Below are 55,859 nucleotides of genomic sequence, written 5' to 3' on the forward strand. Positions count from 1 at the left end.
CCATCTGCGCGCCCATGTTCTCGAACTTGTCGCCCAGCTCGATCTCCTTGGCGACCGAGACGCCGTCCTTGGTGATGCGCGGCGCGCCGAAGGACTTGTCGATCACCACGTTGCGGCCCTTCGGACCAAGCGTCACCTTGACCGCATCCGCAAGGATGTTCACGCCCTTCAGCATCCGGTCGCGCGCGTCCGTGCTGAACTTCACTTCTTTCGCTGCCATTTGAATCACTCCTTCTGAGTCTTCGGTTGGATCGCGACCGTCAGGCGGCCTGTTTCGCGCTCGCCGGGGTCTCGATCACCCCCATCACGTCGCTTTCCTTCATGATCAGCAGATCCTCGCCGTCGAGCCGGATCTCGGTGCCCGACCATTTGCCGAACAGGATGCGGTCGCCGGGCTTCACATCCAGCGGCGTCAGCGTGCCGTTCTCGCTGCGCGCGCCAGAGCCGACCGCCAGGACTTCGCCTTCCTGCGGCTTTTCCTTGGCGCTGTCGGGGATGATCAGCCCGCCCGCCGTCTTTTCATCGGCATCGATGCGGCGGACCAGAATACGGTCATGGAGTGGACGGAACGTCATATCGTTCTCCTCATGGACAAACAGATTGCGAGAGGTTCCTCCGCGCCGGCAGGCGACCGGCACGGGGCCCGCGCGACCCGGATGGCATCGCGCGTGTGATGAATTGGCACGCCGGTCGCGGGTTTCAAGGGGTGGTGCGAAAAATTTTCAGCACTCGCAGCAGGCGGCTGCCAGTAACATGAAAATTGCACGCAATGTTGTGTGATTCCAGGGGCCTCGGGCTGATGAAGGGACTTGACCTGTGGCGGGGCTGGGCCAAACTTTCCTTATGGAATGGTTTCGTTCAGACCGATGCCGAGGGTTTCATGACGGACACATATCTCTCTGCCGCGCGTGATCTGGTGATCGAGGGGATGCGCGAAAGCCAGGTCGCCCTGTCGTCCGAGCTGGAGTTCCACCTGGCCTCGACGCTGGCGCGCTACATGCACCGCCCCATCGCGCCCGACCGGCTGACGGTCCGGCTGATGGATGCGGCGCAACGGCGGGCGAGACAGGGCGAATCGCGCCAGATCGGGGACGAATGCCTGATTTCCTGCGCCTTCTTCGCTGCGCGGCTGACGCGGCGGGGCGGCAGCATCGTCCATTACGCGGGGCTGGGCCAGAGCGCCTATGAGATCGCGGGGATGCCGGATGTGGCGCACGGCTTTCCCGACATGCTGGACGTGCTGCAGGCCAGCACCCCGCATGTCGAGGAGCGGCCCCTGAAGGATGACGGCACGGCCGAGCAGGAGCCCAGGATCCTGTTCCTGACGCCAAGATGGCGGCACTGAGGGGCGGGGCTATTCCTCGGGGTCGGGCTCGGCGGCTTCGAGAATGGCGACCAGCTCGGCGACGCGGCCCTTGGGCAGGGGCCGGCCCTCGTTGATCATCGCCTCGTCGGCATTCAGCCAGCCCCAGGCCTCGGCCAGTTCCCCGACCGTCGCCCCGGTGCGGTTGATCTGGGCGATCAGCGTATCGTCGGCCGGGCCCAGAATGGCCCTGATGTCCTCAAGTCGCATGGCTGTCTCCTGTGGTTTTCTCGCGGCCTGCCTAGGTAGATAGGGGCTTTGCGGGCCGGAAAAAGGGGCGGCGCCGACCCCTTGAACCGCCGTTTTGCCGCCCTAGATCCTGAATCGCCGGAAGCCTTCGACGGGTCCGGCATGCCGTGGCGGATGCAACGGCGTCCCACGGCGAAAGACTTGTACCCATGTTGCTCAAACGGAGGATGTGGCTATGAGAACCACTTTCGACTTTTCCCCCCTTTACCGGTCGAGCATCGGTTTCGACCGGATGCTGAACGCGCTGGAAGCGGCAAGCCGGGTCGAGACCGTCGACAACTGGCCGCCCTATGACATCACCAAGACCGGCGATGAGGACTATCGCATCACCATGGCGGTGGCGGGCTTCGCGCCCGAGGAACTGGCCATCACCCAGGAACGGAACCTGCTGATGGTGACGGGCCAGAAGGTCGGCGAGGACAAGGGCCATTACCTGCATCGCGGCATTGCCGAGCGCAGCTTCCGGCGGCGTTTCCAGCTGGCCGATCATGTCAGGGTGACCGGCGCCGACCTGGCGAACGGGCTTCTGGTGATCGACCTGCGGCACGAGATCCCCGAGGAGATGAAGCCGCGCCGGATCGAGATCGCGGCGGCCGGGACCCTGCCCAAGGCCGGGGCGAAGCAGGTCGAAGGCGACCAGCAGGCCGCCTGAGGCCGTTCCACCCACGCAATCCGCCGACGGTGCCGGGGTCAGCCCGGCACCGGTGGCAAGCTGTTGAAGGAGGAAAACCATGAATGTCCGTGATCTGATCCCCTGGAGCCGGGGCGAGAACCAGCTTCCCACCCCCTTCCGCGAGGGCGACCGCGACCCCTTCCTGTCGCTGCATCGCGAGGTGAACCGGCTGATCGACGACGTCTTCCGCGGCTTTGCCCTGCCCTCGGTCGGGGCGGTCCCCGCCTTCGGTGGCGGCTGGCCGAGCGTCGAGATCTCCGACAGCGAGAAGGAGATCACCGTGACCGCCGAGGTGCCGGGCCTTGAGGAGCAGGATATCGAACTGCTGCTGAACGACGGCGTGCTGACCCTGAAGGGCGAGAAACGCTCGGAGGTCGAGGACCGGGACCGGCAGTTCTCGGAACGCTATTACGGCCGTTTCGAGCGCCGCATCCCGCTTGGCGCCGAGGTCCGGGAAGACGAGGTCGATGCGCGTTTCAGGAACGGTGTGCTGACCGTGACCCTGCCCAAGACCGAAAAGGCGCAGTCGCAGGTCAGGCGCATCGCCATCAAGAGCTGAACCGGCGGGGCGGTGTTACCCGCCGCCCCCCCTCTCGAAAGGCCTCGAAAGGAGGGACCAGGCAATGGAGATCGTCGGTCAGGCAGACGACACCCGCATATCCGCGCCGCCGGGCTGGCCGTCGAATCGCGGCCGGCATGTCGCCACCCGCTCGGCCCTGCCGGATGACGCGGTGGCCCGCATCTGCCGCCCGTCCCGCTCGGCCATGACTTCGGGCCGGGCGCGCGCGAAGGGCTGGCGCCTTGTCTTCGAGCGCCGCAGCCCGCCCTTCATCGAGCCGCTGATGGGCTGGACCGGCGGCAGCGACACGCTGCCCCAGGTGGGGCTGGATTTCCCGACGCTCGAGGACGCGATCCGCTATGCGCAGGGGCAGGGGCTGGCCTGCCAGCTGCCGTCCTCGGCCCGGCCGGAAGGGGCCTGAATTGCCGGGCGGTTTTCCGGCCCCGCTGTCTGGTCGGGGGCGGGAAAGGGGGCTAGGATTCGCCGGCAAAGGAGGTTGCCGATGCTGACGAAACTTCCCGGACTGCGGCCGGCCGTCATCGCGCTTTGCACATGCCTTGCCCTTGCCCCGCCCCCGGCCATCGCCCAGCCCCTGCCCCAGGATGGCGGCGTGACCACCATCGCACCGATGCTGTCGCGGGTGACGCCGGCGGTGGTCAATATCGCGGTGGTCTCCGAGACGCCCGCGATCTCGAACCCGCTTTACAACGACCCCTATTTCCGGCGCTTCTTCGATCTTCGCGACCCGCCGATGCGGCGGCAGATGAGCGCCGGCTCCGGCGTGATCGTCGATGCCGAAAACGGCTATGTGCTGACCAATCACCATGTCGTCGCCGAGGCCAGTGCGATCAGCGTCACGCTGAAGGACGGGCGCCAGTTGCAGGCCCGGCTTGTCGGCGCCGACCAGGCCACGGAAATCGCCCTGCTGCGGATCGAGGCCGAGGGCCTGACCGCGCTGGAGATCGGCGATTCCGACCGCCTGCAGGTCGGCGATTTCGTCGCCGCCATCGGCAATCCCTTCGGCCTGGGCCAGACGGTGACCTCAGGGATCGTCAGCGCGCTGGGGCGCAGCGGCATCAGCCGCGAGGGCTACGAGGATTTCATCCAGACCGACGCCTCGATCAATCCGGGCAATTCGGGCGGCGCGCTGGTGACGCTGGACGGCAGGCTGGTCGGCATCAACACCGCCATCCTGACCCCGGCCGGCGGCAATATCGGCATCGGCTTCGCGGTGCCCAGCAACATGGCCGTCGCCGTGATGCAGCAGCTGATCCAGCATGGCGAGGTGCGGCGCGGCAGGCTGGGGATCGGGATGCACGACCTGACGCCCGACCTGGCCGAGGCGCTGGAGCTGGGCGGCGTGCATGGCGCGGTGATCGCGAATGTCGAGCCGGACTCGCCCGCCGACAAGGCCGGGCTGAAGGCGGGCGACGTGGTGACCGCCATCGACGGCGCCCCGGTGCAGGGCGCCACGCATCTGCGCAACCGGCTGGGCCTGACCCCCGTCGGCAGTCCGGTCCAGCTGACGGTCCGGCGCGCGGGAAGCGCGCAGGAGATCGGCCTGACCATGACCGTCGAGGCGGCATCGTCGGGGGATTTCGCCGGCACGCCGCTGGATGGCGCCCGGCTGCGCGACGCCTCGCGCGCGGAGGCGCGCCGGGCCGGCGCCGCCGGGATCATGGTCGAAAGCGTCGAGCCCGACAGCCTTGCCGCATCGGCCGGCCTGAGGCGCGGCGACATGATCGTCGCGGCGAACCGGCTGCGCGTCGCCTCGGTCGCCGATCTGCGCGAGATGGTCGCGGGCGGCCGCCCCATCGCGGCGCTGGAGCTGATCCGCGACGGCCGCCGCATCTTCATGGTCGCGAGGTGAACCGGGATGGACATGAACCGCAAGACGCAATTCAACATCTGGTATTGGCTGGCCGCCTTCTTCGTCCTGGCGCTGTTCCAGTATTTCTTCACCACCGCCAACCAGGTCGCCCAGATCCCCTACAGCCAGTTCGAGACCTATCTGCGCGACGGCCGGATCGCCGAGGTCTCGGTTTCCGACCGCTTCATCCAGGGCCGCTTCACCGAGCCCGTCGACGGCCGGCCGATGTTCGTCACCACCCGCGTCGAGCCCGACCTGGCGCGCCAGCTCCAGGAACATGGCGTCACCGTCACCGGCCAGATCGAAAGCACCTTCCTGCGCGACCTTCTGTCCTGGGTGGTGCCGGTCCTGTTGATCGTCGGCATCTGGATCTTCGTGATCCGGCGCATGGGCGCGGGCATGGGCGGCGGGCTGATGCAGATCGGCAAGTCCAAGGCCAGGGTCTATGTCCAGTCCGACACCGGCGTCACCTTCGAGGACGTGGCCGGCGTGGACGAGGCCAAGGACGAGCTGAAGGAGATCGTCGATTTCCTGCGCGACCCGCAGGGCTACGGCCGTCTGGGCGGGCGGATGCCCAAGGGCATCCTGCTGGTCGGCCCGCCCGGCACCGGCAAGACCCTGCTGGCCCGCGCCGTCGCGGGAGAGGCGGGGGTGCCGTTCTTTTCCATCTCGGGCTCGGAATTCGTCGAGATGTTCGTGGGCGTCGGCGCCGCGCGGGTGCGCGACCTGTTCGAGCAGGCCCGCGCCAAGGCCCCGGCCATCATCTTCATCGACGAGCTGGACGCGCTTGGCCGCGCCCGCGGCATCGGTCCCATGTCGGGCGGCCATGACGAGAAGGAGCAGACGCTGAACCAGCTTCTGGTGGAACTGGACGGGTTCGATCCGTCCTCGGGGCTGGTGCTGCTGGCGGCGACGAACCGGCCCGAGATCCTCGACCCGGCGCTGCTGCGCGCGGGCCGCTTCGACCGGCAGGTGCTGGTGGACCGGCCCGACAAGCCGGGCCGCGTGCAGATCCTGGCGGTGCATCTGAAGAAGGCCAGGCTGGGCCCCGATGTCGAGCCCGAGAAGATCGCCGCCCTGACCCCCGGCTTTACCGGCGCGGACCTGGCCAACCTGGTCAACGAGGCGACGCTGCTGGCCACGCGGCGCAATGCCGAGGCCGTGACGATGGAGGATTTCAACAATGCCGTGGAACGCATCGTCGCCGGCCTGGAAAAGCGCAACCGCCTGCTGAACCCGCGCGAGCGCGAGATCGTCGCCTATCACGAGATGGGCCATGCCCTGGTCGCCATGGCGCTGCCGGGCGTCGATCCGGTCCACAAGGTCTCGATCATCCCGCGCGGCATCGGGGCCCTGGGCTATACCATCCAGCGCCCGACCGAGGACCGCTTCCTGATGACGCGCGAGGAATTGCACGACAAGATGGCGGTGCTTCTGGGCGGCCGCGCGGCCGAGCATGTCGTCTTCGGCCACCTGTCCACCGGGGCCGCCGACGACCTGGTCAAGGTGAGTGACATCGCCCGCGCCATCGTCACCCGCTATGGCATGTCCGACCGGCTGGGCCATGTCGCGCTGGAGCGCGACCAGCGGTCCTTCCTGGCGACCGACCAGCCCTGGTATGGCCCGCAGGAGCGCGCCTATTCCGACGAGACCGCCGCCACCGTGGACGAGGAAGTGCGCCGCATCGTGGACGAGACCTTCCGGCGGACCGTCGCCCTGCTGGAGGAGCGCCGCGATCTTCTGGAACGCACCGCCCGCCGCCTGCTGGAAAAGGAAACCCTGGACGAGCAGGAGATGGCCGCGCTTGTCGGCGCGCAGGTCGGCGCGGTATCGTAAGCGCAAGCCGAACCCGCCCGGCAGCAGGCCCGTCCTGTCGTCGAAGCCGCGCGGCAGCCCGCAGGGATCCGCCGCAGCCCTCTTGCCGCTTGGGTGCCCCATCGACGCGAATATTGCTGCGTTCGATCCAACGGGACGGTTGAAAGAGCGGCACCGCGCAGAACGCCTCATCGGTTACGCGCCCAGAAGCGGAACCGACGCCGAACGCCATCCGGGATTTGACCGGCTTGGATTGGTGCCGCCTCTGGCCGCTCGACCCGATTCATGGGGCCTGACCGAGAAGCCTGGGCACCGCCGGCCCCTGTGGCGCCGTCAGGGCAGGTTGGTCGGAAAGATGAACTGCAACGGCAGGAAGGGCGGTGCCGCGACGGCGTGCAACTGGTCGACCATGACCTCCAGCAGGGACTGGCTGCGTTGGGTCAGGACCGCGCTCATGATCCCGTCGGCCAGCATCTGCCTCGTGCCCGGACTGAGCCCGTGGCCGATCAGCTGGACTTGGCCGGCCTTCCCGCGCCGCCGCAACTCGGCCCCGATCCCTTCCGAGGCCCCGCCGACATTGTAGATCCCGATCAGGTCCGGCGTTCTTTCCAGCAGTTCCGCCGTCAGCCGCGCATTGATGTGGGGATCGTCCTGGCCCTCGACCGTTCCGGCGAATTGCAGGTTCGGCCAATCTTTCTGGATCAGTTCCTGAAACCCCAATTCGCGTTCGACATGCGCCCGATAATGGCGCGTCGCGGCAACGATGGCGAGCTTGCCGCCGCCCGGCGGCGCGGCGCGGGCCATCAGGAAGGCGGCGGTCCTGCCTGCCGCCAGATTGTCGATGCCGATATAGGCCTGCCGGCGGCAGCCCGTGACATCGCTGATCAGCGTCATCACCGTCTTGCCCGCATCGACCAGCGCATTGGCTTCGTCGCGGACCATCGGATGATCGACCCCGAAGAAGGCCACGGCGTCGGCCTTGCGGCCCAGACGGCGCAGGCAGCGGGCCATTTCCTCGGGACCCATCGAGTCGGTCAGAAAGCTCTGGATACGCGCGCCGCGATCGCGGGATTGCGCCCAGATGCGCAGCTCTTCGTTCAGGCCGCGAATATAGGAATTCGCGCCGCCCGGCAGAACCACCACCATCCGCAGCCGGTCGCGCCGCCTCACCTTGGCAAGCTCGGCCTCGGGCAGATAGCGATGCTCGGCCGCGACCGCCAGCACCCGCTCGGCGGTGGAGCGCCTGACATTCGGGCGGCCGTGCAGCACCCGATCCACGGTCGCCTCGGACACGCCGGCCGCCCGGGCGATGTCGCGGATGCCAAAGCGGGAGGCGCGCTTGAGATCCATCAAAACCCATCAAAAAACTGTCGTTGTCGATGCTATGCGCATTCTCTAGCCTTTCTGTCAATGCGCTGAGACAGGGAGCCTCTCCGCAGAGACAGCCCTCGGGAGGAGAACATGACGAATTCGATCCGTATGTCGCGGCGCGGCCTGATGATCGCCGGTGCCGCCGCGCTGGCGACGCCCTGGCTGGGCAGGGGGGCGATGGCCGCTACGACCCTGCGCTATGGCCATATGCATACCCCGAACTCGATTGCCGGGGCGCAGGCGGAATGGTTTGCCGAGGCGGTTGCCGAAAAGTCCGATGGCGGGATCCGTATCCAGATCTTCCCGAATTCGCAGCTGGGGAAGCTGCAGGAACTGGCCGAGGCGGTCTCGACCGGCGCCATCGCCTTTTCACACAATACCGCCGGCGCCATCGGTTCGCTCTACGAACCCTTCGCGGCTTTCGATACGCCCTACCTCTATCGCGATGTCGCTCACCTGCTGGCCGTGACCGATGCCGATGGTCCCGTGATGCAGCCGCTGAACGAGGGGTTGATCGCGGCGTCGGGCACGCGGGTGATCTATGGCTTCTATTTCGGCACCCGCCAGCTGACCGTGAACAGGCCGGTCCTGAAGCCCGCGGACCTGGCCGGCCAGCGCATCCGTGCCATTCCCTTTCCGATCTACATGGCGACGGTCGAGGGGTTGGGGGCGGTGCCTGTCCCGGTCGACTGGTCCGAAGTGCCGACGGCGCTGGCCACGGGCGTCGTTCAGGGGCAGGAAAACCCGCTGAACGTCATCCTGACCGCCAATCTGGCCGATGTTCAGTCGCACCTGATCCTGACCGGCCATACCTCGGCGGCGCAGATGGTGATGATGAACGACGATGTCTGGCAGCGCCTGCCCGATGCCCAGAAAGAGGCCATCACCCAGGCGGCGGCCGAAACCCGCGCCCGCGCCTCGACCGAGATGCAGGAGTCCGAGGCATCCGACCTGGAGGCGCTGCGCGGACGCGGGATGACCGTCATCGACGAAAGCGGCGATCTGGACCTGAATGCCTTCCGCGAAAGCGTCCAGGCCCGTATCGCGACGGAATTCGACAGCCGGTATGGCGAATTCTACGCGCAGGTCGCTGCGATCTCCTGACATGTCCGAGATCGATGCACTTCCCGAACCGGCGCCCGCGCCAAGGCTGCTGGAAATGGCCGCGACGTGCCTTCTGGCCATCGCCACCGGCCTGATGCTGCTGATCGTCGCCCTGATCGTGGCGCAGATCGCGGCGCGGAATTTCTGGAACATGGGCCTGCCGCGCGCCGAGGAACTCTCGCGGCTGGCCGGGGTCCTTTGCGTCTACCTGACCGCGCCGGTGCTGGCGCTGAGGGGGCATCACGTCGCGGTCGATGTCTTCGTGAACCTGCTGCCCGCCTTGCCGCGCAGGCTGTGCCTGATCCTGGCCGAGCTTTCGATCATCGCTTTCGCGGGGCTGAGCATCTGGGGCGGCTATCTCTATCTGCTGCGCGCCTGGCGCTTCCGCACGCCCGCATTGGGGGTGCAGAACATTTGGCTCTATGGCCCGGTCCTGATCTGCCTTGCGCTGCTGGTTGTCATGGCGGCGTGGCGCATCCGGTCGCTGCTCAGATCCGAAAGGGGCGCGGCATGACGCTGACACTTCTGATCGCCTTTGCCGTCCTTCTGGTGATCGGGGCGCCGATCTCGGTCGCATTGGGGCTTTCGGCGGGGATCACGATATTCTGGCACGATCTGCCGCTTTCCGTGCTGCTGCAACGCGCCGTCAATTCGATCGACAGCGCGCCCCTGCTGGCGGTGCCGATGTTCATCCTTGCCGCCGGGCTGCTGACCGCCACCGGCGTCACGCGCTACATGTTCGATCTGGTGCGGATGATCGTCGGGCGGGTGCGCGGCGGCATGGCCCATGTCAACGTGCTGCTTTCGCTGGTTTTCGCAGGCATGTCCGGCGCGGCCCTTGCCGATATCGGTGCCATGGGCGCCATGCAGGTGCGCGAGATGGTCGCGCAGGGCTATACCCGCCGCTTCGCCGCCGGGTTGTCCATCGCCGCGGCAACCATCGGGCCGATCTTTCCGCCCTCGATTCCGCTGATCATCTTCGCCACCGCGGCCGAGGTCTCGGCGGTCAAGCTGCTGCTGGCCGGGATCGTGCCGGCCATCATCATCACGGCCATGCTGATGGGCTACATCGCCCTGATCGCGCGGCGCCAGAACCTGCCGCGTGACGATGTCGCGCCGACCCTGCCGGCCTTCGCCAGGCTGGCGGTGATCTCGTTTCCCGCGCTGCTGACCCCGGTGCTGCTGATCGGGGGCCTGCTGTCGGGGCTGTTCGGGCCGACCGAAGCGGCGGGGATAACGGTGGCCTATGCGATCCTGATCGGCTTTCTGATCTATCGCAGCCTGACCTTGCGCGCCCTGCTGGATGCGACGCGCGAGACGGTCCTGGCCACGGCGAACATCCTTTTCGTGGTGGCGGCTGCGGCGGTCTTTGCCTGGGTGCTGACGATGGACCAGATCCCGGCCAGGGCGGGGGCGTGGCTTCTGGGCATCTCGGACGATCCGCTGGTGCTGCTGCTGATCCTCAACCTGGTGCTGCTGGTCGCGGGAATGTTCCTGGAAAGCATCGCCGCCATCCTGATCATCGCGCCGATCGTGACGCCGGCGCTGTTGCAGGCCGGGGCGCCGGCCGAACAGATCGGCGTCGTCATGGTGCTGAACCTGATGATCGGGCTGCTGACGCCGCCGGTGGGGATGAGCCTCTACATGATGTCGATCGCCGGCAGGATGCCCTTCGCCGAGGTGGTGCGCGGCGTGGCGCCCTTCTTCCTGCCGCTGTTCGTGGCGCTTGCGCTGGTCACATTCTTTCCGGGTCTCAGCGCCTGGCTGCCCAACTACCTGATGGAGTAACCCATGAGCCGTATTCTAGGCCCGATCCGCCAGCTTGGTTTCGTCGTTCCCGATATCGAGGACGCCATGAGACACTGGTCCGAGGTGATGGGCGTCGGCCCCTTCTTCTACAATCCCCGCGTGCCGATCGCGGAATATACCTTCGAGGGCAGCCGATACGAGCCGCACAACTCGGTCGCGCTGGCCAATTCCGGCTATGTCCAGGTCGAACTGATCCAGTGCCGGAACGACGTGCCCTCCTGCTACAGGGAATTCGTCGAGGCGGGGAACTGGGGCCTTCAGCATACCGCCTACTGGACCGAGGAGTATGACCGCGATCTGGCGCTGATGGAGGCAGAGGGCTTTCGCGTGAAGATGTCCGGCCAGGTCGGCGAGAACGGCCGGTTCGCCTATTTCGACCGCGAGGCCCATCCCGGCACCTGTATCGAGCTTTCCGAGGTGAAGGGTCCCAAGGGGCGCATGTTCGACATGATCCGCGATGCCGCCCAGGGCTGGGACGGTCGGGACCGCGTTCGCCCTTTCCCCGACCTGACGAAGATCTGAGCCGATGATCCGCGCAACCTATATCGTGGAAACACCCTGTCCCATCGCCGAAGTCGCGGCGATGATGGCGGGCGAACAGAGCGCGGGCACCTTCGTCCGGGTCGAGGGCGAAAGCGACGCCTTGCGCGCGCGTTTCGGGGCGAAGGTGATCGCCACCGAGGAAATCGGCCGGTCCGAGAGCCCCTCGCTGCGTTCGGCCTGGGCCGAGCGCAGGGGGCTGACCGGCCCGCGCGGCATCTACCGCGTGGTGATCGGCTATCCCGAGGAGAATGTCGGGGTGAACCTGCCCGTGCTGGCCTCGGTCGTCGCCGGCAATCTCTTTGACCTGGGCGAGGTGACGGGGCTGAAGCTGACCGACATTCAGCTAACGCCCGAATATCGCGACCGCTACGACCTGCCGCGGGTGGGCATCGCGGGGACGCGCGCCTCGGCCTCGGTGCGGGGGCGGCCGCTGTTCGGCACGATCATCAAGCCCAATATCGGGTTGTCGCCGCAGGAAATCGCCGATCTGGTCGCGCGCCTTTGCGAGGCGGGGGCGGATTTCGTCAAGGATGACGAGATCGCGGGCACGCATCCCCATGCGCCGGTGGATGCGCGCATCCGCGCCGTCATGGACCCTGTGCGCCGCCATCGCGACCGGACCGGCAAGCTGGTGATGGTTGCCTTCAACATCACCGACGATACCGACGCCATGCGCCGTCATGCCGATCTGCTTGCCGCCGAAGAAGGGACCTGCGCGATGGTTTCGCTGAACTGGGCGGGGCTTTCGGCGGTGCAGAGCCTTCGCCGCCACACGCCCCTGGCGATCCACGGCCATCGCAACGGCTTTGGCGGCATGGGCCGACACCCGCTGCTGGGTCTTGGCGTGCGCGCCTATCAGGCGCTTTACCGGCTGGCCGGGATCGACCACATGCATGTCCATGGCATGGGCGGCAAGTTCTCGGACCTGGACGAGGACGTGACCGAGGCCGCGCGGCATTGCCTGGCGCCGATGGGGGCAGGGGAGGACCGGGTGATGCCGGTCTTTTCCTCGGGACAATGGGCGGGCACCCTGCCTCACACGCTGGCGCAGGTCGGTTCGGATGATCTGATGTTCCTGTCGGGCGGTGGGATTATGGCCCATCCCTCGGGGCCGGCGGCCGGGCTGGCCAGCCTGCGGCAGGCCCATGAGGCCGCCACCCTGGACGTGCCGCTGCCCGAATTCGCCCGCACCCGCAGGGAACTGGCCGAGGCGCTGGCGAAATTCGGCGCGAAGGGCTGACGCCGTGGCCTATGTCTTCGTCGCGGACGACTTCACCGGCGCCTCGGACACCCTGGCGACGCTTGCGCGGGCGGGGCTGAAGGCGCGGCTTTTCCTCGACCTGCCGGATGCCGCAGAGGTTGCGGGGCTTGATGCCTGGGGGATCGCGACCCATGCGCGTTCGCTGGGTCGGGACGGGATCGTCGCGCTTGCCCGGCATATCGCGGCAGGGCTTGCCGCTTTCGCGCCGCGGTTCCTGCATCTCAAGATCTGCTCGACCTTCGACAGCAGCCCCGAGACGGGCAATGTCGCCCTTCTGGCCCGGACGCTTGCGGATGGGCTGGGCATCGCGAATATCGCCGTGATCGGCGGGCAGCCCTCGCTTGGGCGCCACGCCGTGTTCGGAACGCTGTTCGCCAGCGGGCCGGATGGCGCGGTTCACCGGATCGACCGTCATCCGGTGATGTCCGGCCATCCCGTGACACCCATGCGCGAGGCCGACATGCTGCGGCATCTGGCATCGCTGGGGCTTGAGGGGTTGACCCTCGTGGCGCGCGGACAGCGGGGCGGGGCCTTTCCGCGCTATTACGACGCGCTGGAGCAATCCGATATCGAGGCCGCCGGGCGCGATCTCATGGCCGCCGGCGGGCGGTGCATCGTCATGGGTGCGTCCTCGGTGGCCGAAGGCTGGCTGGCCGCCCGGTCGGTTCGCGGCAGGGTCGCGGCGCCCCCACCGCTTGACGACAATGGCCCGGTCCTTGCCTTCGTCGGCAGCCGCTCGGCCCTGACCACCACGCAGGTCGCGGCCGCGCAGGGCTTCGCCCGGCTGCCGGTCGATCCCGTCGCCATGCTGGCCGGCGGCGCAAGATGCGCCGGCATCCGTGATTGGGCGGCCGAACGGCTTGCCCGGGACGAGAACTGCATGATTTTCCTGACCGCCGATCATGCCGGGCCGTTCTCACCGGCAGAGCTTGCCGAGGCATCGGCGGCCTTCATCGCCGAGTTGATCGAAACGTCCCGGCCCGGCGGGTTGATCGTGGCAGGGGGCGACAGCTCCAGCGCCATCATCGGGCGGCTGGCTCCGGCGTCGCTTGCCTATGCGGGGACATTATGTCCTGGCGTCCCGGTGCTGCGCGGCCGGACCGCAGGAGGCGATCTGCCGATGGCGCTGAAGGGCGGGCAGATGGGCGGCGTCGATTTCTTCGACCGCGCCGGCGCGATGCTGCGGGGAAAAACCGAGGCGAGGACCTGAGACGGGGGGTCTGCATTCCGTCTGGGGACCCTTGTGACGGGGGCGCCGAATGCTGCCGGGCTGAGCCGTTCGGATTCGCCGGCGTCCTCTTGAGGCTGTGGGCGGCAGGGTTTCCCACGCAACGACAATGCCGGAGATGCGCCTTCGCGGGATCTGTCAGACAGCATGAACCCGCCACGGACCAAAGGTGGTTCGTGGCGGGCAGCTTGTGCCGGCCTGTGGCCTTGCGCGGGCGGTTCAGTCCGGGGCGGCGATTTCCTGCACCGCCGCGCGGGCGGCTGCGGTAACGGCGATCACCAGGGGTTGCTGGAATTGCGGCTGCAACCGGATGGCGGAGGCCGAAAGCGGGCCGCCGCCCATGATGACCGCTTCGGCGCCATCCTCGCTCACCGACTGCCTGACGGCATCGGCCAGGGCGGCGTCCAGCCGGTCGGCATCCTGGACAAGTTCGGTCGGATCGCCCGGCGTGACCCGCACGCCGCGATACTGCGCCTCGTAGCCAAGCGCGACGGCTTTCTGGCGGAACGATTCGATCAGTTCCTCGTCCGGCGTCACCGTCACGATGCCGAAGGGGCGGCCGTCGCGGGCGGCCTCGTGAAAGACCTCCTCGCCGATCCCGAAGACCGGGATGTCGACCGCTTCGCGCAGTTCCGGTAGGCCGGGATCACTGAAGGCCGAGACGATCAGCGCCGCCACGCGCGGGTCCGATGCCGCCTCGGTGCCGACGGCGACCACGCCGGGGACGGCATTGGCCATGTCCTCGGGCGTGGTCAGCAGGGCGGGGGCGCCGGTATTGCTGCGGCCCTCCACGCTGGCGGCATCCCCGACCTCGTCCTGGGCCAGTTCGGCCATGGATTGCGTGGCAGCCTCGTTCGAGTTCGGGTTGATCAGCACGATGATCCGGTCCGCGTCCTGGGCCAGCGCCTGTCCCGACATGAGCCCAAGGGTGCAACCGGCGACCAGCGCCAGGCGGCGGGTGGGTCCAGTGATGGTCATGGCTCAGTTCTCCCGGAAGCGCTGCGCCGAGGGCAGGTGCTTCATCAGCAGGTAATAGAGGATCCCCGAGGGCAGGAGGCTCGCATACCACGAGATGCCCGAGAAGATCAGCGCGAAGACGATGCCCACCCCCATGGCGATGACGGCGGCCATGTTGACGCCCTTGTAGGGGCCTTCGGGATCATAGAGCTTCTCGAGGTTCAGGTCCTGCTTGCGCAGCACGAAGTAATCCACCACCAGGATCGCGAAGATCGGACCCAGGAAGGCCGAATAGGTGCGGATGAACAGGCTCAGCCCCGCGGCCGATTCGTCCTTGACCAGTTCCCAGGGGAAGGTCGCGAAGGCCAGGAATCCGACGATCACCGCCGAGGTCTTGAAGTTGATCTTGAACACGTCCATCAGCGCATAGGCGGGCGGGACGACGTTGTTGAGGATATTCGTCGTCACCTGCGCGAAGGCGATGAACAGCAGCGTCACGACCAGCAGCACCTTGTTGTCGACGGCGCTGGAAAAGACCTTGATCGGATCGACCTCGCCGGTCGCGCTGGACACCATCAGCCCGATCAGGCCCATGAACAGCGTCGCCGGCAGGATCGAGTTCGCGTAGATCACCACCTGCCGCACCCGTCCCACGCGATGCTGCAATTCGCGCGAATAGTCCGACACGTTCAGCATCATCGTCGAATAGACGCCAAGAAACAGCATCGTGCCGCCCCAGAAGGGCGCGCCCCAGGTGCCTTCGGCATTGATCAGATTGGCGCTGATCTCGGCGCCATAGCGGTTGATGACGCTGAAGAACATGTAGATCAACGAGCCGATGATGAAGACCGCGCCGATGTTTTCCAGCCACTTGATCCCGTGGAAGCCGAACACCGACAGGCCGATCTGCAGAAGCTGGAAGCCGATGAAGAACGCCCAGATATTGGAATAGCCGAACATCGTTTCGGACACGAGGTTCAGCGCCCCCGCGCCGATCCAGCTTTGAAAGCCGTACCAGACGATCGCCGGGACCGAGCGCACCAGCGCCGGGATCCGCGTGCCGCTGAAGCCGAACGAGGACCTGGCCTGCACCATGAAGGGGATGCCGTATTTGTGGCCCGCCTGCCCGTTGATCATCAGCGCCACGCCGATCACGGTGCAGCCGATGGTGATGGCCACGAAGGTCTGAAGCAGGTTCAGCGTCCCCACCAGCCCCGAGCCGACGGTGAAGGTCCCGATCGAGACGCATCCACCCAGCCAGGCGAACAGGTAGGACCAAGGGTCCATGATGCGGGCTTCCTGCGGGGCCAGGCTTTCCTCGCCGACCCCCTTGTGTTCGATCACGGCGCTGTCGGGCGCCATTTCCTGAGTTGTCATTTTCAGTCCTCCTCCCTTTCGTGCTTCCCTATTTTTCGTTGGGGAAAGCGTAGGCGTTGATCTTGCTGGTCCGCAGTCCGGCACCGACCAGTGCCTCGATCATGCGGGTCGCGACGCTGACGCCGTCGATGACCGGAATGCCGGTTTCCTCGCTGAGCCATGCTGTCAGGTCGGCCATCCCGGCGCAGCCCAGCACGACGGCCTCGCAGCGGTCTTCCCGGATGGCGCACAGGATTTCATCACGCACCTTGATCCGTGCATCCGAGCCGGGCTCTTCCAGCGCCAGCACGGGGATCGAGGCCGAGCGGACGCGGCGGCACTGGTACGACAGGCCATAGCCGTGGATCAGATGCTCGATCACCGGGACCGAGCGCGGCAGCGTGGTCACGACGGAAAACGAGGTCGCCAGCATGCTGGCCGCCTTCACCGCCGCCTCGCAGATGCCCAGCACCGGGCCGCTGGCCAGTTCGCGGCAGGCGGCGATGCCCGGATCGTCGAAACAGGCGACGACGATGCCGTCGATCCCCTGCGCCTCGGCCTCGCGGACATGTGCCAGCAGGCCGGGCAGGGACATCGCTTCGTCGTAATGCCCCTCGATGCTGGCGGGCGCGCCGGCCGCGGTGGCGCCATGGATCACGGTGCCGGGACTGGCCGCCGCGCGGGCCGCTTCGACGATCTTGTCGGTCATCGACTGGGTTGAGTTCGGGTTGACGATCAGGATATCCACCAGCACCTCCAAATATGTTAACAATAATTGTTAACAAGAAATGTTAACAAGTCAACAGAATTGTGGCATGCTTGCCACATTCCGGAATTGCCTGTATCCGCAGGCCGAACAGCAAGAAGCCGAGCCCAGATGGACGTCCAGCCGGAAAACCTGATTGTCGACGCGGTGCTGAACGCGATCTCCGAGCAGCGCCTTCCCGCCGGGACGAAGCTGGGCGAGCAGACCTTGAGCGAGCTGTTCAACTGCAACCGTGCGAATGTCCGGCGCGCGCTGGCGTCCCTGGCCGCCAAGCAGGTCGTCGAGCTGCGTCCCAATCGCGGCGCCTTCGTCGCCACCCCCTCCGCGCAGGAGGCGCGCGAGGTATTCCAGGCCCGCCGCGCGATCGAGCGGACCATTGCCCGGCAGGCCGTGGCCCGCGTGACCGATGACGACATCGCCTATCTGCGCGCGAACATCGCCGCCGAGACCGAGGCGCGGATCCGCAAGGACAAGCCGACCGAGCTGCGGCTGTCGCAGCAGTTCCACATGTATCTTGCGCAGCTGTCCGGCAATCGCGTGCTGGAACGCTTTCTGGCCGAACTGACCATGCGCAGCACCCTGATCCTGGGCATGTATCCGGGCGAAGGGCATTCATGCGCGAATTGCGACGACCATGTGGGGATCGTCGATGCCTTGACGGCGCGTGACGAAGAATTGCTGCTGCGCCTGACCGACGAGCATCTGCGCCATCTGGAGGCCGGACTGGATTTCGATCTTCCGCCGGTGTCCTCGGTCAGCCTGAAGGACCAGCTTCTGGGATCGCCGGCATAGGGGGACCGGTGCCGGCTTCCCGGCCGCGGCTTTCACCTTCGACCCACAGGCCAGCGGATACATCCAACCCGAGGGGCGCACTCCATGCGCCGGTGCCAAACCGGGCCATGTGGCGGTCTGCGCCGTGGTGCGTGCGGACGGATCGCCCTGCTTCGCGAATTCCCCTGATCCGGCACCCGCCGCGCCCAGGCCGCTACTGGACCTCTGTCGCCGGATCGCCATCCGCCGCCGCGGCCAGCAGCCGAGTCAGCGGCTCGATCGCCCATTCGATCGACAGCGGCGACTGAAAGCTCATCGCCCCCATCATCGCGGGGCTGGCCCAGACGGCGCGGCCTTCGCGCGCGGCGCGCGTGTTGCGCCAGGCGGGCAGCGCCTCGATCGTCTGCCGTGTCGGCGGATCGACCAGCCACAGGATCACGTCCAGATCGAACAGGTCGAAACGCTCGGCGCTGACATGGAACCGATCGGATTCCCCCACCATTTCATCGAAGGCGGCAGGCGTGCGGATGCCCAGGGCCCCCAGAAGCCGATTCGCGCCCTCCATGCCGCGAAAGCCGGCGATCTGGCCGTTGCTGTTGAAATAGGCCGAGGTGCCGGACAGGCCGCGAAGCTGCGGATGCGCCTCCAGCGCGGCCGCGATCTTGCCGTCGATCCGTTCGATCACCGCTTCGGCCCGGTCCTCGCGGCCGGTCGCCTGGCCGATCAGCCGCAACTCGGTTTCCCAGGGCGCACCCCAAGGCGAATAACCCTCGGGCGGGCCGATGACCGGCGCGATTTCGGACAGCCGGGCATAGGTCTGCGCATCCAGCGGCGCGAAGGTCGCCAGGATCAGGTCCGGCTCCATGCCCCAGACCCATTCCACGTCGATCTCGAAGCCATGCTGCACCTCGGGCTCGGCCCCGACCGCCTGTCGCGCCTCCTCGGCCCAGGGGCCGGTCGCATGGGGATGGCCGCCGAACCATTCATGCACGCCGACCGGGGCAAGGCCCAGGGCGTAGAGGAAATCCTGCTCGTGATAGCCGACCGAGACGATGCGCCGGATGCTGTCCGGGTCCAGCCGCGTTTCCCCGAAGCTGTGGCGCAAGCTGATTTCGTCGGCCTCAACGGGCAAGGCAAGGGCGGCAAGGCAGGCAAGCATGGGCAGAGGGCGTGGCATGGCGGTTTCCGTCCGGTTGATCTCTGCCTTGCGTATGCCTCGCTGGGTCGACCTTGGGCTACTTGCTGCCACCCCTCGGGTCAAGCGCTTGACCGCCCGGTCCACAGGCGGCAAGCAGGCGCCACGGGCCAGCATGTCGCCAGCCGTCCAATGAAACCTCGACATGCACGGATTCCGCGTTGCCCTTTGCTTCCCGACTGACCCTGCTGTGGCTGGCCGCTCTGGCGGGGCTGGTGGCGGCCTTGTGCCTTGGGGCGCAGGACTATCCGCCGCGCCTGCTCTGGGCGGCGCTGGCGGCCTATGATCCCGCCGATCCCGGACAGGCGATCATCGCCGAGATGCGGCTGCCGCGCGTGCTGGCGGGGCTGGTGGTCGGCGGCGCGCTGGCCGTGGCGGGGGTGATCATGCAGGCGATGGCCCGCAACCCGCTGGCCGATCCGGGGCTGACCGGGGTGAATGCGGGGGCGGCTCTGGCGGTGGTGTCGGGGTTGCTTGCCTTTGGCGCGCTGCCGCAGCTTGTCATCGCGGGCCTGGCGCTGTCGGGCGCGGCGCTGGCGGCGGTTCTGGTATGGCTTCTGGCCGGAGGCGGGGACAATACCCTGCGCCTGCCGCTTGCGGGGGCGGCCTTTGCCAGCCTGTGCATGGCATTGGTCGCGCTGGTCGTTCTGACCCATCCCGAGGCGCGCAACATCTATCGCTTCTGGATGGTCGGCTCTCTGGCGGTGGCGCAGTCCCAGGCGCTGGCCGTTCTGGCCCCGATCGCGCTGGCGGGGATCCTGGCGGCCGCGGCGGTTGCCCGGCAGATCGAGGCGCTGATGCTGGGCGCCGAGATGGGCAGCGCGCTTGGCCTGCATGTCGGACGGGTGCTGGGCCTTGGCCTCGCGGCGGTGGCGCTGACGGCAGGGGCCAGCGTCGCCATTGCCGGGCCGGTCGGCTTCATCGGCCTGATCGCCCCGCATCTGGCGCGCCGGGCCATGCCGGGGGCAAGCCTGACCCGGCAGGTGGCGCTGGCCTGTCCGGTCGGTGCGGGCCTGGCCCTGTTCGCCGATCTTGCCGGGCGCTGGCTGCTGCGCCCCGGCGAGGTGCAGCTGGGCCTTGTGCTGGCCATGATCGGTGCCCCCGCCTTCATGATCCTTGTCCGCCGCATGCTGCGCGAGGGCGCATGAGGCCGGTCGCGCTGATCCTTCTGACGATCCTGCTGGCGGGACTGTCGCTGTCCGCCGGGCGGACATGGCTTGCCCCGCCCGATCTGGTCCAGGCGCTGCTGGACCCCGAGGGCGCCGGCCGCATGGTCTGGAACCTGCGGCTGCCGCGCCTGCTGGTCGGCCTGATCGCCGGGGCGGGTTTCGGCCTTGCGGGGCTGGTTTTCCAGACGCTCCTGAAGAATCCGCTGGCCTCGCCCGACGTGATCGGGGTGACGCAGGGGGCGGCCTGCGGCGCGGTGGCGGCGTTGCTGCTGGGGGCGCCGGCAATGCTGGGGGCCTGGGGCGGAGGGTTGGCGGCGGTCGCGATCGTCGGCTGGCTTGCCGCCCATCCCCGGCGAGGGATAGAGCCGCGCGCCGTCGTTCTGCAGGGGCTTGCGCTGGCCATCTTTGCCGGGGCGGCCACCGAAGCCCTGATCCTGCGCATGGGCGACGGCACGGCGGGCATGGCGATCACCTGGCTCAGCGGCACGCTGAACGGCGTGGGCTGGCCCGAGGTCGCCCGCGGGGCCTGGCTTCTGCTGCTGATGCTGCCCTTGCTGCTGGCCGGCCGGGCGCTGGACCGGCTGGAGCTGGGCGAGGACCTGGCCCGCGCCCTGGGCGTAAGGGTCGCGCTGTTGCGCGCGGGGCTGGGGCTGGTCGCCGCGATCGTCGCGGCCGGCGCGGTGGCCCTGTGCGGGCCGATGGCCTTCGTCGCGCTGGTGGCCGAACCCGTCGGACGATTGATGTCATACGGTCGGCCAAGCCCCGTCGCCGCGATGCTGGCCGGCGCGGCATTCGTGACGCTGGCCGACACGCTGGCCCGCGCCATCGCGCCCGCCGCGCTGTTGCCGACCGGCCTTTACACCGCGTTGATCGGTGCGCCGGTGCTGATCCTCGCCGTTCGCCGGATGGCGCGCGGCTGACGGGAAAGGAAAACCATGCCCTTCGACATTCGCACCCTCACGATCAGCCTGGGCGGCGCCCGGATCCTGCACGGGCTGGATTTCAGCCTGCCCAAGGGCGGCATCACCGGCATCATCGGCGCCAATGGCTCGGGCAAGACCACGCTGTTGCGGGCGCTTGCCGGGCTGCTTCCGCCCGAGTCCGGCCAGGTCCTGCATGACAGCGAGGAGATCGCCCGGATGCCCGCCCGCCTGCGCGCCCGCCGCATCGCCATGCTGCCGCAAAGCGCGCAGGCCCCGCCCGGCCTCAGCGTGCGCCAGCTTGTCGCGCGGGGCCGGACACCCTGGCTGCGGCCCTTCCTGCCGATGACCCCGGCGGATCGCGCGGCGGTCGGGCGTGCGCTGCAGGCGGTGGGCCTGTCGGATCTGGCCGATAGGCAGGTCGACAGCCTGTCCGGCGGGCAGCGGCAAAGGGCGTGGATCGCGCTGGTCCTGGCGCAGGAAAGCGGCACGATCCTGCTGGACGAGCCGCTGAACTTCCTTGACCTGCCGCATCAGGCCGAGCTGGTCGCGTTGCTGAAACGCCTTGGCGAAAGCCGCAACGTGATCATGATCCTGCACGACCTGACCATCGCCGCACGGGTGTGCGACCGGATGCTGGCGCTGCGCAATGGGCGATTGACGGCCTTCGGACCGACCGCCCAGGTCCTGGCGCAAGACCCGCTACGCGAGACCTTCGGCATCGCGTTCGATTGCACGGCGCTGCCGGACGGCAGGCCGGTCGTCCTGCCCGCCGGATTGTAGGCGAACCGCGACCATGAAAGGCGGCGCCCGGTCCGAAGCCCGATCAGCAAGTGTCACGAGACCGGCAACGGCTTGACCTGGAACAGGCAGGGGCTGTCGGGATGCCAGAGCGTGGGAAACACCTCGGCCGCGATGAAGCCGTTGGCGCGATAGAAGGCGCGCGTCGCGGCATAATGCGGCTCGTCCAGGCCCCGGTCCGCCAGCGTCTTGACGGTCAGCAGGCTGCGGCCCCTGGCGCGGGCGTGGCGTTCGGCCGCCGCGATCAGCTGCCTGCCGATGTTTTTGCCGCGGCATTCCGGGCGCACCCCGATCACGATGATCTCGGATGCCGAGGGCGGATGATCCTTCAGCGCGACGAAGCCCAGCACGGCGCCATCTTCAACCCAGCCGAACATCGGCAGGGTTTCGACCGCCTCGCTGCAGAAGTCGATCACGGCAGGCTCGGTGAACCAGTCGGACAGGGCGGTCATGATGTCGCGGCAGATGGCCGCCTTGTCCTTGGTGATCTCGGCGATTTCCATGAGCTGCGTCCCCATCCCGGCGGGCCTAGAAGCTGCGGTTCAAGGTCAGGCTGAAGCCGCGCCCCTCGCCAAGGATGCAGCCCGAGCTGGCGGTGCAGGTGCCGTGATATTCCTCGTCGAAAAGATTGGTGACGTTCAGGCCGACCGAGTAGTCCTGAAACCGGTAGCGCAGCGCAAGATCGGCCAGCAGATAGCTGTCCACCCGGCGGGAATTGCCGTTGTCGCCCCATGTGGCGCCGACATAGCGCAGACCGCCGCCAAGGGTCAGGCCGGCCAGCGCGCTGCCCGGATGGGCCTTGACGATATCGTAATCCAGCCAGAGCGCCGCCTGATGTTCCGGCACCAGCGCGGGCGTATTGCCCTGATCGCCGTCATTCGACCGGGTGATCTCGGCATCGAGATAGGTATAGCTGCCGATCAGCGACAGGCCGTTATCGAGAGCGGTGCGTGCCTCCAGCTCGATCCCCTTGTGGCGGATCTGCCCGGTCTGGGTGCGGTAGATCGGATCATCATTGTCCCGCGTCAGCACATCGTCCTTCTTCAGGTCGAAAATCGCCAATGTGTACAGGCTGTTTTCATCTGGGGCGTATTTCACCCCGACCTCGTATTGCTTGCCCATGGTCGGCTTGAACAGATTGTCATGGCGGTCGGTGCCGACATTGGTGGTGAAGCTTTCGGTATAGCTGGCATAGGGCACCCAGCCGCCGCCCAGGTCCCATGTCGCGCCCAGCATCCCCACCAGCGCGTCATTGTCGCTTGTCGTCACCGTATCGTTCAGACGTTCCGTCGCGCGGTTCTCGATCCAGGCCTTGCGCGCGCCATAGGTGACGGTCAGGCCCGAATCCATGCGGGTGATCCCCTGCGCGTAAAGGCCGCGGCTGCTGACCACCTGCTTCTGGTCCGAAATGATCGGCGGCGATGCGACGGGGAAATCGTAACCCGGATCGCCGACCTGCATGGTATGCCCGCCTGCCCAGCCGGTCCGGCCGTCGATTTCGTCCCGCGCCAGATCGATCCCGGCAAGCAGGGTCGTCCGGCTGGAGGCGCCTTGCCAATCATATTGCAGCTGCGTGTCCAGCCGGATCTGGGTCGCGGTTTCATCGACGGTGAAGGCGGCGAAGTTCAGCGTGCTCTCATCGAGCATATTCGAGAAATACAGGTGCCGGTAATCCGTGTCCTGCCTGGCATAGCGGAAGTTCTGCCGCAGCGTCAGCGCATCGGTCAGCCGATGCTCGACCTCGTAACCAAGCGCCCATTGCTCGGTCTCCAGCCGGTTGAAATCCGACTGCGAATAGATGAAATCGCGCGGCAGCGCCCCCAGGGCCAGCGGGTAATCCTCGCCCGCGACGGGCAGGAAGTTGTTGGGCGTCAGGCGATCCTTCTGCCACTGGGCCAGCAGGGTGACGCGGGTGTCGGGGGTTGCTTGCCATGTGACCGAAGGCGCCAGCAGCAGCCGGTCATTGTCGGAATCGCGGATCTCGGTCTCGCCGGCCTGCCCGACCGCGACAAGCCGGTAGGACAGCGACCCGTCCCCGTTCAGCGGGCCGGTCGCGTCGATCCCGGCGCGGGCCACATCATTGGCGCCGAAGGACAGGAAGGTTTCGGCGGCCCTTTCGGGTTGCGGGCGCTTGGTGATCACGTTGACCATGCCGCCGGCGTCGTTCTCACCATAGAGAACCCCCGAGGGGCCGCGCAGGATATCGACCCGCTCGATCAGGTAGGGATCGATCTTGAAGCCCGAGAAGTTCAGCACCTTCTGGTTCAGCCCGTCGCGGAAGATGCCGCTGGTGCCGTTGTCGAATCCTCGGATCAGGAACTGGTCGAAGCGGTCGTCCACCCCCCAGATCGCCGAGGTGATGCCGGCGCTGTAGGCCACGACGTCTTCCAGCTGTGCGGGGGCGCGGTCCTTCAGTTCCCTTGCGGTGACGACCGACAGCGATTGCGGGATCTCGGTGATCCTGGCCCCGGCCTTGACGCCGGTCGCGCTGTCGCCGACGACATAGCTTGTGCCGCCGCTCAGCGGGTCAAGGCCTTCCCCTTCGACGACGATCGGGTTCAGCACCGTGGTATCCTGCCTTGCCTCCTGCGCGGTGGCGGGCATGGCTGCGCAGGACAGGGCGGCAACCGCGATGGGCCATACCCAACGCGCTGTTTCAGAGCGGAGTCTGGAAAACGTCATCTGTGTCCTCATGGGATCCGTGCCGTGCGGACGGCGCCGCGCAATAGCGGTTCGGGGGGCGGGATGTCGATGGAATGCCGGGGTGCGCATGCAACCTGCGCGCCTGGGTGCGGGACAGCTACCAGCATGGGAAGGGATGTCAACCTTCCGGCGGCTTCTGCGCCGGCGATCTCTTGCCGGTCGGACAGTCCGGCCAAGCCTGGTCCAGCCGTGCCTTCAGCCGGGCGTGAAACAGCCGATCGCCGATGATATGCAGATGGTTGGTCCCCGGCACGATCTCGGCCGCGGTGGCGCGGGACGACAGGCGGCGCCAGTCGACCAGGTTCAGCCCCCGGCTGAGGCTGTCGCCGGCGCAGAACGACGCGACCGCCACGTCCAGCGGTTCCAGCCTGTGGCGGCGGAAGACCAGCGCATTGTCGATCAGGACCCAGAACGTATGTTCGCGGCTGGAGACTTCCGGCCCGTCGGTGGGCAGGGGATCGGCCTCGTTGCCGATGAAGCGCAGCAGCTGATCATGGCACTCGTCGTCCATGGCGCCGATCAGCCGGTCCCATTCGGGGCGCATCCGGGTGCGGCCCAGCCAGTCGCGCAGTTCGGCCTGCAGCCGGTCGCGTTCGCCGGGGGCGAAGCGGGGCGTTGCACCGGGGGCGAAGTCGGTGCCCAGATCGCAGACATCGACCTGCGCGATCAGCCGCAGGTCGATCTCGCCCTGCAATTGCCGCGCCGCCTCCCATGCCAGCAGCCCGCCCCAGGACCAGCCGAGGAAGGCGCAGGGCTGGCCCTTCGCCTCGGCCCGGATATGCGACACGTAATCGGCCACGACCTCTTCCACGGCGACGTTCAGCCGCTTTTCCTCGTTCAGCGAATGGCAGAGGAAGCCCGTCACCGGCTGTTCGGGGCCCAGGTAATCGGTCAGGCGCAGATATTCGCGGGTCGAGACCAGCAGCCCCGGAAAGCAATAGAGGCGCGGTTTCGTGCCGCTGGCACGCAGGGTGATGGCGCTGCGTCCGGTGGCATCGCCGGCGGCGATGCGGGCGGCCAGGCCACGCACGGTCGGGGCGTCGAAAAGATCCGCGACCGTCAGCGCGACGCCGGGCCACACCCCCCGCAGCCGCGCCAGCACCTTCAGCGCGGCCAGCGACACCCCGCCCATGTCGAAGAAGTCATCGGTCACGCCGATGCCGTCATGGCCGATTTCCTCGCGCCAGACGGCCAGGATCGCTGCCTCGGCCTTGTCCTTCGCCGGCACGCCCAGGGCCTTTCGCTGCACGCGGCCCGGCAGCGGCAGCGCCGCGCGGTCCAGCTTGGCGTTGGGATTGGTCGGCATCCGGTCCAGCACGACCACGGCCGAGGGCAGCATGTGTCGCGGCAGCTTCGCCTCGAGCGCGTGCAGAAGCGCCTCGCCCGAGATCCGCGCGGGGGCGACGACATAGGCGATCAGCCGCTTCTCGCCGTCATCCTCGCGCAGCAGAACCAGCGCCTCGCTGACCTCGGGTTCGGCCAGCAGCGCGGCCTCGATCTCTCCCGGCTCGATGCGATGGCCGTTCAGCTTGACCTGAAGATCCACCCGGCCGAGGAATTCGATCGTCCCGTCCTCGCGCCAGCGGCCGAGATCGCCCGAGCGGTAGAGACGTCCCCCCGCGCCGCCGCCCAGCCTTGGCCCGAAGGGATCGGGGATGAACCTGTCGGCGGTGGTGCCGGGACGGCCCACATAGCCGCGCGCCACGCCCGAGCCGCCCAGATGGATCTCGCCCACGACGCCGATGGGGCAAGGCATCAGATCGGCATCCAGCACATAGGCACGCCGGTCCCCGACGGCCCGGCCAAGCGGCGCATAGGCGCCTTCGAAGCGGGTGCCCGCCCGCACCTTCCAGACCATCGGCGTCATGATCGTCTCGGTCGGACCATAGCCGTTGATCAGAATCCGGGCCTTCAATGCCCGCGACAAGAGATCGAATGTCGTCTGCGCAAGCCCCTCTCCGCCGAAGGAATAGAGCCGCATCGGCGGGGCCTCGTCGGTGGCCTCGGCCCATTCGGCAAGCTGCTGCAGATAGGTGGTCGGGATCGAGGCGTTGTTGCAACCATGCCGGCGCATCGCCGCCAGGGTTTCCTCGGGCGTCCAGAGCGGGCCGTCGGGGATCACCACCGACCCGCCCATCATCAGCGGAACCATCCAGCGCTCGTGCCCGCCATCCGAGGAAAACGGCAGGAACGGCAGCTCGCGGCTGTCCGCGCTCATCTCGTAGACGCGCGCGGTGGTCTGGTTGTGCAGGCTCAGCGGGCCATGTTCGACGGCGACGCCCTTGGGTTTGCCGGTCGAACCCGAGGTATACATGACATAGGCAAGCTGATCGGGATGTATGGTGACGGCCGGATCGGTCTCGGGGAAATCGCCGGCAGGCAGGTCGTCGATGCACAGGACATGCGCGGCCAGCCCGTCCGGCAGCCGGTCCCGGAACCGGGTCCGCGTCAGCACCACATGCACGCCGGCATCGGTCATGATGTGGTGGTTGCGGCTTGCCGGATGGTCTGGTTCGACGGGAATATAGGCGCCGCCCGCCTTCATCGCGGCCAGGATCGCTACCAGCGCCTCGGCACCGCGTTCGATCAGGATCGCGACGGGGATCTCGGCCCCGACGCCAAGCGCGATCAGCCGATGCGCCAGCCGGTTCGCGGCGCGGTTCATCTGGTCATGGGTCAGGCGATCCCCGCCGCAGATGACCGCCAGCTTGTCGGGCGTCTGCCGGGCATGGGCCGCGATCATCTGATGCGTGGCGCGCGGATCAACGGGGGCGTCGTCGGGATAGGGGGCCGAAAGCCGGTCCAGTTCGTCATCCTCCAGCAGCGCAATTCCGGCCAGCGGGCGATGGGGATCGGCCAGCGCTGCGGTCAGCAAGCGCTCAAGATGGCACAGGAAGCGCGCGATCAATGCCGGTTCGTGAAGGCCCTCGGGGTGATCGGCGGTCAGCCGGATTCCGCCTTCCGGCAGGGTCTCGGCCAGAATGACGCATTCCCCCTGCGCAGCGGGACGCGGGGTCGCCAGGCGGGCGACGCCCTGGGGCAATGGCGCGGCGTGGCGGACATGCAACACCACCGCCCCCAGCGGATGGCGGTCGGCCCCCGCCTGCCGCAGCATGTCCTGCACCAGCGCCTCGGAAGGCAGGCGGTCGGCGCGAATATCCGAAATCGCCGCCGCGATCCGTAGACGCATGGCGGCAAAGCCCTCGGCCGGGTCGTAATCGGCGCAAAGCGGCAGGATATCCTCGCCCCGCCGCGCCGGATCGGGCGAGGGCTGGCCAAGCGCGAAACGCAGCCGGTCATGACCGCCATAGCGCGCCAGCAACGCGGCCAGCGCGGTGGCCAGCACCTCTTCCGGGTCGTCCATGTCGCGGACCAGATCCCCCGGCAGGTCGCGGCTTGCGGTCAGCCGGACGGTCCCCTCGCTGCCGCCGTGGCGTTGCGGCAGACGGGCAATGACATGGCCGGCCCCAAGCCGCGCGCGCCAGCGGGGCAGGGCGTCGCGCAGGGGTGGGGCGGCCGGAGGCCGCAGGCCCAGCCGGGCGGTCGGCTGGCCCGCCATCGCGGCCAGCAGGCTGCCTTCCATCGCGGCCAGCGTCGCGGCATCGCCCAGAATCGGATGCAGGGCGATGGCCAGGACATGGCTGCCGTCCCGGCCCGGAAACAGATCGACCGCCGCCAGCTCGGGCGACAGCGAGGCCAGGTGACGCATCGCATCCGCCGCGGGATCGTCCGAGACGGCGTGAATCGTCATCGCCGGCCGCTTGGCGTCGTCCTGCCGGCGCAGGACCTCGCCGCCGGGCAAGGTCTCCAGCCGCGCCGCGAAGGCGGGATGGGCCAGGATCATGAGCCGCGCCGCCTCTGCCAGCGCGGCACCGTCATGGCCGGGGGCAAGATGCAGGGCCAGGCGCTGCGGGGCGAAGGGGCCAAGCCCGCCCACCTGCTCATGGGCCCGGATCTGCCGTTCGATCCCGCTGAGCGGCATCGGGTCGGCGGGGCGTGGATGCTGCATGTCGTTCATTGTCCTGCCTCCATCGCCGCGCGCAGCGCCAGGGGACGCGGATCGGTCCAGGTCGCGTCGATCCGTGCCAGGCACTCGGCACGGCTGGCCGGCTCGCCCTCGGCGCGCCAGCCCGGCGGCAGGGCATGAGGCGCGGGCCAGACCGACATGCGGCCCTCGCTGTTGCGGACGACATGCCACAGCCCGTCGGCAATGAAAGATCGGGTCATCAGCGGTTCCTTCGGCAGATCCCTTCGCCCTGAGGACGGATCGGAACGGCGAAAATTCACCCCGTGCGAATTTTTCCGCCCATCTCTGCCGAAGGGTGAATTTCGGCGCCGGCGGAACGTCAGTGAAGGGCGACAGGACAGGATGACCCATGCGCCCGCTCGATCTTGGCTCGCCCAGGCTGGCCCGGCTGCTTCTGAGGACCGGCACCCCCGCGATGTGCGGGCTGTCGCTGAATGCCGCGCATCAGGGCGTGGACGGCGCCTTTCTGGGCCGGCTGGGAACCGAAGAGCTGGCGGCGGTCAGCCTCGCGCTGCCCCTGGCCGGGCTGACGGCCGCGCTGGGCGTGGGGCTTGGAGTGGGGACGGCGACGGCCATTGCCCGGCGGCTGGGGGCAGGCGATGCGAGGGCGGCCGGGCGGATCGCCTCGGGCGCGATGGGGCTGGGCCTGTGCCTTGCCGCCCTGGCCTGCGCCGCGCTGACGTTGGGGCGCGAGCCGCTGCTGGACCTGCTGGGAGCGACCGGCGGGCTGCGCGAACCGGCGCGGGCCTATCTGGCGCTGATGGCCGTCGCCGCCGGGATGGGCATCGTGCAGATCCTGTGCGATTTCATCGCCATCGGCGAAGGCAATGCGCGTTTCAGCATGTGCAGCCTGGCGCTGTGCTTCGGCCTGAGCATGGCGCTTGACCCGCTGTTCATCTTCACCTTCGGCTGGGGTGTCAGTGGCGCGGCGGCGGCGACGGTGCTGGCCCAGTCGGTCACGCTGATGCTCTATGCCTGGTATTTCGCGCGTCGCCGGGGCCGGATCCTGCTGCGCCCGGCTTTCGGCGCTGCCGCATGGCGCGGGCTTGGCCCGGTGCTGCGGGTCGGCACGCCCGAGACCGCCACCGTACTGGCGGCGACCGGCGCGGTGCTGCTGCTGTATCGCGGCGCCGGCATCACCGCCGGGGTCGAGGGCCTGGCCGCATTGGGCATCGTGCTGCGGTTGTTCATGCTGGCCAGCCTGCCGGTCGAGGGCTTCTGTCTGGGCGCGCAGGCGGTCCTGGCTCATGCGGCGGGCGCGGGCGACAGCGCGCGGCTGAACCGTGCCGCACGATGGCTGGCGGCGATCACCTGCGGCGCGGCATTCCTGGCGGGGATGGTGTCATTCGCCCTGCCGGGACTGGCGATCCGGCTTTTCGCCGCCACGCCCGGAACCGCCCTTCTGGCCGAGCCCGCCCTGCGGCTTCTGGCCCTTGCCCTGCCGCTGGCGGCGCTGCGCCATGTGGCGCAGGTGCTGCTGCAGGCGACCGAGCGCGCCGCCGTCGCCGCCATGCTCGGCCTTGCACCGTCCTGCTGGCTGCTCTTGCCGCTGCTGGCGCTGCTGGTGCCCGCCTTCGGCTTTTCCGGCCTTGTCCTTTCCTTCGCGCTTGCCGTCGCCCTGACGGGTTTCGGCGCCGCGCTCATCCTGTGGCGCCTGCCGCGCGCCGCACCGAACGGAGTTTCCGCATGACCCACCTGCCGCCCGTCCCTCCCGCCCTGACCGAGGCGCTGCTGGCGCCTGCCGCCACGCAGCCGCATGACGCGACCTCCGTGCCGATCTTCCAGACCTCGTCCTTCCTTTTCGATCGCTACGAGGATCTGGCGGCGGTCTTCGCCGGCCGCTCGGACCGCTTCATCTATACGCGCGGCGACAATCCCACCGTCGCCGAGCTGGAGGCGCTGATCGCCCGGCTGGAAGGAACCGAGGCCGCACGCGGCTTTGCCTCGGGGATGGCGGCGATCTCTGCCGCGATCATTCCCTTCGTGCAGGCGGGCGACCGGGTCGTGGCGGTCGAGAACCTCTATTCCGACGCCTTCCGCCTGTTCGAGGTGGTGCTGGGGAAATTCGGCGTCACCACGCAATATGTCGACGGCGCCGACACGGATGCGGTCATCGCCGCCCTGCCCGGCGCCAGGCTGGTCTATCTGGAAAGCCCGACCAGCTGGACCTTCACCTTGCAGGACCTTGCCGCCATCGGCGCCGCCGCACGGGCCGAGGGCGTGATCTCGGTCATCGACAATTCCTGGGCGACGCCGCTCTATCAGCGCCCGGCCGAGGCGGGGATCGATCTGATCGTCCATGCGGCTTCGAAATACCTGTCGGGCCACAGCGATACCATCGCCGGGCTGGTGACGGGACCGAAGGCGCTGATCGACCGGATCAACCACGATGCCTATCACTATCTGGGCGGCAAGCTGTCCCCCTTCGATGCCTGGCTGGTGCTGCGCGGGATGCGGTCGCTGAACCTGCGCATGGCGCGGCACATGGAAAACGGGCTGGCGCTTGGCCGGGCGCTGGCCGATCACCCCGAGGTCACGGCGCTGAGGCATCCGGCCTTTCACGATCATCCGGGACGGGCGGGCCTGTCGGGTTTCGGCGGCCTTTTCGCCTTCGACCTGGCCGAGGGCATCGACATCCCGCGCTTTGCCGATGCGCTGCGGCTGACGAAGATCGGGGTCAGCTGGGGTGGACCAGAGAGCCTTGTCATCCCCGCCGAGGCCGCCCTCGGCCTGTCGGGCAGCGCCAATTCCTTCCGCCGCTTCGGCGTCAGCCCGCGCTCGATCCGTTTCGCCGCCGGGCTGGAGGAGCCCGAGGCACTGGTCGCCGATGTGCTGAGCGCCATCGACGAGGCCCGGCGATGAGCCTGTCGCCGGTCGCCCAGGGGATTGCCGATGGCGGCGGCACGCGCTGGTTCGATCTGCAGGATCGGGCGACCGGCGCCGTCCGCCGGCTGTTTCTGTGGCTGCCGCCGGGCAGGATGCCGGATGCGGGCTGGCCGTCGCTGACCATGACCGACGGCAATGCGGTGATCGGCACGGCGGTCGATGCGATGCGCGCGCAGGCCGCCTATCCGCTTGGTACCAATATCGCCTGGGGGGCGCTGATCGCGGTGGGCTATCCGACCGCGGAGGCCTATGACCCCTTCCGCCGAAGCTGGGATCTGGGCCCGCCGCCGGGACGCAGCTATCCGCCCTTCTGGCCGGACACGCCCGAGGTGCGCACCGGCGGCGGGGCGGAAATGGCGCGCTTCGTGCTGGAGGACGTGCGCGATTTCCTGGCCGGGCAGACACGGCTGGACCCCGCACGGCAGGGTTTGTTCGGCCATTCCTTCGGCGGGCTTTTCGCGCTGTGGCTGCTGTTCACCCGGCCCGACGCCTTTACCCACTGGATCGCGGCCAGCCCCTCGATCACCTGGGAAGACGGCTTCCTTCTGTCCCATCTCGACCGCTTCGATCCCGGTGGTCGGCCGCTGACGATCCACCTGTCGGCAGGGGAATGGGAAGGCGACCGGCTGGCCCCCTTCCAGGAGGGCGCCGAGGATGCCGCGCAGCGGCTGGCCGACAAGGCCCGCCTGCGCACGCGCGCCGCCGCCGAAGAGATGGCCGAGGCATTGGCGCGCCTGCCCGGACTGACGGTCCGATACGAAACCTATGCCGGGGAAAACCACATGTCGGTCCTGCCGGTCGCGGTGAACCGCGCCATCCAGACCGTCTTCGCCTTGCGTTGAATTCCGCCGGCGGGGTGAATTTCACCCCCGCCGATGCGTCTGCTGACAAGAAACGATCAGGACGGATCCATGAGTTTCGATCATCTTCCCCCTCCCATCCTTGCCCGCCATGACGGCGACCGGCTGCATCTTTCCGGCCCTCTCGAAGAATGGCTGCAGGTGACAGACGAAGGCGGCGGCCGGCTGCGGCTGACCGCCCCGGAAGGCGGGCTGGCCGCCGCGCTGGCCGCCTTCGAGGCGCTGACCGCCATCGGCGGCGAAAGCGTGATCCTGCTGGACGGGAACGGCTGGCAAGACCTGGCGCCCGCATTGCAACAACGCGGCATCGCCCTGCGGCACGGCGACGGCCTGGCGGTGTTTCCGGCATTGCTGTGGCAGGTGCCGGACCGGTGGTTGGTCCATCCCGCACCGCCATGGCCGGAATATTTCGTCCGGGGCCCGCATGGACGCCACCCGCTGCGCCCGCCGAAACCGCAGGGGTTGCTTTACCGCCGTTTCATTCCCTGGCTGGACCGCTGGTTCACCCTGCGCGCATTGGACATGAAGGATCTGCCGCTGTTTCACCGCTGGCAGAACGACCCGCGCGTCGCCGCCTTTTTCGAAGAGGAAGGCAGCCTCCGGCAGCACCGCGCCTATCTGCAGCGCCTCCTTGCCGATCCGCATATCCTGCCGGTGATCGGTGCGCTGGACGGGCGCGACTTTGCCTATTTCGAACTTTACTGGGCGCGCGAGAACCGGCTTGGCGCGGCGCATGATTGCGCTCCGTGGGATCGCGGCTGGCATGTGCTGATCGGCGAAGAGGATATCCGCGGCGCCGATTATCTGACGGCCTGGCTGCCCTCGCTGATGCATTACATGTTTCTGGCCGAACCGCGCTGCGACGCCATTCTGGGCGAGCCGCGGGCGAACCATGAACAGCAGCTGCGCAACCTGACCCGCAGCGGCTTCGCCCGGCTGCGCAATTTCGACTTCACCCACAAGCGCGCGGCCCTGGTTCGCCTAGAGCGCCAGCATTTCTTCGAGGAACGCCTCTGGGCGCGGCCCTCTGGCAGCGATGGCCAGCCGCTTCGCCTTTCCCCTTCGATCATTCTGTAAGGAGCCTTCCATGAGCGATCGCATCCACGACCTTGTCGGCATCGGCTTTGGCCCCTCGAATCTGGCACTGGCCATCGCGCTGCACGAACGCGGCAGCGGCCTCGACCGGGTCTTCCTGGAGTCGCGGCCCGGCTTCGCCTGGCATCCCGGCATGATGATCCACGGCGCGGACATGCAGGTCTCTTTCCTCAAGGACCTGGTTTCGCTTCACAATCCGGCCTCGCGCTTTTCCTTCCTGTGCTATCTGCACGACAAGGGCCGGCTGGAACGCTTCATCAACCGCAAGACGTTCTTTCCCAGCCGCGTCGAGTTCAACGACTATCTGTCATGGGCCGCGGCCAAGCTGGGCGATGTCTGCGCCTATGACCAGCGGGTAACGGCGGTCGAGCCCGCCGAGCGGCGGGGCGAGGTCACCCATCTGCGCATCCATGCCGAAAACAGCGCCGGAGAGCGCAGCCTGCGGCTTGCCCGCCAGATCGTTCTGGCGCCCGGCGGGCAGCCCAATTGGCCCGAACCGTTCGGGGCGTTGCGGGGCCTGCCGGGGATAAGCCATTCCAACGATTTCACCGGCGCCGTGCTGCCGCATGTCGCTCCGGGCCAGCATGTCGCGGTTCTCGGCGGGGGGCAGAGCGCCGCCGAGATCTTCGCCGAACTGGCCGGCCATCCCGCCGCGCCGGCGGTCGACCTGATCCTGCGCGGCCATGCGCTGAAACCCTCCGACGACAGCCCCTTCGTGAACGAGATCTTCGGCGCCGACCATACCCAGCTGATGTTCGGGATGGACCCGCAGCGGCGCAAGGCGCTGCTGGACGATTTCGCAAGCACCAATTACGCCGTGGCCGATCTGGACCTGCTGCAGAAGATCTATGACCTGCTCTACGAGCAGGAGGTCGAGGCCGGCTCGCGGCTGCGCCTGTTGCGCGATACCCGACCCATCGCCGCGAAGGCGCTGCCCGGCGGGATCGCGTTGACCCTGGAGGGACCGGCCGGGCGCCACCAGATGACCTATGACCATGTCATCCTCGGCACCGGCTATCGGCGCGATCTGGCGGCCTCGGTTCTGGCCGGGCTGTCGCCGTGGATGCAAGCCGAACAGCCGGACCGTTTCTACCGGCTGCCGATGCGGCAGGGCTTCCGCCCCGCCATCTACGTGCAGGGTTACAGCGAGCCCACGCACGGGCTGTCCGACACGCTTCTGTCCATCCTGGCGGTCCGCGCGCAGGAAATCGCGGCTGCGGCCGAGACGTTCCGCGCGCGCCGGCTGATTGCCGCCGAATGACATCGGCAAAAGGGCGCGCATCGGGAAGATGCTGCGCGCCCTGCGGTTGAACTCATCCGATGGTTGTGCGACCCGAAGGCCATCCACCGAAGCTTTGCAGCGGCAGACGGAAACCAGCATCGCCCCGACGCAGAACCTGACCTGCGGCGATGCCTTCGGTGGAGTTCACATGACACGCCACGATTCAGCCCCTGCCGAGGGGAAGGCCGCTCTGTCCCATGTCCTGCAGGAACTGATCGCGAATCGTAATCTGTTCCTGTGCGAAGCGGCCCGCATTCTGGGGGCGCCGGACCAGGCCGAGGACGTGCTGCAGGAAGCCGCCTTGCGCTGCATGTCCCGCAAGGAAGGCCATCCAAGGATCGAGCGGCCGCGGCATTTCGCGTGGCGGATGATCCGCAACCTGGCCATCGACCGCTTGCGCCGGGACCGGCCCCTGGTGACCGGCGAACGGATCGACCCCGCCACCTCGGAAAGCGATCCCGAAATCTGCGTGGCCGGGCGGCAGGCCCTGCGCCAGCTGAACGCCTTGCTCGACACCTGCCCCCGCCGCGACAAGGAGGTCTTTCTGCGGCACCGGGTGCGGGGCGAGGCGCAGAACCGGCTTGCGGAACAGTTCGGCCTGTCGCCGGCGCGGGTCAATGCGATCATCGCGCGGACCCATGCCTTGCTCTCGGAAGAATTTCCCGACGCTCTTGCCGGATAGCGGATCGGCTCCGGACCGGCGTCGACGAGACCCCTTGCCGGCGATGGCGCGAACCGCCGCCTGACGGGCCCATGTGATCGGCCCCCTCGGCGCGTCCGTCCTGGTTGTCGGGGCCCACGGGCGGCGTCGCGGGCGCGGCTCGCGGCCGATCCGATCCATGCGGTCAGGCACGCCTTTCCCTTGCTGAAACCCCCCTTTTCATCGGCCAAGCCTCATGTCCGAGAAAATAGTGTTCCATTTATCGGAACAATGTGCCATCAAGTGGAACAGGAGAGGGGGAATCACGATGCATTTTCTGAACGCAGGTTGTGTCACGATCGGTCTTGCCGGTGCGGCCGCGCTGCCCGCCGCCGCCATGAGCTTGATCTATGGCGAGGCCGGTCCCAATCGCGGCGTCCGTGCCGAGGCCACCCAATGGTTCGCGGACCAGGTTGCCGACCGGACCGATGGCGAACTGAACATCGATGTGAACTGGGGCGGCGCCCTGTTTTCCGAAAAGGCCGCCGTTCAGTCGATCCGGGACGGCGTCGCCGACATGGGTTCGGTCATCGGGGTCTATTTCCCGCAGGACATGATCACCTATGGACTGGCCGATCTGCCGATCCCGAACCCGGACCCCTGGGTCGGAATGAAGGCAACCGACAGGTTGATGCGCGAAAACGAACAGATCAGGGAAAACCTGGCCCGCCAGAACCTCGTCTATATCGGCACCTACACCACCTCGGCGGTGCAGGTGGGGTGCAAGGGCAAGACCATCGAAACCCTGGACGACGTCAGGGGGGTGAAGATCCGCGGCGTCGGCGCCTATGGCAAGGTGTTCCACGACCTTGGGGCAACCCCCGTCGACATGACCGTCTACGAGGCCTATCAGGGACTGGATACCGGCCTGATCGACTGCACGCAGACCTATCCCTACCTGGTCGAGGCGCTGAAGTTCGATGAGGTGTTCGACAGCTATACCGAGATCGACTTCGGCCAGATCGGCGCCCTGGGCATCCTGATGAACAAGGACAGCTTCGACATGCTGCCGCCCGAACAGCAGCAGGTCCTGCTGACGGTGGGCGAAGAGCTTGCCGACGAGTTCGGGCGCATCCTGACCGATGCGAACCAGCGGTCGATCCGGATCCTCGAGGACAAGGATGTCCCGATCCTGAAGATCTCGGACGAGGAGCGCGCGCGCCTTGCGGAGCTGGGCACGAAATATGTGGACGAATGGGTCGGGCGCGCCGATGCCGCCGGTCTGGATGGCCGGGCGCTGGTCGACGACTATACCGCGCTGATCGCGGAATACACCCGGCAGCGCGACGAACAGGGCTATCCCTGGGCGGCGCAGGCCGACGCCGACTGACCCACGGGATCCGACCCTGTCGGGAACGCCGCGGCACCTGCTGCCGGCGATCCCGGCAGCCCTGCCTGGCTTGAACTTCGCCAAGGTCCGGACCGCTTCGTCACCTGTCCAATCCGGGAGCTGCGGCCATGAAGGCCATCGAACGCATCATGCTTGAATTCGCCGTCGTCTCGGCCCTGGCCCTGGCCCTGGCGATCACCGCCAACGTCATCGGCCGCCAGATCCTTGGCTGGAGCGTGCCCGACATCGTCATCATCGTGCGCGAACTGATGATCCCGACGATCATCTTTCCGCTGGGGGTCGCCACGGCAAACCGCGCCCATATCGCCGTGACCTTCGTGACCGACCGGATGTCGCCCCGTGCGCGCGGGATCCTGATCATCATGGGATGGTTCGTGGCGCTGCTGGCCATGCTGCCGCTGATCTATGCCAGCTGGCGCAACCTGTCGGGATCCTGGTCGTCCGGGGAATTCTACGACGGGCAGCTGGGCATTCCCCGCTGGCCCATGAAGCTGGCCTTCCTGCTGGGCCTGATGGTGATGATGATCCGCCTCGTGCTGGTGGCGCTGAGCGACATCGCCGAACTGCGCCGGACGGGCACCGTCACCGACAAGAGCCATGCCGAAGAGGAGTCTGTCTGAGATGGACGCATCCACCATCGGACTTGTTGCCTTCGGGCTGGTCATCCTTCTTCTGGCGCTGCGCGTTCCGATCGCCTTCGTGCTGGCGGGGGTGGCCACGGTCGGCACCTTCCTGATCTATGCCTTCCGCAGCGGCAGCTTCATGCCGGAGCGCGCCATCAACCCCACCTCCTCGATGGTCGTGAACAGCTTTTTCGAGCTGATCCATTCCTATGACCTGTCGATGATCCCCCTGTTCGTGGCGCTGGGAAACATCGCCTATCATACCGGGATAACCACCCGCATCTATGACGCGGCGAATGTCTGGCTGCGCAGCGTGCCCGGCGGCGTCAGCGTCGCCTCGCTGATGGGCTGCGCCGGGTTCTCGGCGATCTCGGGATCGTCCATTGCCTGCGCCTCGACCATGGGCCGCATCTGCGTCCCCGAGATGCTGCGGCTGGGCTATAATCCCAAGCTGGCGACGGGCTCGGTCGCCGCCGGCGGCACGCTGGGTTCGCTGATCCCTCCCTCGGTGCTGTTCATCCTTTACGGCATCTTCACCGAGACCTCGATCAGCAAGCTGTTTCTGGCCGGTATCCTGCCGGGACTGCTGACGCTTCTGGGCTATATCCTCGTGGTCATCTGGTGGACTTCGCGCGATCCGGGCGCCGCCCCGATCGACCCGACGCCGCTGCCCAGGGGCGCGCGCCTCAGGGCGGCGATCTCGGCCTGGCCGGCGGTGCTGCTGTTCACGGTCATCATCGGCGGCATCTATGGCGGCATCTTCACCGCGACCGAGGCGGCGGCGATCTGCGTCGTCCTGACCATCCTGATCGGCTTCCTGGAAGGCTCGCTCACGCTGCGCTCGATGTGGATGGCGATCCGCGAAAGCCTGGTCCAGACCTCGGCCATCTTCCTGATCGCGGCCTGCGCGAAGATCTTCGTGTCCTTCGTCGCGCTGACCGGCGCCGCCGGCATGGTGTCGCAATGGGTTGCCGAGGCAGGATTGTCGCATCTGGTCCTGATGCTTGCGATCTGCGCGCTCTACCTGTTTCTGGGGATGTTCCTGGACCCGGTGGGGATCATCGTCCTGACGCTGCCCTTCGTCATCCCGATGGTCGACAACATGGGCATGGACCTGATCTGGTTCGGCGTCATCGTGGTCAAGCTGCTGGAGATCGGGCTGATCACGCCGCCCGTGGGGCTGAACGTCTTCGTCATCGGCAATGTGACCGACCGCAGCATCAAGGTCGACACCATCTTCGCCGGGGTATCGCGATTCCTGGCGATGGACATCGTCGTGCTGGCAATCCTGGTCCTGGTTCCTGCAATATCGACCATCATCCCGAATGGCTTGTGAGGTGCCGATGACCGACCTGCATGATCCCCGCTTCGCGACCACCCTGGCACGGGGCCTGTCGGTGCTGCGCGCCTTCCGCGTGACCGATGACGGCCTGAGCAACGCGGAAATCGCGCAGCGCACCGGCCTGCCGAAATCGACGGTGTCGCGGCTGACCTTCACCCTGGGACAGCTGGGCTATCTGGTCCAGTCGCCGCGCGACGACCGGTTCCGGCCGGGGCCGACGCTGGTCGCCGTCGGCCATGTCGCGGCCACGTCGCTGTCCTTCCTGACGCCCGCGCACGAACTGATGCAGCGGCTGGCCGAGGAGACCGGGACGCTGGTCGTGCTGGCGGTGCGCGACGGGGGCAAGATGGTCCTGATCCGCACCTGGCGGCCCACGCATGTGGCCTCGATCTGGCTCGAGGTGGGGCAGCGCATCCCGTTCCAGCCGTTCTCGTCGCCCCGGACCTTCCTGGCCGCCGCGACCCCGGATGAAATCGACCGGCTTCTGGCCGAGGGTCTGTCGGATCGCGACGCCATAGACCAGCTGCTGGCCGACCGGCCGCAGGTGCGGGCCGAGATCGCCCGGCAGGGCTTCGTCTCGACCCCGGCGGGCGGGGTCAGCCCGGCCGCCTATAATGCGGTTTCGGTCCCCTTCCGCAGTGGAAACCTGGCCGAGCCCGTCATCTTCACCTGCGGCGCATTGCCAGCCGAGGCCACCGTCGAGCGCATGGAGGCCGAGGTCGGGCCCCGGCTGACCGCCGCCGTGCGCACCCTGGAACGGCTGACCGGCCAGGCCCCCGGCATGATCCGCGCGGAGACATGAGCATGACCGAACAGTCCTTCGTCAGCTATCGCCGCGAAGGCGCGATCGCCTTCATCGAGATCGACAACCCGCCCGTCAACGCCTTGTCCGCGGCGGTGCGGCAGGGCCTGTCGGAGGCCGTGGCCCGCCTGGCCGATGACCCGGAGGCGCGGATCGCCGTGCTGTCCTGCGCCGGCCGCACCTTCATCGCCGGCGCGGATATTTCCGAATTCGGCAAGCCGCCCGTTCCGCCCTTCCTGCCGGATGTGGTCGCCGCGCTCGAGGCGTCGCCGAAACCCGTCGTGGCCGCATTGCACGGCACCGTTCTGGGCGGCGGGCTGGAAATCGCCCTGGGCGCCCATTACCGGGTCGCGGTTCCGGGAACCCGCATGGGCCTGCCCGAGGTAAGCCTGGGCCTGCTGCCCGGCGCGGGGGGAACGCAAAGGCTTCCCCGTGCGGTCGGGCTTGACGCGGCGATCGACCTGATCACCTCGGGCCGCCAGATCGGTGCCGCGACGGCGCTTGAGCTTGGTCTGATCGACCGGCTTGCAGACGGAACCGACCCCCGCGCCGCCGGCGAGGCCGAGGCGCGGCGCCTGCTGGCCGAAGGATGCGGTCCCCGTCGCCTGTCCGAGACCCCCGCGCCCGCCGTCGATCCCCAAGCGGTGGCCGAATGGCGCACCAGGCTGTCGCGGTCGGCGCGCGGACAGGTCGCGCCCCTCCGCGCCCTGGACACCATCGCCACCGGCCTGGGCCTGCCCTTCGCCGAAGGCATGGGTCTGGAACGGCGTGCCTTCCTGGACCTGATGCAGACCCCCGAACGGGCGGCGCTGATCCATGCCTTCTTCGCCGAACGGCGCGCGGCCCAGCAGGACGACCTGGCCGGTGTCGCGCCCCGGACAATCGGCCGCATCGGCGTCGTCGGCGGCGGCACGATGGGGCAGGGGATCGCGGCTGCGGCGCTGACGGCGGGGCTTGACGTGACGCTGGTCGAACGCGACGACACGGCCGCCGACAAGGCGGCCGGGGGCATCCGCGGAATGCTGGACGGCGCGGTCAAGCGCGGCAAGCTTGCCGCCGATGCCTCCGAACGGATGCTGGCGCAGGCCTTTCGGGCCGTGTCCTCCCATGACCCTCTGGCCGAGGTGGACCTGGTGATCGAGGCGGTCTTCGAGAGCCTGGATGTCAAGCAGCAGGTGTTCCGCACCCTCGACCGCGTCTGCCGTCCCGGCGCGGTGCTGGCGACGAACACGTCCTATCTGGATGTGAACCTGATCGCCGCGGCCACGGCACGGCCTCGGGACGTGATCGGGCTGCATTTCTTTTCCCCCGCGAATGTCATGCGCCTGCTGGAAATCGTCGTCGCGGATCGCACTGCCCCGGACGTGGTGGCGACGGCCTTTGCCCTGGCAAGGAAGATGGGCAAGGTCGGGGTGCGGTCCGGGGTCTGCGACGGGTTCATCGGCAACCGGATGATGCTGGCCTATCGCACGGCGGCCGACCACATGGTGCTTGACGGCGCCTCGCCCTACGAGGTCGACAAGGCCGTCGTGGCCCTCGGTTTCCCGATGGGCCCCTATCAGGTGGGCGATCTGGCCGGGCTGGACATCGGCTATGCCACGCGCCAGCGCAAGGCGCCCACGCGGGATGCGCGCGAACGGGTGCCGGTCTTTGCCGACCGGCTGGTCGAATCCGGGCGGCTGGGGCGCAAGACGGGGCGCGGCTACTACATCTACGACCAGGACAGTCCGCAGGGCCGCCCCGACCCGGAAATGGACGACCTGCTGGCGGGTATCCGCTCTGATCTGGGCATCGCCCCGCGCCGGTTCTCCGCCGAGGAAATCCAGTCGCGCTACATGGCGGCGATGGTCAATGAAGGGGCGCGGATCCTTGACGAATCCATCGCCGCGCGCGCCTCGGACATCGATGTGGTGCTGCTGCACGGCTATGGCTTTCCCCGCTGGAAGGGCGGGCCGATGCATTGGGCCGATACGCAGGGCCTGGACCGGATCGCGGCCGACATCGCCCGGTTTGCCGCGGAAGATCCGTATTTCTGGCAGATCTCTCCGCTGCTGGCGCGGCTTGCGGCCGGGGGCGGGACGCTGGCCGACATCAGCACCGGAAAGGACAGGGAATGAAGGACGCCGTGATCGTCTCGACCGCCCGCACGGGCATCGGCAAGGCCGGGCGGGGCAGCCTGAACCTGACCCATGGCGCCACGATGGGCGGCCATGTCGCCGCAGCGGCGGTCGAACGCGCCGGCATCGACCCGGCCCTGATCGAGGACAGCATCTGGGGCTGCGGCTATCCCGAATACGCGACCGGCGGCAACATCGCCCGGCAGATCGTGCTGCGTGCGGGCCTGCCGGTCGGCGTGGCAGGCACGACCGTCAACCGCTTCTGCGCATCCGGCCTGCAAGCCCTGGCGATGGCCGCGCAGATGATCCGGCAGGAAGGCGCGCAGGCCGTGCTGGCGGGCGGCGTCGAATCGATCAGCCTGGTCCAGCCGCCGCCCCGCCATTCGCGCGAATCCTGGATCGAGGCGCACCGGCCCGACCTGTATCTGCCGATGATCGACACCGCCGACATCGTGGCCGCCCGCTATGGCGTCAGCCGCGAGGCGCAGGACGAATACGCCCTGCGGTCCCAGCAGCGCATCGCGGCGGCCCAGGCTGCGGGGCTGTTTGCCGACGAGATCGTGCCGATGGCGGTGACGCGCGCCGTGACCGACAAGGCGACCGGCGAGACCCGGCACGAGGATGTCACGCTGGACGCCGACGAATGCAACCGCCCCTCCACCACGCTTGAGGGGCTGGCCGCGCTGCAACCCGTCAAGGGCGCGGGCAAGTTCATCACCGCCGGCAATGCCTCGCAGCTGTCGGACGGCGCGGCGGCGCTGATCGTCATGGACGGCGATGCCGCCGCGCGCGAAGGGCTGTCGCCGCTGGGTGCCTTCCGGGGGTTCGCCGTGGCGGGATGCGAGCCGGACGAGATGGGCATCGGTCCCGTCTTCGCCGTCCCGCGGCTGCTGGAACGGGCGGGACTGTCGGTGGACGACATCGACCTGTGGGAACTGAACGAGGCCTTCGCCAGCCAGGCGCTCTATTGCCGCGACCGGCTGGGCATCGACCCCGACAAGTACAACGTCAATGGCGGCTCGATCGCGATTGGGCATCCCTTCGGCATGACCGGCGCGCGGATGGCGGGACACATGCTGCTGGAGGGCCGCCGGCGCGGGGCCAGGTGGGGCGTCGTCACCATGTGCATCGGCGGCGGCCAGGGCGCCGCCGGATTGATCGAGATTTTCTGAGGACACCCGACATGGACATGAGCTTTTCACCCGAGGACCAGGCCTTCCGCGCCGAGGTTCGCCAGTTCCTGCGGGACCGTCTGCCCGAACGGCTGTCCGAAAAGGTCCGGCTGTTCCAGGAGCTGGGCAAGGCCGAGATCGAGGAATGGCACGCCGTCCTGAACGAAAAGGGCTGGCTGGCCGGCAACTGGCCGCGCGAATTCGGCGGCGCGGGCTGGACCGCGATCCAGCGCCACATCTTCGAGGAGGAGAGCGCGCTGGCCCATGCGCCCCGCGTCCTGCCCTTCGGCATCGCCATGCTGGGTCCGGTCTTGCAGAAATTCGGCAGCAGGCAGCAGCAGGACCGTTTCCTGCCGCGCATCCTGAACGGGCAGGACTGGTGGTGCCAGGGCTATTCCGAACCCGGCTCGGGGTCGGACCTGGCCTCGGTCAAGACGACCGCGGTGCGCGACGGCGATCACTACGTCGTCAACGGCCAGAAGACCTGGACCACGCTTGGCCAGCACGCCAACTGGATCTTCTGCCTGGTGCGCACCGATCCGGCGGCCAAGGCGCAGGAAGGCATCAGCTTCCTGCTGATCGACCTGACCTCGCCCGGCATCACGGTGCGGCCCATCGTCCTCCTGGACGGCAACCCCGAGGTGAACGAGGTCTTCTTCGACGACGTGCGCGTCCCGGCCGAGAACCTGGTCGGAGAGGAGAACAAGGGCTGGACCTATGCCAAGTATCTGCTGACCCATGAACGCACCAACATCGCGGGCGTGGGTTTTGCCACCGCCGGTCTTGCGGCGCTGAAGCGGATCGCCCGCGGGCAGGTGTCGGGCGGCAGGCCGCTGATCCAGAACCCGCTGTTCGCCGCCCATGTGGCGCGGGTCGAGATCGACCTGATGGCCATGGCCACCACCAATCTGCGCATGTTGGCCCAGGCCGCGGCGGGGCAGGTGCCGGGGGCCGAAAGCTCGATGCTGAAGCTGAAGGGCACGCAGATCCGGCAGGCCATCAACGACCTGACCCGGCGGGCGGTCGGTCCCTGGGCGCTGGCCTTCCCGTCCGAGGCCCTGGAGGGCGCCAACGACGCCCTGCCGCCCGGCCCGCCCGAGGCGGCGGCCGCCACGCGCGCCTATCTGAACAACCGCAAGCTGTCGATCTATGGCGGTTCGAACGAAATCCAGCGGGGGATCATCGCGAAATCCCTGCTGGGCCTGTAACGGAGATCGCGTCATGGATTTCGGCTTCACCGAGGAACAGACCATGCTGGGCGACAGCCTGGCGCGCATGCTGGAGCGCGGCGCGGATGCCGCGGCCCTGTTCGACCTGGGCGCGGGCGCCGCGCTGATCCCCGAGGAGGCGGGCGGCTTTGGCGGCGGCGGCGCGGATATCCTGGTGGTGTTCCGCACCCTGGGCCGCGCGGGCGCGGTGACGCCGTTGCTGGACAGCGTGGTGCTGGGGGCGGGCATCCTGGCCGCAGCGGGCGAAACCGATCTGGCCCAGGCCGCGGCCGGCGGCGCGGCGCGCATCGCGGTCGCCCTGGACGAACCCGGCCAGCGCTATGACGGCGTCATCCGGACGACTGCCGCCGATGGCCGGCTGACCGGCGAAAAGTCGGTCGTCCACGGCGCCGAGGACGCCACCCACCTGATCGTGGCGGCCACCGACGGGCTCTACCTGGTCGATGCGGGGGCCGGGGGCGTGACCCTGCGCGGCTATGGGCTGATGGATGGCGGCCGCGCGGCCGAACTGTCGCTTGCGGACGCGCCCGCCCGGCGGATCGGCGATACGGCCCTGCTGGACCGCCCGCTGGCGGGCGCGATCCTGGCGCTGTGTTCCGATGCCCTGGGGGTGATGGAAAGGGCCGTCGACCTGACGACCGACTATCTCAGGACCCGCAAGCAGTTCGGCCGTCCCATCGGCTCGTTCCAGGCGATCCAGCACCGCATGGCCGACCTGCTGACCGAGGTCGAGCAGGCGCGGTCGGCGGTGTGGAACCTTGCCGGGCACCTGGACGGCCCGGACCGCGACCGCCACGTCGCGGCGACCAAGTCGCTGCTGGGCCGCGTCGCCCGTCAGGTGGCCGAGGAAACGATCCAGCTGCATGGCGGCATCGGCATGACCGAGGAATACGAGCTGGCCCCGCTGGCGCGACGCCTTCTGGCCGCCGATGCGCGCTTTGGCGACAGCGACCATCACCTGGAACGCTTCATCGCGGTCAGCGCGGCATGAGCGACGCGCCCGGCCTGATCGTGGACGAAACCGGCACGCAGCGCCTGGTCGGCTATGTGCTGGACGTGGGCCAGCCCGACCGGAAGGCCCGCTGCCGGCTGGTCGTGGACGAGCGCCACACCAACCGCCACGGCGTGTTGCATGGCGGGATCGCCGCGATGCTGCTGGACAGCGCCTGCGGCGCCACCGCCAGCCTGACGCTGGATGACAGTGGCCGGCGGCCGTTCCTGACCATCTCGCTGAACATCGACTTCGTGGGGGCGGGCCGTCAGGGCGGCGTCACCGCGACGGGCCGCGTGGCCGGCGGCGGCCGCAGCCTGCTGTTCGTGGCGGCCGAGCTTGTCCATGACGACGGCACGCTGATCGCCACCGCCTCGGGGGTGTTCAAGCGCGTGCCCGATGGCAAGCGGGCGGAGGAAGGCTGATGTCCGACAGCCAGGGCCAGGCTCGGGTTCAGGATCGCGGCGATCACCTGCGCATCACGCTGGACAATCCCGCGCGCCGCAACGCCCTGTCGCCCTCGATGCACCCGGTCCTGCGCGAGGCCCTGGACCGGGCGGCAGCCGAGAATCGCCTGGGCGCCGTCGTGCTGACCGGGGCGCAGGGTTACTTCTGCGCGGGGGGCGATCTGAATGCCCTGGCGCAGCGGGCCGCACTGAGCCGCGATGAACGCCGCGCGCGGATCGATGAGTTGCACGCGACCATCCGCGCCATCCGTGCCTGCCCGCGTCCGGTGATCGCCGCGGTCGAAGGCGGCGCGGCGGGGGCGGGCCTGTCGATCGCCCTGGCCTGCGACCTGCTGGTCGCGGCCGAGGATGCGGTCTTTGCGGCCGCCTATGTCCGCGTGGGGCTGGTGCCGGACGGGGGGCTGACCGCCTCGCTGGCGCGCCGGGTCCCCGCATCCTTCGCGGCGCGGATGTGCCTGACGGGCGATCCGGTCGCGGCGCCCGTCCTGGCGGCGATGGGGGTCGTGACCGATCTTGCGGCACCGGGGCAGGCGATTGCCCGCGCCAGCGAACAGGCGACGCGCCTTGCCCAGGGGCCGGCCGGGGCGCAGGCCGCGATCAAGCGCCTGCTGGAGGATGCAGGCCAGGCCCGCTTCGACGACCAGCTTGACCGGGAACGGGATGCGATGGCCGACGCCCTGGCCACGCCCGAGGCCGCGGCCGGGCTGAAGGCCCGCCTTGAGCGCAGCACGCCCGATTTCGGGCGCGGCAGGCCCCAGCCCGAGGGCCGGACCGGGAAGGAGGACACCCACCGATGACCACGACGCGCCTTCATCACCTGCTTGACGCTCAGCGCGCCGCGCGGCCCGACGCCACCGCGCTGATCGACCATGACGGCACGCGCCATAGCTATGTCCGGCTTGCCGATGCGGTGGATCGGATCGCCGCCGATCTGGCCGCGCGCGGGCTTGGTCCCGGCGACCGCCTGCTGATCGTGGCCGAGAACTGCGCGGCGCTGGCCGGCCTGATCCTGGCGGCGTCCCGGCTGGACGCGATCGGGGTTCCGGTCAATGCCCGCATGACCGATCACGAGCTGCGCCGCATCGCGCAGCACACCGACGCCCGCCTGACGGTGTTTCTGTCCAATGTCTCGCCCCCGGCAGCCAGCCATGCCGGGACCGCGGGCGCGGCCCCCTGGGCCACCCCGCTTGGCGATCTGCACATCACCGGCGCGATCCCGGCCGCTACGCCCGAGCCGGTGGTCTCGGGATCCGGACAGGTCGCCGTGATCCTTTACACCACCGGATCGACCGGGACGCCCAAGGGCGTGATGCTGAGCCACGCGAACCTTCTGTTCGGCGGGCAGACATCGGCGCGGATGCGCGGGATGACGTCCGACGACCTGATCCTCGGCGTCCTGCCGATGACCCATGTCTTCGGTCTCACCTCGATGACGGTGGCGAGCCTGGCCGCCGGGGCGACCTTGCGGCTGTTTCCGCGCTTCTCGGCGGCGGCCGTGCTGGAGGCGCTGCAAGCGGGGGCCAGCGTGCTGCCCGCCGTGCCGCAGATGCATGCGCTGGTCATGGCGGAAGCTGCCGCCCGTGGCCTGGACCGCTTGCCGGCGGGACGGCTGCGCTATGTCTCCTCGGGGGCGGCGCCGCTGGACCCCGACTGGAAGCGGCGGGCCGAGGCCTTTTACGGCGTCGCGCTGCAGAACGGCTATGGCCTGACCGAGACGACGGCCGGTGTGACCCTGACCACCAATCCGCCGGGCGTGCCGGATGTCAGCGTCGGCCCCGCCCTGCCGGGGGTCGAACTGCGCCTGCGCAACGTGGGTCCCGACGGCGTGGGCGAGATCCAGACCCGAGGTCCGCATGTCATGCCCGGCTATTTCCGCAACCCCGAGGCCACGGCGGCGGCCTTCGACAGCGACGGCTTCCTGTGCACCGGCGATCTGGGCCGGATTGACGCGGCCGGAAACCTGCAGGTGGTCGGGCGGGCGCGCGAGCTGATCATCCGCGGCGGCTTCAATATCTATCCCCCCGAGGTTGAGGCGGCGCTGAACGACCATCCCCGCGTGATCCAGACCGCCGTGATCGGCCGCAAGATCGCGGGCGGCAACGAGGAGGTCCTGGCGTTCTGCCAGACCGATGATCCGACCGGGACAAGCGAGAACGACCTGCGCCAGCACGCGGCGGCCCGGCTGTCCGCCTACAAGTGCCCCTCGCGGATCATCGTGACGACCGCCCTGCCGACCTCTCCCAACGGCAAGATCCTCAAGCAGCAGCTGATCGAGACGTTCCGGGAAGAACTGGAGGACGGGAACGACCGACAGGGCTGCGCCCGATCGCCGACGGCTACCTGAAGAATTCCTTCTTTGCCGAGGCGGTGTAGAGATAGGTCTGCATGTCCACGAAATTCTGCGTCAGGGAATCGACCAGGTCGGCGATCTGCCTGTTGCGCAGCCGGTGGCTGGCGAACAGCGCGTAAAGCGGCATCTCGCGCGAGGTCCAGTCGGGCAGCACCGGCACCAGAAGGCCCTGCTCGACCTCCAGCCGGGCGAAGAACTTCGGCACGAAACAGATGCCGTGGTCATGGATGGCCGACAGCTTGATGACCCAGTAATCGTTGCTGAGCAGCTTGGAATGGGGATGCAGGCTGTATTCCTGATCGCCGTTGCGCAATTCCCACAAGGTGACGTTTTCGGCGTTGTGATAGACCAGCAGGTCATGCTGGCGCAGCTCGGTCGGGGCCTCGGGCGCGGGATGGCGGGCCAGGTAGCCGGGGCTGCAATACAGCCCGAAGGAAAACCGCCCCAGCAGGCGGCCGGTCATCTCGGCCACCTGCGGCATCGGCGGTTCGCCCAGATACAGCAGGCAGTCATAGCTTTCGCGCGAACTCAGCAACAGGTCCGGGCGCACCACGGTCAGGTCCAGCCGCAGGCCGGGATTGTGGCGCGCGAAATGCAGGATCAGCGGCGCGATCAGGTTCGAGGCGAATTCCCCGGTCGAGCCGATGCGCATCGTGCCCTGCGCGTTCTTCTGGCTGGTCCGGGCGCTGTCCAGCCCGCGTTCGCAGGCCCGCCGGATGGTCCGCGCATGTTCCAGGAATTCGGTCCCCGCATCCGACAGCACCAGCCGGTTGGCCGAGCGGATGAACAGCGGCGCGCCGATCTCCTCTTCCAGCCGGCGCAACTGGTGGCTGACGGTCGCCTTGGGACGATACAGCGCCCGCGCCGCGCCGGTCAGCGACCCTTCGGCGGCGATCTGCAGGAACACGGTGATGTCTTCGAGATTCATCGGCGTTCAACATTCTTGAACATATGTTTCAAAATAGCTGTCTATGCACGCCGTCGCAAGCCTTCGTAAGCTGGGGACAGATTGACGCAGCCCAAGTGCAACGGAGATTGTGAATGCCCCCCGATCAGTGGAACGCGGTGGCGCTGGACAGCCAGATCCGCGCCTCGTCCAGCAACCCTGTCATCGTGAACGATTATGCCGTGGCCCTGTGGCGCAGCGCCTCGGGCCAGGTGAACGCGTGGGAGGATCGCTGCCCGCATCGCGGCATGAGGCTGAGCCTGGGTTTCGTCGAGGGCGAGCAGCTGCGCTGCATCTATCACGGCTGGGGCTATGCGCCCGACGGGCAATGCAGGCAGATCCCGGCGCATCCCGACCTGACCCCGCCGAAAACGATCTGCGCCAGGCGTCACGCGGTGGAACGCCGTTACGGGCTGATCTGGACCAATCTGGCCGACGATCCGCAGGCCGCGCTGCCCGACCTGGGCGCCGATGAGGGCTGGGTGGCGGTCCGCAGCATCTTCCTGACCGGCGGCGTCCAGGAGGCCCGCAAGGCGGTGGCGGGTGATCTGGCCGAATGGGACGGGACGGTGAGCGATGGCGATGTCGTCACGCTGGAGATGCCCGACGGCACCCGGCTGGCGGCGGCCTTCCAGCCGGTCGACGCAGGATCGACCGGGGTGCATTTCGTCGCGCGCGGCCCGGCGGCAACGGCCGAGGGGCGGCACGGGCTGGCGCGGCAGGTGGTGCAATTGCGCAACCGCATCGAAAACAACTGACACGGAGGGAAACGCCATGACCGCGACGACCGATCCGGTTGCCCGCAACGAATGGATCGCCTGCGGCTGGCTGGGCCAGATCCGGCCGGGCGCCAGCCATGACACGATGGTTCTGGGCCAGCCGATCCGCATCACCCGCAAGGCCGGGGACGGCTATCGCATCGCCGAGATCGGCGAGGACGGCGCGGAAGGGCGCGAATTGCCGGTCCAGACCCGCTATACCTGCATCTTCACCACCCTGGGCGAACCCTCGCGGCCCTTGCCCGAGATCGCCGAATTCGACGAGCCCGACCGCATCGTCGTCGGCTGCGGCAATGTCGGCGTGAACACCAGCCCCTATCGCCTGGTCGAGAACTTTCTGGACATGGCGCATTTTTCCTTCATCCATGTCGATACGCTGGGGGCGACCGACAAGACCGAGGTGCTGGCCTATCGCACCGAACACCGCAAGGACGTGGACGAGATCTGGGCGGTGGATTGCACCTTCTTCCAGCCCGCCGCCTCGAAGGCGGTGAAGGGCGGGCAGATGACGCGCTACCAATACCGGGTGATGTCGCCCTTCAGTGTCATGCTGTACAAGAACATCAGCGAGGATTCCGACCGCAACGACGCGATCTGCGTCTTCATCCAGCCGCTGACCGAGACGCGCTGCCTGGCCTATATGCCGATGGCCATCGTCGATAACGAGAACACCGCCGCCGATATCGCCGATTTCCAGCAGTCGATCTTCCTGCAGGACCGGGTGATCCTGGAAAACCAGCGCCCGGCGCTGTTGCCGCTGGATCCGACCTATGAGCTGCCGACCCGCGCGGATGCCAGCTCGATCGCGTTCCGCCGCTGGCTGAAGGCGATGGATATCCGTTTCGGCATCTACGAAAAGCAGGCTGCCTGACCCATGACGATCACGCTTCACGACTATTCGCTTTCGGGCAGCTGCTACAAGGTCCGGCTGATGCTGGGCTTTCTGGGGCTGGACTATGATCGCCGGCAGGTGGATTTCTATCCCGGCCGCCAGCACAAGAGGCCCGAGTTCCTGGCGATCAACCCGCTGGGACAGCTGCCGGTGCTGGAGGATGACGGGCTGGTGCTGCGCGACGCGCAGGCGATCCTGTGCCATCTGGCGAACAGATACGACGGTGGCGGGACCTGGCTGCCGCGCGATCCGGCCCGCTTCGGCCCGGTGATGATGTGGCTGATGTTCGCGGGCGGAGAGCTGATGGCGGCATCGAGCGCGCGGCTGCATGACGTGATGAGCTATGATCTGGACATCGATGCGGCGCGCAGATCGGCGCGGGCGGCCTTCCGTGTCCTGGACGATCACCTGACCCATCGCGAGATCGACGGCGCTACCTGGATCGTGGGCGACCATCCCACCATCGCCGATCTGGCCTGTTTCCCCTATGTCGCGCTGTCGGGCGATGGCGGCATCGGGCACGAGGAATACCCGGCGATCCGCAACTGGTTGCGCGAATTCCGCAAGCTGCCCGGCTTCCATGCCATGTCCGGCATTCCCGAGTATGTCTGATGACGGCTGACGGCGAATTCGAGGTCCGCATCCGCAAGGTCCGATCCGAGACTTCCGAGATCCGCAGCTTCGAATTCGAGGCGCTGGACGGCCAGCCCCTGCCGCCATTCCAGGCCGGGGCGCATATCTCGATTTCCCCGTTCCCCGGCATCACCCGGCAATATTCGCTGGTCAACGATCCGGCCGACCGCAGCCGCTACCTGATCGGGGTCAAGCGCGAGCTGAACGGGCGCGGCGGCTCCAGCGCGATGCATACGCAGCTGAAGGAAGGCGGCACCATCCGCATCGGCGCCCCGCGCAACAATTTCGCCCTGCTGCCGGGCAGGGGCGGGCGGCGGGTGCTGCTGGCGGGCGGGATCGGGGTGACGCCGCTGCTGAGCATGGCGCAGGTGCTGGCCGCCGAGGGGCAGGAATTCGAGCTGCATTACTTCGCGCGCTCGAACAGCGAGATCGCCTTTCGCGATCTGATCCTGGAAAGCGACTGGTCGCATCGTGTCGCCTATCACTATGGGCTGGTGCCGCCGCTGCTGACCGAGATCCTGCAGGAAATCCTGCGCGGCGGCGGGCATTCGGTCTATCTGTGCGGGCCCAATCCCTTCATGGACATCGTCTGCCACTGCGCCGAGGTGACCGGCTGGCCCGCCGACGCGATCGTTCTGGAACATTTCTCGGCAGAGGTGCCGGTTCTGACGCCGGGCGAGGGCGAATTCGTGCTGCGCCTTGCCAAAAGCGGGATCGAGCTTGTGGTGCCCTCGGATCGCACCATCATCGAGGTCATCCGCGAGGCGGGGATCGAGATCAAGACCAGTTGCGAACAGGGCGTCTGCGGCACCTGCATCACCGAGGTGCTGGAAGGAGAGCTTGAGCATAACGACCTTTACCTCAGCCCGGACGAGCAGGAGGGCGGCAGGCTGATCATGCCCTGCGTCTCGCGCTGCACGTCCCGGCTGCTGGTGCTGAACATCTAGCCGGGCAGCGGGCAGGGTGCCCGCAAGCCAGGCAGACATAACAGGGAGTCGACACATGGGCATGGCCGTCACAGCCGCCTGCCACCTTCGGTCCGCCGATGCCGGTCCGCCGCTGCTGGAACTGGGCGGCGTGACCAAGGCATTCCAGACGGTGGTTGCGAACCGCGACGTCTCGCTGGCCATCCGGCCGGGCGAGATCCATGCCGTGCTGGGGGAAAACGGCGCGGGCAAAAGCACCCTGATGAAGATGATCTACGGGGTCTTTCCCCCCGATGCGGGCGAAATGCGCTGGAATGGCGAAACGGTCGTGCTGACCAGTCCCGCGCAGGCGCGCAAGCTGGGCATCGGCATGGTTTTCCAGCATTTCTCGCTGTTCGAATCGCTGACGGTGGCCGAGAACATCTCGTTGACCGTGCCCGGCGGCGTGGCGCGGCTGACGACCCGCATCCGCGAGATCGGCCAGCGGTTTTCCCTGCCCGTGAACCCCGTTGCGCTGGTCCATTCGCTGTCGGTGGGCGAACGCCAGCGAGTCGAGATCATCCGCTGCCTGCTGCAGGAGCCCCGGCTGATCATCATGGACGAGCCGACCTCGGTGCTGCCGCCAAGCGGGATCCCGGCGCTGTTCGACACCATCCGCGAGCTGGCCGCGCAGGGCTGCGCCGTGCTGTTCATCAGCCACAAGCTGGAGGAGATCCGCAGCCTGTGCCACGGCGCCACGGTGATGCGCGCGGGCGAGGTCGTGGCCACCGTCGACCCGCGCCGGGCCAGCGCCTCGGAACTGGCGCATCTGATGATCGGGCGGGAAATCCCGCATCCGAAACGCTCGGCGCCGACGCCGGGGCGCGATCCGGTGCTGGAACTGCGGGGCCTGTCGCAGCCCTCGGACGATCCCTTCGGCACCGGCCTGCATGACGTGGACCTGCGGCTCTATCCCGGAGAGATCGTCGGCATCGCCGGAATTTCGGGCAATGGCCAGAAGGAACTGGCGGCGCTTCTGTCGGGCGAGGCCGTGCTGGACCGTGGCCGCCGCGACCTGGTGCGGATCCTGGGCAGCGGCTGCGGCGACATGGATGCCAGCCGCCGCCGCGATCTGGGGCTGGCCTTCGTCCCCGAGGACCGCAACGGCCGCGGCTCGGTCCCCGAGATGACGCTGGCGGAAAACGCGCTGCTGACCGGCCATGCGCAGGGCATGGTGCGCCGCGGGCTGATCGAGCGGTCGCGGATGCGCGCCTTCGCCGAAACCTGCATCCGCGAGATGGGCGTGCGCTGCACCGGCGCCGATGCCGAGGCGCGCAGCCTGTCGGGCGGCAACCTGCAGAAGTTCATCATGGGCCGCGAGATCCGGCTGAAACCCAAGGTCCTGGTTGCCGCGCAGCCGACATGGGGCGTCGATGTGGGCGCGGCCGCGCTGATCCGCCAGCAGCTGATCGACCTGCGCGACGCGGGCGTCGGCATCCTGGTCATCAGCGAGGAGCTGGACGAGCTGTTCGAGGTCAGCGACCGCATCCATGTGCTGTTCCGCGGCCGCCTGTCGCCCGCGCTGGGCCGGGCCGAGGCCACGGTCTCGACCATCGGCGACTACATGACCGGCGGTTTCCTGTCGCCGGATGCCACCGAGGCGAGGGCGACGGCATGATGCGGCTTCCCTGGATCGTCGAGCCGAGGATCGGCAGGACCGGCCCGCGCGCCCTGCTGGCGCCGCTGATCGCGGTGGCCACGACCATCCTTGCGGCGGTCGTCCTGATGTCGTCGCAGGGCGTCGCGCCCTCGCGCGCGATCTGGCAGCTCTATATCGCGCCGCTGTCCAGCCTCTACAATCTCAGCGAGGTGCTGCTGAAGATGGCGCCGCTGCTGATCATCGCCCAGGCGCTGGCGATCGGCTTTCGCGCCAAGGTCTGGAACATCGGCGCCGAGGGGCAGCTGCTGCTGGGCGCGATCGGCGGCAGCCTGCTGCCTTTGTGGTTCAACGACAGCGTAAACCCGATGATGCTGCCCGCCATGGCGCTGTGCGGGATGCTGTTCGGCATCGGCTGGGCGGCGCTGGCGGCGTTCCTGCGCACGCGCTTCAATGCGAACGAGATCCTGGTGACGCTGATGCTGAACAGCATCGCCCTGCAATTGCTGTATTATCTGGTCTCGGGGCCGCTGCGCGACCCTTACGGGTTCAACTTCCCGCAATCGGCGCTGTTTCCGCAGGTGGCGATGCTGCCCTCGCTGTTCGGGATGGGGCGGGCGAATGTCTCGATCATCGTCGCGCTGCTGGCCACCGTCGCCGCCTGGATCTTCGTCGAGCGCAGCATGACCGGATACAAGCTGCAGGTCGGCGGCGTGGCCCCGGATGCGGCCCGCTATGCCGGTTTCCGAGAGAAGCGCGCGGTCTGGCTGAGCCTGTGCATCGGCGGGGCGGCGGCGGGGCTGGCGGGCGTCTTCGAGGTGGCCGGCCCGCTGGGGCAGCTGCAGCGGGTGGTGTCGCCCGGCTACGGCTTTGCGGCGATCATCGTGGCCTTCCTGGGCGGGCTGAACGCCATCGGCATCCTGTTCGCGGCCTTCTTCATGGCGGTGATCTATGTGGGCGGCGACATGGCGCAGGCCTCGGCCGGGGTGCCCTATGCGGTGAACACCTCGCTGCAGGGGGTGCTGCTGGTCAGCTATATCGCCGCGCGGCTGTTCGTCGATTACCGCGTGCGCTGGCGGCGCGACATCACGCAACAGGGGGCGAACTGATGGGAACCATGCTTGTCTTCCTGCTGTCGGGCACATTGCTGGCCGCGACGCCGCTGTTGCTGGCGGCGATGGGAGAGCTGATCGTCGAACGCTCGGGCATCCTCAATCTCAGCATCGAGGGGATGATGGCGCTGGGGGCGGTCGTCGGCTTCGCCACGATCATGGCGACCGGCAGCCACTGGCTGGCGCTGGGGGCGGGCGGGCTGGCCGGGGTCGCGTTGTCGGTGCTGTTCGCGGGGGTGGTCCTGCTGGCGCTGGGAAACCAGGTCGCCACCGGCATCGCGGTCGGCATCCTGGGGCTGGGCCTGTCCGGGCTGATCGGTAAGCCCTATGAGGGGATGACGGTCGCGCCGATGAAGCGGATGCCGATCCCGGTCCTGTCCGAGATCCCGATCATCGGGCCGGGCCTGTTCAACCATTCATTGCTGGTCTATCTGGCGCCGCTGCTGGCCGTGGGGCTGTGGTGGATGCTGCGCAGCACGCGGGTCGGGCTGGTGATCCGCGCCGTGGGCGAATCGCCGGAATCGGCCCATGCCATCGGCTACAGCGTGCTGATGACCCGGTTCCTGGCGATCATGACCGGCGGCTTCATGGCCGGGCTGGCGGGCGCCTTCATCGCCACCGTCTCGGCGACGCTGTGGTCGGACGGGATGATCGCCGGGCGCGGCTGGATCGTCGTCGCGCTGGTGGTCTTCGCCACCTGGCGCGTGGACCGGCTGGTCATCGGCGCCTATCTGTTCGGGCTGGCCACGATCGCCGAACTCTTGGTGCAGGGGGCGGGGATCCGGGTGCCGTCGCAGCTGCTGACCAGCATTCCCTATATCGCCACGATCGTCGCCATCTCGATCCTGTCGATGGACGGCCGCAAGATGCGCCTGAACGCCCCGGCCTCACTGGGCCGCACCTATAACAGCACCGCCTGAGCGGTCATGCCAACAGGAGAAGGAACGATGCCAATGAAACGCAGACTGACAAGCTGGATCGCGGCGGCCTGCCTGGCGCTGCCGCTGACCGGGACCGCCGCCAAGGCCGAGGATCCGTTCATGGTCGGCTTCATCTATCCCACGCCGGTGGCGGATGTGGGCTGGGCCAAGCAGCTGGACCTGGGGCGCGAGGCGATCGAGGAGGCCTATGGCGACCGCGTGACCACCCGCGTGGTCG

General features: G+C 68.1%; 54 protein-coding genes (1 of these 54 running past the window's edge). 41 read left to right on the forward strand and 13 right to left on the reverse strand.

Annotated elements, in window-relative coordinates:
* Both C9E82_RS13680 and C9E82_RS13685 read right to left on the reverse strand, forming a co-directional pair.
* The coding region (locus C9E82_RS13680) for a TCP-1/cpn60 chaperonin family protein (protein WP_276312145.1) at positions 1–220 on the reverse strand (220 nt) is incomplete at its 3' end.
* 40 nt (positions 221–260) lie between these two features.
* Positions 261–575: a co-chaperone GroES gene (locus C9E82_RS13685; protein ID WP_119901181.1), complete on the reverse strand. Its 315-nt coding sequence runs from the start codon at positions 573–575 to the stop codon at positions 261–263.
* A gap of 305 nt (positions 576–880) precedes the next feature.
* Here C9E82_RS13685 and C9E82_RS13690 point away from each other — a divergent pair, with 305 nt between their 5' ends.
* On the forward strand, positions 881–1,345 hold the full coding sequence (locus tag C9E82_RS13690; RefSeq protein WP_119901186.1) for a hypothetical protein: 465 nt from the start codon (positions 881–883) through the stop codon (positions 1,343–1,345).
* Between the two features lie 9 nt (positions 1,346–1,354).
* Here the strand turns inward: C9E82_RS13690 and C9E82_RS13695 are convergent, their stop codons facing one another.
* Positions 1,355–1,573 (reverse strand): hypothetical protein, encoded by a 219-nt coding sequence (locus C9E82_RS13695; RefSeq protein WP_119901182.1) that lies wholly within the window; start codon positions 1,571–1,573, stop codon positions 1,355–1,357.
* A 214-nt stretch (positions 1,574–1,787) separates the two neighbouring features.
* On the opposite strand from C9E82_RS13695, the gene C9E82_RS13700 reads away from it, so the two are divergent.
* The 5 genes from C9E82_RS13700 (at position 1,788) to ftsH (ending at position 6,550) form a co-directional block, all read left to right on the forward strand.
* Entirely contained in the window at positions 1,788–2,264 is a 477-nt protein-coding gene (locus tag C9E82_RS13700; protein WP_119901183.1) for an Hsp20 family protein, read from the forward strand.
* 79 nt (positions 2,265–2,343) lie between these two features.
* Positions 2,344–2,844 (forward strand): Hsp20/alpha crystallin family protein, encoded by a 501-nt coding sequence (locus C9E82_RS13705; protein ID WP_119901184.1) that lies wholly within the window; start codon positions 2,344–2,346, stop codon positions 2,842–2,844.
* Between the two features lie 64 nt (positions 2,845–2,908).
* Entirely contained in the window at positions 2,909–3,265 is a 357-nt protein-coding gene (locus tag C9E82_RS13710; RefSeq protein ID WP_119901185.1) for an NADH dehydrogenase ubiquinone Fe-S protein 4, read from the forward strand.
* An 81-nt stretch (positions 3,266–3,346) separates the two neighbouring features.
* Entirely contained in the window at positions 3,347–4,714 is a 1,368-nt protein-coding gene (locus C9E82_RS13715; protein WP_122449305.1) for a Do family serine endopeptidase, read from the forward strand.
* 6 nt (positions 4,715–4,720) lie between these two features.
* Positions 4,721–6,550: an ATP-dependent zinc metalloprotease FtsH gene (gene ftsH / locus C9E82_RS13720; protein WP_183154082.1), complete on the forward strand. Its 1,830-nt coding sequence runs from the start codon at positions 4,721–4,723 to the stop codon at positions 6,548–6,550.
* 312 nt (positions 6,551–6,862) lie between these two features.
* Here the strand turns inward: ftsH and C9E82_RS13725 are convergent, their stop codons facing one another.
* Complete coding sequence (locus C9E82_RS13725) at positions 6,863–7,879, reverse strand: LacI family DNA-binding transcriptional regulator (RefSeq protein ID WP_119900330.1); 1,017 nt, start codon at positions 7,877–7,879, stop codon at positions 6,863–6,865.
* 111 nt (positions 7,880–7,990) lie between these two features.
* On the opposite strand from C9E82_RS13725, the gene C9E82_RS13730 reads away from it, so the two are divergent.
* Genes C9E82_RS13730 through C9E82_RS13755 form a run of 6 tightly spaced genes read left to right on the forward strand, consistent with a single transcriptional unit; the run spans position 7,991 to position 13,827 of the window.
* On the forward strand, positions 7,991–9,004 hold the full coding sequence (locus tag C9E82_RS13730) for a TRAP transporter substrate-binding protein (protein ID WP_119900331.1): 1,014 nt from the start codon (positions 7,991–7,993) through the stop codon (positions 9,002–9,004).
* A 1-nt stretch (position 9,005) separates the two neighbouring features.
* Entirely contained in the window at positions 9,006–9,518 is a 513-nt protein-coding gene (locus tag C9E82_RS13735) for a TRAP transporter small permease (RefSeq protein WP_119900332.1), read from the forward strand.
* Positions 9,515–10,792 (forward strand): TRAP transporter large permease, encoded by a 1,278-nt coding sequence (locus tag C9E82_RS13740; RefSeq protein ID WP_119900333.1) that lies wholly within the window; start codon positions 9,515–9,517, stop codon positions 10,790–10,792. Before C9E82_RS13735 ends, C9E82_RS13740 begins: the two co-directional genes overlap by 4 nt.
* 3 nt (positions 10,793–10,795) lie before the next feature.
* Complete coding sequence (locus C9E82_RS13745; RefSeq protein ID WP_119900334.1) at positions 10,796–11,335, forward strand: VOC family protein; 540 nt, start codon at positions 10,796–10,798, stop codon at positions 11,333–11,335.
* A gap of 4 nt (positions 11,336–11,339) precedes the next feature.
* Positions 11,340–12,596 (forward strand): RuBisCO large subunit C-terminal-like domain-containing protein, encoded by a 1,257-nt coding sequence (locus tag C9E82_RS13750; RefSeq protein ID WP_119900335.1) that lies wholly within the window; start codon positions 11,340–11,342, stop codon positions 12,594–12,596.
* Positions 12,597–12,600: 4 nt separating this feature from the next.
* Complete coding sequence (locus tag C9E82_RS13755; protein ID WP_119900336.1) at positions 12,601–13,827, forward strand: four-carbon acid sugar kinase family protein; 1,227 nt, start codon at positions 12,601–12,603, stop codon at positions 13,825–13,827.
* A 237-nt stretch (positions 13,828–14,064) separates the two neighbouring features.
* Here C9E82_RS13755 and C9E82_RS13760 read toward each other — a convergent pair whose 3' ends face one another.
* From C9E82_RS13760 to C9E82_RS13770, 3 genes are read right to left on the reverse strand one after another with little or no spacing between them, the layout of a single operon-like run.
* Positions 14,065–14,823 (reverse strand): aspartate/glutamate racemase family protein, encoded by a 759-nt coding sequence (locus C9E82_RS13760; RefSeq protein WP_119900337.1) that lies wholly within the window; start codon positions 14,821–14,823, stop codon positions 14,065–14,067.
* A 3-nt stretch (positions 14,824–14,826) separates the two neighbouring features.
* Positions 14,827–16,179, reverse strand: coding sequence for an NCS1 family transporter (locus tag C9E82_RS13765; protein ID WP_183154083.1), 1,353 nt, complete (start codon positions 16,177–16,179; stop codon positions 14,827–14,829).
* Positions 16,180–16,207: 28 nt separating this feature from the next.
* The gene (locus tag C9E82_RS13770) at positions 16,208–16,906 is read right to left on the reverse strand and encodes an aspartate/glutamate racemase family protein (protein ID WP_119900343.1); all 699 of its coding nucleotides are present in this window, start codon (positions 16,904–16,906) and stop codon (positions 16,208–16,210) included.
* Between the two features lie 129 nt (positions 16,907–17,035).
* Between C9E82_RS13770 and C9E82_RS13775 the strand changes: the two genes are divergently transcribed.
* On the forward strand, positions 17,036–17,716 hold the full coding sequence (locus C9E82_RS13775; RefSeq protein WP_119900339.1) for a GntR family transcriptional regulator: 681 nt from the start codon (positions 17,036–17,038) through the stop codon (positions 17,714–17,716).
* Between the two features lie 193 nt (positions 17,717–17,909).
* On the opposite strand, the gene C9E82_RS13780 is transcribed toward C9E82_RS13775, so the two are convergent.
* Positions 17,910–18,872: an ABC transporter substrate-binding protein gene (locus C9E82_RS13780; RefSeq protein ID WP_170162152.1), complete on the reverse strand. Its 963-nt coding sequence runs from the start codon at positions 18,870–18,872 to the stop codon at positions 17,910–17,912.
* A gap of 179 nt (positions 18,873–19,051) precedes the next feature.
* Between C9E82_RS13780 and C9E82_RS13785 the strand changes: the two genes are divergently transcribed.
* From C9E82_RS13785 to C9E82_RS13795, 3 genes are read left to right on the forward strand one after another with little or no spacing between them, the layout of a single operon-like run.
* Complete coding sequence (locus C9E82_RS13785) at positions 19,052–20,038, forward strand: FecCD family ABC transporter permease (protein WP_119900341.1); 987 nt, start codon at positions 19,052–19,054, stop codon at positions 20,036–20,038.
* Positions 20,035–20,979, forward strand: a complete 945-nt coding sequence (locus tag C9E82_RS13790) for a FecCD family ABC transporter permease (protein ID WP_122449306.1) — start codon at positions 20,035–20,037, stop codon at positions 20,977–20,979. The genes C9E82_RS13785 and C9E82_RS13790 overlap by 4 nt, the downstream gene beginning before the upstream one ends.
* A gap of 15 nt (positions 20,980–20,994) precedes the next feature.
* Positions 20,995–21,762, forward strand: coding sequence for an ABC transporter ATP-binding protein (locus C9E82_RS13795; RefSeq protein ID WP_119898414.1), 768 nt, complete (start codon positions 20,995–20,997; stop codon positions 21,760–21,762).
* Between the two features lie 53 nt (positions 21,763–21,815).
* Here the strand turns inward: C9E82_RS13795 and C9E82_RS13800 are convergent, their stop codons facing one another.
* The 4 genes from C9E82_RS13800 to C9E82_RS13815 all read right to left on the reverse strand — a co-directional run bounded on the left by C9E82_RS13800 (position 21,816) and on the right by C9E82_RS13815 (position 28,710).
* Positions 21,816–22,298, reverse strand: coding sequence for a GNAT family N-acetyltransferase (locus C9E82_RS13800; RefSeq protein WP_119898415.1), 483 nt, complete (start codon positions 22,296–22,298; stop codon positions 21,816–21,818).
* 10 nt (positions 22,299–22,308) lie between these two features.
* Positions 22,309–24,384, reverse strand: a complete 2,076-nt coding sequence (locus C9E82_RS13805) for a TonB-dependent siderophore receptor (RefSeq protein ID WP_170162086.1) — start codon at positions 24,382–24,384, stop codon at positions 22,309–22,311.
* Between the two features lie 217 nt (positions 24,385–24,601).
* Entirely contained in the window at positions 24,602–28,492 is a 3,891-nt protein-coding gene (locus tag C9E82_RS13810; protein ID WP_221035989.1) for an amino acid adenylation domain-containing protein, read from the reverse strand.
* Between the two features lie 5 nt (positions 28,493–28,497).
* Positions 28,498–28,710 (reverse strand): MbtH family protein, encoded by a 213-nt coding sequence (locus tag C9E82_RS13815; protein ID WP_119898418.1) that lies wholly within the window; start codon positions 28,708–28,710, stop codon positions 28,498–28,500.
* 149 nt (positions 28,711–28,859) lie between these two features.
* On the opposite strand from C9E82_RS13815, the gene C9E82_RS13820 reads away from it, so the two are divergent.
* The 17 genes from C9E82_RS13820 to C9E82_RS13900 all read left to right on the forward strand — a co-directional run bounded on the left by C9E82_RS13820 (position 28,860) and on the right by C9E82_RS13900 (position 47,771).
* Positions 28,860–30,200, forward strand: a complete 1,341-nt coding sequence (locus C9E82_RS13820) for an MATE family efflux transporter (protein ID WP_119898419.1) — start codon at positions 28,860–28,862, stop codon at positions 30,198–30,200.
* Positions 30,197–31,372: a PLP-dependent transferase gene (locus tag C9E82_RS13825; protein ID WP_119898420.1), complete on the forward strand. Its 1,176-nt coding sequence runs from the start codon at positions 30,197–30,199 to the stop codon at positions 31,370–31,372. The genes C9E82_RS13820 and C9E82_RS13825 overlap by 4 nt, the downstream gene beginning before the upstream one ends.
* The gene (locus C9E82_RS13830; protein ID WP_119898421.1) at positions 31,369–32,238 is read left to right on the forward strand and encodes an alpha/beta hydrolase; all 870 of its coding nucleotides are present in this window, start codon (positions 31,369–31,371) and stop codon (positions 32,236–32,238) included. Before C9E82_RS13825 ends, C9E82_RS13830 begins: the two co-directional genes overlap by 4 nt.
* A 69-nt stretch (positions 32,239–32,307) precedes the next feature.
* A complete protein-coding gene (locus tag C9E82_RS13835; protein ID WP_205962174.1) occupies positions 32,308–33,333 on the forward strand; it encodes a GNAT family N-acetyltransferase in 1,026 nt (341 codons plus the stop codon).
* Positions 33,334–33,343: 10 nt separating this feature from the next.
* A complete protein-coding gene (locus C9E82_RS13840) occupies positions 33,344–34,612 on the forward strand; it encodes a lysine N(6)-hydroxylase/L-ornithine N(5)-oxygenase family protein (RefSeq protein ID WP_119898423.1) in 1,269 nt (422 codons plus the stop codon).
* Positions 34,613–34,781: 169 nt separating this feature from the next.
* Entirely contained in the window at positions 34,782–35,315 is a 534-nt protein-coding gene (locus tag C9E82_RS13845; protein WP_170162087.1) for a sigma-70 family RNA polymerase sigma factor, read from the forward strand.
* A gap of 286 nt (positions 35,316–35,601) precedes the next feature.
* Entirely contained in the window at positions 35,602–36,663 is a 1,062-nt protein-coding gene (locus tag C9E82_RS13850; protein WP_119898425.1) for a C4-dicarboxylate TRAP transporter substrate-binding protein, read from the forward strand.
* 128 nt (positions 36,664–36,791) lie between these two features.
* Entirely contained in the window at positions 36,792–37,304 is a 513-nt protein-coding gene (locus tag C9E82_RS13855; protein ID WP_119898426.1) for a TRAP transporter small permease, read from the forward strand.
* A gap of 1 nt (position 37,305) precedes the next feature.
* Entirely contained in the window at positions 37,306–38,643 is a 1,338-nt protein-coding gene (locus tag C9E82_RS13860) for a TRAP transporter large permease (RefSeq protein ID WP_119898427.1), read from the forward strand.
* Between the two features lie 7 nt (positions 38,644–38,650).
* Positions 38,651–39,451, forward strand: a complete 801-nt coding sequence (locus C9E82_RS13865; RefSeq protein WP_119898440.1) for an IclR family transcriptional regulator — start codon at positions 38,651–38,653, stop codon at positions 39,449–39,451.
* Positions 39,448–41,568, forward strand: a complete 2,121-nt coding sequence (locus C9E82_RS13870; protein ID WP_338068118.1) for an FAD-dependent oxidoreductase — start codon at positions 39,448–39,450, stop codon at positions 41,566–41,568. The genes C9E82_RS13865 and C9E82_RS13870 overlap by 4 nt, the downstream gene beginning before the upstream one ends.
* A complete protein-coding gene (locus C9E82_RS13875) occupies positions 41,565–42,740 on the forward strand; it encodes an acetyl-CoA C-acyltransferase (protein WP_119898429.1) in 1,176 nt (391 codons plus the stop codon). The genes C9E82_RS13870 and C9E82_RS13875 overlap by 4 nt, the downstream gene beginning before the upstream one ends.
* A gap of 11 nt (positions 42,741–42,751) precedes the next feature.
* Positions 42,752–43,948, forward strand: a complete 1,197-nt coding sequence (locus C9E82_RS13880; protein WP_119898430.1) for an acyl-CoA dehydrogenase family protein — start codon at positions 42,752–42,754, stop codon at positions 43,946–43,948.
* A gap of 13 nt (positions 43,949–43,961) precedes the next feature.
* A complete protein-coding gene (locus tag C9E82_RS13885; protein ID WP_119898431.1) occupies positions 43,962–44,960 on the forward strand; it encodes an acyl-CoA dehydrogenase family protein in 999 nt (332 codons plus the stop codon).
* Entirely contained in the window at positions 44,957–45,385 is a 429-nt protein-coding gene (locus tag C9E82_RS13890) for a PaaI family thioesterase (RefSeq protein ID WP_119898432.1), read from the forward strand. The genes C9E82_RS13885 and C9E82_RS13890 overlap by 4 nt, the downstream gene beginning before the upstream one ends.
* A complete protein-coding gene (locus C9E82_RS13895; RefSeq protein WP_119898433.1) occupies positions 45,385–46,224 on the forward strand; it encodes an oxepin-CoA hydrolase, alternative type in 840 nt (279 codons plus the stop codon). The genes C9E82_RS13890 and C9E82_RS13895 overlap by 1 nt, the downstream gene beginning before the upstream one ends.
* Positions 46,221–47,771 carry a class I adenylate-forming enzyme family protein gene (locus C9E82_RS13900; protein ID WP_119898434.1) on the forward strand — a complete coding sequence of 517 codons (1,551 nt, stop codon included), beginning with the start codon at positions 46,221–46,223 and terminating at the stop codon, positions 47,769–47,771. The genes C9E82_RS13895 and C9E82_RS13900 overlap by 4 nt, the downstream gene beginning before the upstream one ends.
* On the opposite strand, the gene C9E82_RS13905 is transcribed toward C9E82_RS13900, so the two are convergent.
* Positions 47,764–48,705, reverse strand: coding sequence for a LysR family transcriptional regulator (locus C9E82_RS13905; protein ID WP_119898435.1), 942 nt, complete (start codon positions 48,703–48,705; stop codon positions 47,764–47,766). The genes C9E82_RS13900 and C9E82_RS13905 overlap by 8 nt on opposite strands.
* Positions 48,706–48,818: 113 nt before the next feature.
* Here C9E82_RS13905 and C9E82_RS13910 point away from each other — a divergent pair, with 113 nt between their 5' ends.
* The 8 genes from C9E82_RS13910 to C9E82_RS13945 form a co-directional block, all read left to right on the forward strand.
* Positions 48,819–49,481, forward strand: coding sequence for a Rieske (2Fe-2S) protein (locus tag C9E82_RS13910; protein WP_119898436.1), 663 nt, complete (start codon positions 48,819–48,821; stop codon positions 49,479–49,481).
* A 16-nt stretch (positions 49,482–49,497) separates the two neighbouring features.
* The gene (locus C9E82_RS13915; RefSeq protein ID WP_119898437.1) at positions 49,498–50,373 is read left to right on the forward strand and encodes an aromatic ring-hydroxylating dioxygenase subunit alpha; all 876 of its coding nucleotides are present in this window, start codon (positions 49,498–49,500) and stop codon (positions 50,371–50,373) included.
* Between the two features lie 3 nt (positions 50,374–50,376).
* The gene (locus C9E82_RS13920) at positions 50,377–51,006 is read left to right on the forward strand and encodes a glutathione S-transferase family protein (RefSeq protein ID WP_119898438.1); all 630 of its coding nucleotides are present in this window, start codon (positions 50,377–50,379) and stop codon (positions 51,004–51,006) included.
* Positions 51,006–51,974, forward strand: coding sequence for a PDR/VanB family oxidoreductase (locus C9E82_RS13925; RefSeq protein WP_119898439.1), 969 nt, complete (start codon positions 51,006–51,008; stop codon positions 51,972–51,974). The genes C9E82_RS13920 and C9E82_RS13925 overlap by 1 nt, the downstream gene beginning before the upstream one ends.
* A gap of 61 nt (positions 51,975–52,035) precedes the next feature.
* Complete coding sequence (locus C9E82_RS13930; RefSeq protein WP_119898441.1) at positions 52,036–53,610, forward strand: ABC transporter ATP-binding protein; 1,575 nt, start codon at positions 52,036–52,038, stop codon at positions 53,608–53,610.
* Entirely contained in the window at positions 53,607–54,698 is a 1,092-nt protein-coding gene (locus C9E82_RS13935) for an ABC transporter permease (protein WP_240643558.1), read from the forward strand. The genes C9E82_RS13930 and C9E82_RS13935 overlap by 4 nt, the downstream gene beginning before the upstream one ends.
* Positions 54,698–55,621, forward strand: coding sequence for an ABC transporter permease (locus C9E82_RS13940; protein ID WP_122449307.1), 924 nt, complete (start codon positions 54,698–54,700; stop codon positions 55,619–55,621). Before C9E82_RS13935 ends, C9E82_RS13940 begins: the two co-directional genes overlap by 1 nt.
* Before the next feature lie 33 nt (positions 55,622–55,654).
* Positions 55,655–55,859 carry the start of a BMP family ABC transporter substrate-binding protein gene (locus C9E82_RS13945; protein WP_170162013.1) on the forward strand. The gene runs 878 nt beyond the window's last position, so the window shows 205 of its 1,083 coding nt (coding positions 1–205); it begins with the start codon at positions 55,655–55,657; its stop codon lies beyond the right edge, outside the window.

The organism is Paracoccus sigandri, from assembly GCF_003709565.1.
Lineage (GTDB): Bacteria > Pseudomonadota > Alphaproteobacteria > Rhodobacterales > Rhodobacteraceae > Paracoccus > Paracoccus siganidrum.

What these genes read in the sequence shown, in the direction of transcription:
- C9E82_RS13685 (WP_119901181.1), bottom strand. Translation starts at nt 575, where the DNA reads ATGACGTTCCGTCCACTCCATGACCGTATTCTGGTCCGCCGCATCGAT.
- C9E82_RS13690 (WP_119901186.1), top strand. Translation starts at nt 881, where the DNA reads ATGACGGACACATATCTCTCTGCCGCGCGTGATCTGGTGATCGAGGGG.
- C9E82_RS13695 (WP_119901182.1), bottom strand. Translation starts at nt 1,573, where the DNA reads ATGCGACTTGAGGACATCAGGGCCATTCTGGGCCCGGCCGACGATACG.
- C9E82_RS13700 (WP_119901183.1), top strand. Translation starts at nt 1,788, where the DNA reads ATGAGAACCACTTTCGACTTTTCCCCCCTTTACCGGTCGAGCATCGGT.
- C9E82_RS13705 (WP_119901184.1), top strand. Translation starts at nt 2,344, where the DNA reads ATGAATGTCCGTGATCTGATCCCCTGGAGCCGGGGCGAGAACCAGCTT.
- C9E82_RS13710 (WP_119901185.1), top strand. Translation starts at nt 2,909, where the DNA reads ATGGAGATCGTCGGTCAGGCAGACGACACCCGCATATCCGCGCCGCCG.
- C9E82_RS13715 (WP_122449305.1), top strand. Translation starts at nt 3,347, where the DNA reads ATGCTGACGAAACTTCCCGGACTGCGGCCGGCCGTCATCGCGCTTTGC.
- ftsH (WP_183154082.1), top strand. Translation starts at nt 4,721, where the DNA reads ATGGACATGAACCGCAAGACGCAATTCAACATCTGGTATTGGCTGGCC.
- C9E82_RS13725 (WP_119900330.1), bottom strand. Translation starts at nt 7,879, where the DNA reads ATGGATCTCAAGCGCGCCTCCCGCTTTGGCATCCGCGACATCGCCCGG.
- C9E82_RS13730 (WP_119900331.1), top strand. Translation starts at nt 7,991, where the DNA reads ATGACGAATTCGATCCGTATGTCGCGGCGCGGCCTGATGATCGCCGGT.
- C9E82_RS13735 (WP_119900332.1), top strand. Translation starts at nt 9,006, where the DNA reads ATGTCCGAGATCGATGCACTTCCCGAACCGGCGCCCGCGCCAAGGCTG.
- C9E82_RS13740 (WP_119900333.1), top strand. Translation starts at nt 9,515, where the DNA reads ATGACGCTGACACTTCTGATCGCCTTTGCCGTCCTTCTGGTGATCGGG.
- C9E82_RS13745 (WP_119900334.1), top strand. Translation starts at nt 10,796, where the DNA reads ATGAGCCGTATTCTAGGCCCGATCCGCCAGCTTGGTTTCGTCGTTCCC.
- C9E82_RS13750 (WP_119900335.1), top strand. Translation starts at nt 11,340, where the DNA reads ATGATCCGCGCAACCTATATCGTGGAAACACCCTGTCCCATCGCCGAA.
- C9E82_RS13760 (WP_119900337.1), bottom strand. Translation starts at nt 14,823, where the DNA reads ATGACCATCACTGGACCCACCCGCCGCCTGGCGCTGGTCGCCGGTTGC.
- C9E82_RS13765 (WP_183154083.1), bottom strand. Translation starts at nt 16,179, where the DNA reads ATGACAACTCAGGAAATGGCGCCCGACAGCGCCGTGATCGAACACAAG.
- C9E82_RS13775 (WP_119900339.1), top strand. Translation starts at nt 17,036, where the DNA reads ATGGACGTCCAGCCGGAAAACCTGATTGTCGACGCGGTGCTGAACGCG.
- C9E82_RS13780 (WP_170162152.1), bottom strand. Translation starts at nt 18,872, where the DNA reads ATGCCACGCCCTCTGCCCATGCTTGCCTGCCTTGCCGCCCTTGCCTTG.
- C9E82_RS13790 (WP_122449306.1), top strand. Translation starts at nt 20,035, where the DNA reads ATGAGGCCGGTCGCGCTGATCCTTCTGACGATCCTGCTGGCGGGACTG.
- C9E82_RS13795 (WP_119898414.1), top strand. Translation starts at nt 20,995, where the DNA reads ATGCCCTTCGACATTCGCACCCTCACGATCAGCCTGGGCGGCGCCCGG.
- C9E82_RS13800 (WP_119898415.1), bottom strand. Translation starts at nt 22,298, where the DNA reads ATGGGGACGCAGCTCATGGAAATCGCCGAGATCACCAAGGACAAGGCG.
- C9E82_RS13805 (WP_170162086.1), bottom strand. Translation starts at nt 24,384, where the DNA reads ATGCCCGCCACCGCGCAGGAGGCAAGGCAGGATACCACGGTGCTGAAC.
- C9E82_RS13810 (WP_221035989.1), bottom strand. Translation starts at nt 28,492, where the DNA reads ATGCAGCATCCACGCCCCGCCGACCCGATGCCGCTCAGCGGGATCGAA.
- C9E82_RS13815 (WP_119898418.1), bottom strand. Translation starts at nt 28,710, where the DNA reads ATGACCCGATCTTTCATTGCCGACGGGCTGTGGCATGTCGTCCGCAAC.
- C9E82_RS13820 (WP_119898419.1), top strand. Translation starts at nt 28,860, where the DNA reads ATGCGCCCGCTCGATCTTGGCTCGCCCAGGCTGGCCCGGCTGCTTCTG.
- C9E82_RS13825 (WP_119898420.1), top strand. Translation starts at nt 30,197, where the DNA reads ATGACCCACCTGCCGCCCGTCCCTCCCGCCCTGACCGAGGCGCTGCTG.
- C9E82_RS13830 (WP_119898421.1), top strand. Translation starts at nt 31,369, where the DNA reads ATGAGCCTGTCGCCGGTCGCCCAGGGGATTGCCGATGGCGGCGGCACG.
- C9E82_RS13835 (WP_205962174.1), top strand. Translation starts at nt 32,308, where the DNA reads ATGAGTTTCGATCATCTTCCCCCTCCCATCCTTGCCCGCCATGACGGC.
- C9E82_RS13840 (WP_119898423.1), top strand. Translation starts at nt 33,344, where the DNA reads ATGAGCGATCGCATCCACGACCTTGTCGGCATCGGCTTTGGCCCCTCG.
- C9E82_RS13845 (WP_170162087.1), top strand. Translation starts at nt 34,782, where the DNA reads ATGACACGCCACGATTCAGCCCCTGCCGAGGGGAAGGCCGCTCTGTCC.
- C9E82_RS13850 (WP_119898425.1), top strand. Translation starts at nt 35,602, where the DNA reads ATGCATTTTCTGAACGCAGGTTGTGTCACGATCGGTCTTGCCGGTGCG.
- C9E82_RS13855 (WP_119898426.1), top strand. Translation starts at nt 36,792, where the DNA reads ATGAAGGCCATCGAACGCATCATGCTTGAATTCGCCGTCGTCTCGGCC.
- C9E82_RS13860 (WP_119898427.1), top strand. Translation starts at nt 37,306, where the DNA reads ATGGACGCATCCACCATCGGACTTGTTGCCTTCGGGCTGGTCATCCTT.
- C9E82_RS13865 (WP_119898440.1), top strand. Translation starts at nt 38,651, where the DNA reads ATGACCGACCTGCATGATCCCCGCTTCGCGACCACCCTGGCACGGGGC.
- C9E82_RS13870 (WP_338068118.1), top strand. Translation starts at nt 39,448, where the DNA reads ATGAGCATGACCGAACAGTCCTTCGTCAGCTATCGCCGCGAAGGCGCG.
- C9E82_RS13875 (WP_119898429.1), top strand. Translation starts at nt 41,565, where the DNA reads ATGAAGGACGCCGTGATCGTCTCGACCGCCCGCACGGGCATCGGCAAG.
- C9E82_RS13880 (WP_119898430.1), top strand. Translation starts at nt 42,752, where the DNA reads ATGGACATGAGCTTTTCACCCGAGGACCAGGCCTTCCGCGCCGAGGTT.
- C9E82_RS13885 (WP_119898431.1), top strand. Translation starts at nt 43,962, where the DNA reads ATGGATTTCGGCTTCACCGAGGAACAGACCATGCTGGGCGACAGCCTG.
- C9E82_RS13890 (WP_119898432.1), top strand. Translation starts at nt 44,957, where the DNA reads ATGAGCGACGCGCCCGGCCTGATCGTGGACGAAACCGGCACGCAGCGC.
- C9E82_RS13895 (WP_119898433.1), top strand. Translation starts at nt 45,385, where the DNA reads ATGTCCGACAGCCAGGGCCAGGCTCGGGTTCAGGATCGCGGCGATCAC.
- C9E82_RS13900 (WP_119898434.1), top strand. Translation starts at nt 46,221, where the DNA reads ATGACCACGACGCGCCTTCATCACCTGCTTGACGCTCAGCGCGCCGCG.
- C9E82_RS13905 (WP_119898435.1), bottom strand. Translation starts at nt 48,705, where the DNA reads ATGAATCTCGAAGACATCACCGTGTTCCTGCAGATCGCCGCCGAAGGG.
- C9E82_RS13910 (WP_119898436.1), top strand. Translation starts at nt 48,819, where the DNA reads ATGCCCCCCGATCAGTGGAACGCGGTGGCGCTGGACAGCCAGATCCGC.
- C9E82_RS13915 (WP_119898437.1), top strand. Translation starts at nt 49,498, where the DNA reads ATGACCGCGACGACCGATCCGGTTGCCCGCAACGAATGGATCGCCTGC.
- C9E82_RS13920 (WP_119898438.1), top strand. Translation starts at nt 50,377, where the DNA reads ATGACGATCACGCTTCACGACTATTCGCTTTCGGGCAGCTGCTACAAG.
- C9E82_RS13925 (WP_119898439.1), top strand. Translation starts at nt 51,006, where the DNA reads ATGACGGCTGACGGCGAATTCGAGGTCCGCATCCGCAAGGTCCGATCC.
- C9E82_RS13930 (WP_119898441.1), top strand. Translation starts at nt 52,036, where the DNA reads ATGGCCGTCACAGCCGCCTGCCACCTTCGGTCCGCCGATGCCGGTCCG.
- C9E82_RS13935 (WP_240643558.1), top strand. Translation starts at nt 53,607, where the DNA reads ATGATGCGGCTTCCCTGGATCGTCGAGCCGAGGATCGGCAGGACCGGC.
- C9E82_RS13940 (WP_122449307.1), top strand. Translation starts at nt 54,698, where the DNA reads ATGGGAACCATGCTTGTCTTCCTGCTGTCGGGCACATTGCTGGCCGCG.